General features: G+C 64.6%; 62 protein-coding genes (1 of these 62 running past the window's edge). 29 read left to right on the top strand and 33 right to left on the bottom strand.

Annotation, left to right across the window (positions count from 1 at the left end; translation table 11 throughout):
- Nucleotides 1-97, bottom strand: the beginning of a protein-coding gene (gene lgt / locus EU800_RS15025) for a prolipoprotein diacylglyceryl transferase (RefSeq protein ID WP_129633807.1). 830 nt of this gene lie to the left of the window's left edge; the window shows 97 of its 927 coding nt (coding positions 1-97); it begins with the start codon at nt 95-97; its stop codon lies off the left edge, out of view.
- Between the two features lie 97 nt (nt 98-194).
- On the opposite strand from lgt, the gene EU800_RS15020 reads away from it, so the two are divergent.
- The 4 genes from EU800_RS15020 to EU800_RS15005 all read left to right on the top strand — a co-directional run bounded on the left by EU800_RS15020 (nt 195) and on the right by EU800_RS15005 (nt 2,576).
- A complete protein-coding gene (locus EU800_RS15020) occupies nt 195-446 on the top strand; it encodes an accessory factor UbiK family protein (protein ID WP_129633805.1) in 252 nt (83 codons plus the stop codon).
- A gap of 339 nt (nt 447-785) precedes the next feature.
- On the top strand, nt 786-1,286 hold the full coding sequence (locus EU800_RS15015; protein ID WP_129633803.1) for a YbjN domain-containing protein: 501 nt from the start codon (nt 786-788) through the stop codon (nt 1,284-1,286).
- Nucleotides 1,287-1,428: 142 nt separating this feature from the next.
- On the top strand, nt 1,429-2,241 hold the full coding sequence (gene proC / locus EU800_RS15010) for a pyrroline-5-carboxylate reductase (RefSeq protein WP_129633801.1): 813 nt from the start codon (nt 1,429-1,431) through the stop codon (nt 2,239-2,241).
- Nucleotides 2,238-2,576 carry a tRNA-binding protein gene (locus EU800_RS15005; protein ID WP_129633799.1) on the top strand — a complete coding sequence of 113 codons (339 nt, stop codon included), beginning with the start codon at nt 2,238-2,240 and terminating at the stop codon, nt 2,574-2,576. Before proC ends, EU800_RS15005 begins: the two co-directional genes overlap by 4 nt.
- Before the next feature lie 116 nt (nt 2,577-2,692).
- Here the strand turns inward: EU800_RS15005 and EU800_RS15000 are convergent, their stop codons facing one another.
- The 6 genes from EU800_RS15000 to mntR form a co-directional block, all read right to left on the bottom strand.
- Nucleotides 2,693-3,472, bottom strand: a complete 780-nt coding sequence (locus tag EU800_RS15000; RefSeq protein WP_129633797.1) for a succinate dehydrogenase iron-sulfur subunit — start codon at nt 3,470-3,472, stop codon at nt 2,693-2,695.
- 83 nt (nt 3,473-3,555) lie between these two features.
- Complete coding sequence (locus tag EU800_RS14995; RefSeq protein ID WP_129633795.1) at nt 3,556-3,975, bottom strand: hypothetical protein; 420 nt, start codon at nt 3,973-3,975, stop codon at nt 3,556-3,558.
- Complete coding sequence (gene sdhA, locus EU800_RS14990; RefSeq protein ID WP_129633793.1) at nt 3,975-5,780, bottom strand: succinate dehydrogenase flavoprotein subunit; 1,806 nt, start codon at nt 5,778-5,780, stop codon at nt 3,975-3,977. The genes EU800_RS14995 and sdhA overlap by 1 nt, the downstream gene beginning before the upstream one ends.
- A gap of 16 nt (nt 5,781-5,796) precedes the next feature.
- Complete coding sequence (locus EU800_RS14985) at nt 5,797-6,186, bottom strand: succinate dehydrogenase, hydrophobic membrane anchor protein (protein WP_129633791.1); 390 nt, start codon at nt 6,184-6,186, stop codon at nt 5,797-5,799.
- A gap of 13 nt (nt 6,187-6,199) precedes the next feature.
- Entirely contained in the window at nt 6,200-6,595 is a 396-nt protein-coding gene (gene sdhC / locus EU800_RS14980; protein WP_129633789.1) for a succinate dehydrogenase, cytochrome b556 subunit, read from the bottom strand.
- Nucleotides 6,596-6,812: 217 nt separating this feature from the next.
- Nucleotides 6,813-7,277, bottom strand: a complete 465-nt coding sequence (gene mntR / locus EU800_RS14975) for a manganese-binding transcriptional regulator MntR (RefSeq protein ID WP_129633787.1) — start codon at nt 7,275-7,277, stop codon at nt 6,813-6,815.
- A 177-nt stretch (nt 7,278-7,454) separates the two neighbouring features.
- On the opposite strand from mntR, the gene EU800_RS14970 reads away from it, so the two are divergent.
- Nucleotides 7,455-8,750: an Nramp family divalent metal transporter gene (locus tag EU800_RS14970; protein WP_129633785.1), complete on the top strand. Its 1,296-nt coding sequence runs from the start codon at nt 7,455-7,457 to the stop codon at nt 8,748-8,750.
- Between the two features lie 252 nt (nt 8,751-9,002).
- The gene (locus tag EU800_RS14965; protein ID WP_129633783.1) at nt 9,003-9,665 is read left to right on the top strand and encodes a hypothetical protein; all 663 of its coding nucleotides are present in this window, start codon (nt 9,003-9,005) and stop codon (nt 9,663-9,665) included.
- A gap of 63 nt (nt 9,666-9,728) precedes the next feature.
- On the opposite strand, the gene EU800_RS14960 is transcribed toward EU800_RS14965, so the two are convergent.
- Genes EU800_RS14960 through EU800_RS14945 form a run of 4 tightly spaced genes read right to left on the bottom strand, consistent with a single transcriptional unit; the run spans nt 9,729 to nt 12,428 of the window.
- Nucleotides 9,729-10,775, bottom strand: coding sequence for a MaoC family dehydratase (locus EU800_RS14960; RefSeq protein ID WP_129633781.1), 1,047 nt, complete (start codon nt 10,773-10,775; stop codon nt 9,729-9,731).
- 1 nt (nt 10,776) lies between these two features.
- Complete coding sequence (locus EU800_RS14955) at nt 10,777-10,980, bottom strand: DUF1737 domain-containing protein (RefSeq protein ID WP_129633779.1); 204 nt, start codon at nt 10,978-10,980, stop codon at nt 10,777-10,779.
- Nucleotides 10,977-11,549: an NnrU family protein gene (locus tag EU800_RS14950; protein ID WP_129633777.1), complete on the bottom strand. Its 573-nt coding sequence runs from the start codon at nt 11,547-11,549 to the stop codon at nt 10,977-10,979. The genes EU800_RS14955 and EU800_RS14950 overlap by 4 nt, the downstream gene beginning before the upstream one ends.
- 9 nt (nt 11,550-11,558) lie before the next feature.
- Nucleotides 11,559-12,428, bottom strand: coding sequence for a CoA ester lyase (locus tag EU800_RS14945; protein ID WP_129633775.1), 870 nt, complete (start codon nt 12,426-12,428; stop codon nt 11,559-11,561).
- Nucleotides 12,429-12,647: 219 nt separating this feature from the next.
- On the opposite strand from EU800_RS14945, the gene EU800_RS14940 reads away from it, so the two are divergent.
- Nucleotides 12,648-12,998 carry a hypothetical protein gene (locus EU800_RS14940; RefSeq protein WP_129633773.1) on the top strand — a complete coding sequence of 117 codons (351 nt, stop codon included), beginning with the start codon at nt 12,648-12,650 and terminating at the stop codon, nt 12,996-12,998.
- 279 nt (nt 12,999-13,277) lie between these two features.
- Nucleotides 13,278-14,240, top strand: coding sequence for a malate dehydrogenase (gene mdh, locus EU800_RS14935; RefSeq protein WP_129633771.1), 963 nt, complete (start codon nt 13,278-13,280; stop codon nt 14,238-14,240).
- Nucleotides 14,241-14,307: 67 nt separating this feature from the next.
- Here the strand turns inward: mdh and EU800_RS14930 are convergent, their stop codons facing one another.
- Both EU800_RS14930 and carA read right to left on the bottom strand, forming a co-directional pair.
- Nucleotides 14,308-16,278: a glycosyltransferase family 2 protein gene (locus EU800_RS14930; protein WP_129633769.1), complete on the bottom strand. Its 1,971-nt coding sequence runs from the start codon at nt 16,276-16,278 to the stop codon at nt 14,308-14,310.
- A gap of 93 nt (nt 16,279-16,371) precedes the next feature.
- Nucleotides 16,372-17,526, bottom strand: a complete 1,155-nt coding sequence (gene carA / locus EU800_RS14925) for a glutamine-hydrolyzing carbamoyl-phosphate synthase small subunit (RefSeq protein ID WP_129633767.1) — start codon at nt 17,524-17,526, stop codon at nt 16,372-16,374.
- Nucleotides 17,527-17,703: 177 nt separating this feature from the next.
- Here carA and EU800_RS14920 point away from each other — a divergent pair, with 177 nt between their 5' ends.
- On the top strand, nt 17,704-18,165 hold the full coding sequence (locus tag EU800_RS14920) for a GatB/YqeY domain-containing protein (RefSeq protein ID WP_129633765.1): 462 nt from the start codon (nt 17,704-17,706) through the stop codon (nt 18,163-18,165).
- Nucleotides 18,166-18,171: 6 nt separating this feature from the next.
- Complete coding sequence (locus tag EU800_RS14915; protein ID WP_129633763.1) at nt 18,172-18,720, top strand: GNAT family N-acetyltransferase; 549 nt, start codon at nt 18,172-18,174, stop codon at nt 18,718-18,720.
- Between the two features lie 24 nt (nt 18,721-18,744).
- On the opposite strand, the gene EU800_RS14910 is transcribed toward EU800_RS14915, so the two are convergent.
- The 3 genes from EU800_RS14910 to EU800_RS14900 form a co-directional block, all read right to left on the bottom strand.
- Nucleotides 18,745-19,335 carry an FMN-dependent NADH-azoreductase gene (locus tag EU800_RS14910; protein ID WP_129633761.1) on the bottom strand — a complete coding sequence of 197 codons (591 nt, stop codon included), beginning with the start codon at nt 19,333-19,335 and terminating at the stop codon, nt 18,745-18,747.
- 133 nt (nt 19,336-19,468) lie between these two features.
- Nucleotides 19,469-20,566, bottom strand: coding sequence for an EF-hand domain-containing protein (locus EU800_RS14905; RefSeq protein ID WP_129633759.1), 1,098 nt, complete (start codon nt 20,564-20,566; stop codon nt 19,469-19,471).
- A 120-nt stretch (nt 20,567-20,686) separates the two neighbouring features.
- Nucleotides 20,687-20,938 (bottom strand): hypothetical protein, encoded by a 252-nt coding sequence (locus EU800_RS14900; protein ID WP_129633757.1) that lies wholly within the window; start codon nt 20,936-20,938, stop codon nt 20,687-20,689.
- A gap of 161 nt (nt 20,939-21,099) precedes the next feature.
- Between EU800_RS14900 and EU800_RS14895 the strand changes: the two genes are divergently transcribed.
- Together EU800_RS14895 and EU800_RS14890 are read left to right on the top strand one after the other, a co-directional pair.
- On the top strand, nt 21,100-21,984 hold the full coding sequence (locus tag EU800_RS14895; RefSeq protein ID WP_129633904.1) for a LysR family transcriptional regulator: 885 nt from the start codon (nt 21,100-21,102) through the stop codon (nt 21,982-21,984).
- On the top strand, nt 21,981-22,883 hold the full coding sequence (locus tag EU800_RS14890) for a DMT family transporter (RefSeq protein WP_129633755.1): 903 nt from the start codon (nt 21,981-21,983) through the stop codon (nt 22,881-22,883). The genes EU800_RS14895 and EU800_RS14890 overlap by 4 nt, the downstream gene beginning before the upstream one ends.
- Before the next feature lie 114 nt (nt 22,884-22,997).
- Here EU800_RS14890 and EU800_RS14885 read toward each other — a convergent pair whose 3' ends face one another.
- Both EU800_RS14885 and EU800_RS26885 read right to left on the bottom strand, forming a co-directional pair.
- Nucleotides 22,998-23,333: a helix-turn-helix transcriptional regulator gene (locus EU800_RS14885; protein WP_129633753.1), complete on the bottom strand. Its 336-nt coding sequence runs from the start codon at nt 23,331-23,333 to the stop codon at nt 22,998-23,000.
- A 101-nt stretch (nt 23,334-23,434) separates the two neighbouring features.
- The gene (locus tag EU800_RS26885) at nt 23,435-23,605 is read right to left on the bottom strand and encodes an RSP_7527 family protein (RefSeq protein ID WP_165354679.1); all 171 of its coding nucleotides are present in this window, start codon (nt 23,603-23,605) and stop codon (nt 23,435-23,437) included.
- A gap of 215 nt (nt 23,606-23,820) precedes the next feature.
- Between EU800_RS26885 and EU800_RS14880 the strand changes: the two genes are divergently transcribed.
- Nucleotides 23,821-24,708, top strand: a complete 888-nt coding sequence (locus tag EU800_RS14880) for a DMT family transporter (RefSeq protein WP_129633751.1) — start codon at nt 23,821-23,823, stop codon at nt 24,706-24,708.
- 183 nt (nt 24,709-24,891) lie between these two features.
- Here the strand turns inward: EU800_RS14880 and EU800_RS14875 are convergent, their stop codons facing one another.
- Entirely contained in the window at nt 24,892-25,575 is a 684-nt protein-coding gene (locus EU800_RS14875) for a hypothetical protein (protein WP_129633749.1), read from the bottom strand.
- Nucleotides 25,576-25,927: 352 nt separating this feature from the next.
- Here EU800_RS14875 and EU800_RS14870 point away from each other — a divergent pair, with 352 nt between their 5' ends.
- The 5 genes from EU800_RS14870 (at nt 25,928) to EU800_RS14850 (ending at nt 28,556) form a co-directional block, all read left to right on the top strand.
- A complete protein-coding gene (locus EU800_RS14870; RefSeq protein ID WP_129633747.1) occupies nt 25,928-26,251 on the top strand; it encodes an AtpZ/AtpI family protein in 324 nt (107 codons plus the stop codon).
- Nucleotides 26,252-26,254: 3 nt separating this feature from the next.
- Nucleotides 26,255-27,004, top strand: a complete 750-nt coding sequence (locus EU800_RS14865; RefSeq protein WP_242500586.1) for a F0F1 ATP synthase subunit A — start codon at nt 26,255-26,257, stop codon at nt 27,002-27,004.
- Between the two features lie 64 nt (nt 27,005-27,068).
- Nucleotides 27,069-27,305, top strand: a complete 237-nt coding sequence (locus EU800_RS14860) for a F0F1 ATP synthase subunit C (RefSeq protein ID WP_089230816.1) — start codon at nt 27,069-27,071, stop codon at nt 27,303-27,305.
- Between the two features lie 136 nt (nt 27,306-27,441).
- Nucleotides 27,442-27,996, top strand: a complete 555-nt coding sequence (locus EU800_RS14855; RefSeq protein ID WP_129633902.1) for a F0F1 ATP synthase subunit B' — start codon at nt 27,442-27,444, stop codon at nt 27,994-27,996.
- Nucleotides 27,996-28,556 carry a F0F1 ATP synthase subunit B gene (locus tag EU800_RS14850; RefSeq protein WP_129633745.1) on the top strand — a complete coding sequence of 187 codons (561 nt, stop codon included), beginning with the start codon at nt 27,996-27,998 and terminating at the stop codon, nt 28,554-28,556. The genes EU800_RS14855 and EU800_RS14850 overlap by 1 nt, the downstream gene beginning before the upstream one ends.
- 75 nt (nt 28,557-28,631) lie before the next feature.
- Here the strand turns inward: EU800_RS14850 and EU800_RS14845 are convergent, their stop codons facing one another.
- The 4 genes from EU800_RS14845 to EU800_RS14830 all read right to left on the bottom strand — a co-directional run bounded on the left by EU800_RS14845 (nt 28,632) and on the right by EU800_RS14830 (nt 31,796).
- Nucleotides 28,632-28,919, bottom strand: coding sequence for a hypothetical protein (locus EU800_RS14845; protein WP_129633743.1), 288 nt, complete (start codon nt 28,917-28,919; stop codon nt 28,632-28,634).
- A gap of 238 nt (nt 28,920-29,157) precedes the next feature.
- The gene (locus EU800_RS14840) at nt 29,158-29,808 is read right to left on the bottom strand and encodes a hypothetical protein (protein ID WP_129633741.1); all 651 of its coding nucleotides are present in this window, start codon (nt 29,806-29,808) and stop codon (nt 29,158-29,160) included.
- 398 nt (nt 29,809-30,206) lie between these two features.
- Nucleotides 30,207-30,854: an OmpA family protein gene (locus EU800_RS14835; RefSeq protein ID WP_129633739.1), complete on the bottom strand. Its 648-nt coding sequence runs from the start codon at nt 30,852-30,854 to the stop codon at nt 30,207-30,209.
- Between the two features lie 87 nt (nt 30,855-30,941).
- Complete coding sequence (locus EU800_RS14830; RefSeq protein WP_129633736.1) at nt 30,942-31,796, bottom strand: bifunctional helix-turn-helix domain-containing protein/methylated-DNA--[protein]-cysteine S-methyltransferase; 855 nt, start codon at nt 31,794-31,796, stop codon at nt 30,942-30,944.
- Between the two features lie 183 nt (nt 31,797-31,979).
- Here EU800_RS14830 and nth point away from each other — a divergent pair, with 183 nt between their 5' ends.
- On the top strand, nt 31,980-32,621 hold the full coding sequence (nth, locus tag EU800_RS14825; RefSeq protein ID WP_129633734.1) for an endonuclease III: 642 nt from the start codon (nt 31,980-31,982) through the stop codon (nt 32,619-32,621).
- On the top strand, nt 32,618-33,610 hold the full coding sequence (locus EU800_RS14820) for an adenosine kinase (RefSeq protein ID WP_129633732.1): 993 nt from the start codon (nt 32,618-32,620) through the stop codon (nt 33,608-33,610). The genes nth and EU800_RS14820 overlap by 4 nt, the downstream gene beginning before the upstream one ends.
- Before the next feature lie 4 nt (nt 33,611-33,614).
- Here the strand turns inward: EU800_RS14820 and EU800_RS26880 are convergent, their stop codons facing one another.
- The gene (locus EU800_RS26880) at nt 33,615-34,007 is read right to left on the bottom strand and encodes a thermonuclease family protein (protein ID WP_165354678.1); all 393 of its coding nucleotides are present in this window, start codon (nt 34,005-34,007) and stop codon (nt 33,615-33,617) included.
- A 118-nt stretch (nt 34,008-34,125) separates the two neighbouring features.
- On the opposite strand from EU800_RS26880, the gene EU800_RS26875 reads away from it, so the two are divergent.
- Entirely contained in the window at nt 34,126-34,359 is a 234-nt protein-coding gene (locus EU800_RS26875) for a helix-turn-helix domain-containing protein (RefSeq protein WP_165354677.1), read from the top strand.
- Between the two features lie 118 nt (nt 34,360-34,477).
- Here EU800_RS26875 and EU800_RS14810 read toward each other — a convergent pair whose 3' ends face one another.
- The 8 genes from EU800_RS14810 to EU800_RS14775 all read right to left on the bottom strand — a co-directional run bounded on the left by EU800_RS14810 (nt 34,478) and on the right by EU800_RS14775 (nt 44,104).
- Entirely contained in the window at nt 34,478-35,356 is an 879-nt protein-coding gene (locus tag EU800_RS14810) for a 2-oxo acid dehydrogenase subunit E2 (protein WP_129633728.1), read from the bottom strand.
- A gap of 8 nt (nt 35,357-35,364) precedes the next feature.
- Nucleotides 35,365-36,795 carry an NAD-dependent succinate-semialdehyde dehydrogenase gene (locus EU800_RS14805; protein ID WP_129633726.1) on the bottom strand — a complete coding sequence of 477 codons (1,431 nt, stop codon included), beginning with the start codon at nt 36,793-36,795 and terminating at the stop codon, nt 35,365-35,367.
- A 15-nt stretch (nt 36,796-36,810) separates the two neighbouring features.
- Complete coding sequence (locus tag EU800_RS14800; protein ID WP_129633724.1) at nt 36,811-38,109, bottom strand: biotin/lipoyl-containing protein; 1,299 nt, start codon at nt 38,107-38,109, stop codon at nt 36,811-36,813.
- Nucleotides 38,099-39,094: an alpha-ketoacid dehydrogenase subunit beta gene (locus EU800_RS14795; RefSeq protein ID WP_129633722.1), complete on the bottom strand. Its 996-nt coding sequence runs from the start codon at nt 39,092-39,094 to the stop codon at nt 38,099-38,101. Before EU800_RS14795 ends, EU800_RS14800 begins: the two co-directional genes overlap by 11 nt.
- Nucleotides 39,091-40,110 (bottom strand): thiamine pyrophosphate-dependent dehydrogenase E1 component subunit alpha, encoded by a 1,020-nt coding sequence (locus tag EU800_RS14790; protein WP_129633720.1) that lies wholly within the window; start codon nt 40,108-40,110, stop codon nt 39,091-39,093. Before EU800_RS14790 ends, EU800_RS14795 begins: the two co-directional genes overlap by 4 nt.
- 57 nt (nt 40,111-40,167) lie before the next feature.
- On the bottom strand, nt 40,168-41,466 hold the full coding sequence (locus EU800_RS14785; protein ID WP_129633718.1) for a Xaa-Pro peptidase family protein: 1,299 nt from the start codon (nt 41,464-41,466) through the stop codon (nt 40,168-40,170).
- Between the two features lie 64 nt (nt 41,467-41,530).
- Nucleotides 41,531-42,337: an SDR family NAD(P)-dependent oxidoreductase gene (locus EU800_RS14780; RefSeq protein WP_129633716.1), complete on the bottom strand. Its 807-nt coding sequence runs from the start codon at nt 42,335-42,337 to the stop codon at nt 41,531-41,533.
- An 18-nt stretch (nt 42,338-42,355) separates the two neighbouring features.
- On the bottom strand, nt 42,356-44,104 hold the full coding sequence (locus EU800_RS14775; RefSeq protein WP_129633714.1) for an ABC transporter substrate-binding protein: 1,749 nt from the start codon (nt 44,102-44,104) through the stop codon (nt 42,356-42,358).
- A gap of 306 nt (nt 44,105-44,410) precedes the next feature.
- On the opposite strand from EU800_RS14775, the gene EU800_RS14770 reads away from it, so the two are divergent.
- The 7 genes from EU800_RS14770 (at nt 44,411) to EU800_RS14740 (ending at nt 51,437) form a co-directional block, all read left to right on the top strand.
- Nucleotides 44,411-45,367 carry a sugar ABC transporter substrate-binding protein gene (locus tag EU800_RS14770; RefSeq protein ID WP_129633712.1) on the top strand — a complete coding sequence of 319 codons (957 nt, stop codon included), beginning with the start codon at nt 44,411-44,413 and terminating at the stop codon, nt 45,365-45,367.
- A gap of 82 nt (nt 45,368-45,449) precedes the next feature.
- On the top strand, nt 45,450-46,247 hold the full coding sequence (locus EU800_RS14765; RefSeq protein ID WP_129633710.1) for an SDR family oxidoreductase: 798 nt from the start codon (nt 45,450-45,452) through the stop codon (nt 46,245-46,247).
- Between the two features lie 84 nt (nt 46,248-46,331).
- Nucleotides 46,332-47,306, top strand: coding sequence for an ABC transporter permease (locus tag EU800_RS14760; RefSeq protein ID WP_129633708.1), 975 nt, complete (start codon nt 46,332-46,334; stop codon nt 47,304-47,306).
- A gap of 13 nt (nt 47,307-47,319) precedes the next feature.
- On the top strand, nt 47,320-48,321 hold the full coding sequence (locus EU800_RS14755; RefSeq protein ID WP_129633706.1) for an ABC transporter permease: 1,002 nt from the start codon (nt 47,320-47,322) through the stop codon (nt 48,319-48,321).
- Nucleotides 48,318-49,841, top strand: coding sequence for a sugar ABC transporter ATP-binding protein (locus EU800_RS14750; protein ID WP_129633704.1), 1,524 nt, complete (start codon nt 48,318-48,320; stop codon nt 49,839-49,841). The genes EU800_RS14755 and EU800_RS14750 overlap by 4 nt, the downstream gene beginning before the upstream one ends.
- A gap of 1 nt (nt 49,842) precedes the next feature.
- Nucleotides 49,843-50,715 carry an NAD(P)-dependent oxidoreductase gene (locus EU800_RS14745; protein WP_129633702.1) on the top strand — a complete coding sequence of 291 codons (873 nt, stop codon included), beginning with the start codon at nt 49,843-49,845 and terminating at the stop codon, nt 50,713-50,715.
- Entirely contained in the window at nt 50,712-51,437 is a 726-nt protein-coding gene (locus EU800_RS14740) for a ThuA domain-containing protein (RefSeq protein ID WP_129633700.1), read from the top strand. The genes EU800_RS14745 and EU800_RS14740 overlap by 4 nt, the downstream gene beginning before the upstream one ends.
- Before the next feature lie 59 nt (nt 51,438-51,496).
- Here EU800_RS14740 and EU800_RS14735 read toward each other — a convergent pair whose 3' ends face one another.
- The gene (locus EU800_RS14735; protein ID WP_129633698.1) at nt 51,497-52,288 is read right to left on the bottom strand and encodes a FadR/GntR family transcriptional regulator; all 792 of its coding nucleotides are present in this window, start codon (nt 52,286-52,288) and stop codon (nt 51,497-51,499) included.
- Nucleotides 52,289-52,475: 187 nt separating this feature from the next.
- Between EU800_RS14735 and EU800_RS14730 the strand changes: the two genes are divergently transcribed.
- Entirely contained in the window at nt 52,476-53,366 is an 891-nt protein-coding gene (locus tag EU800_RS14730; RefSeq protein ID WP_129633696.1) for a 2-hydroxy-3-oxopropionate reductase, read from the top strand.
- Nucleotides 53,367-53,684 lie beyond the last annotated feature (318 nt).

The raw sequence follows: 53,684 nt of genomic DNA, 5'->3' as shown, positions 1-53,684 counted from the left end.
AGGCCAGCGCATACCAGCGCAGCGCGAACTCCATGCCGAATAGCGAGATGGAGAAGAGTTCCGGGCTCGGCTCGGGGAACGGGATGAGTGCCTTCATGGTATCCGCTCTTGATCGCCTCGCTGTGGCAAAGTCAACCTTGAGGCCGCCTGCGGTGAGGGCCATATAGGGCTTGGATGTAACGAACGGGTGCCCCATGCAGAGCCGCAACAGGTTTTTTGACGACATGTCCCAGCTGATGACCAATGCGATGGGCGTGGCCCAGGGCGCAAAGGAAGAAGCGGAGACCGCCTTCAAGTCCATGGTCGACCGCTGGCTTGCCGACCGCGATTTCGTCACGCGCGAGGAATTCGACGCCGTGCGCACCATGGCGCAGAAAGCGCGCGAGGAAAACGAGGCGCTCAAGGCGCGGATCGAGGCCCTCGAGGCCGCGACGAAGAAATCCTGACGCAATAGTCGCCAAGGGCTGCCGGGTCCGGCTGCTCCTGGGACAAACAATCGCGGGGCCTCTGCCGAAATTGCCCACCGCATGCGGCGCGGTGGGCTTGGTGTCTCTGCGACAGGACAGCCCTATCGTTCCTTGCGGCATCCCGTCTACCAGACCTCTGTCACTCTGCTACATCTTGCGGAGGAGCGGAACCCTGTCACAAAAATTCCGCTTTACAGGCCGGGGCTTTTGCACGCACCATATGTTGTAAGGTCGGTGGCACGTACTGCCGGACCTAGAGCAGGCACCAAGCCCTAGTTGTCGGCAACAGGCTAGGGCGTGTAAAAAATGAGGCCCGGCATGTCACTCTCCGAAGATTTCCTGACAGATGACATTCATCCGATCGACATCGTCGAGACTCTGGCGGAATCCAACTCCTGGGATTTCGACCGGGTCGCCGAGGACCAGATCGCGATGGCGGTCGAGGGGCAGTGGCGGACCTATTCGATCACGCTCGCCTGGTCGGCCTATGACGAGACGCTGAGGCTCATCTGTACCTTCGAGATGGAGCCGCCCGAAGCGCGGCTGCCGAAGCTCTACGAGGCGCTGAACAAGGTCAACGATGCCTGCTGGGCGGGCGCCTTCACCTACTGGGTCGACCAGCAGTTGATGACCTATCGCTACGGGCTGGTTCTGGGCGGCGGGCAGATTCCGCATCCAGACCAGATCGACCGGCTGATCGGCACGGCGGTGATGGCCGCCGAACGCTATTACCCGGCTTTCCAGCTCGTGGTCTGGGGCGACCAGGACCCGGAAGCGGCGATGCAGATCGCCATCGCCGAGGCGTTCGGGCGGGCCTGACCCTCTACAGAACTTGACCGACCCCGTCGCGCGCCCTGCGCGAGATTTTCGCTAGGATATCCCAGGACAGCTGGCTGTCGGGTCGTTGCCGCCGGATTGCATGGAGGTTAGCTTCGGCCGCGTACAGGTCTGGAGGGAATTTATGGACATGGATGCGGTGAGGGCGCGGGGGCTTGTGCTCCTGGGCTGCGGCAAGATGGGGTCGGCGATGCTGCAGGGCTGGCTGGCGGACGGTTTCCCGGCCGGAGCGGTGAGCGTGATTGATCCCAAGCCATCGGACTGGCTGAAAGCGCAGGGGGTACGGCTCGACGGAGATCTGCCAAAGGATCCAGCGATCGTTCTCGTGGCCGTCAAGCCGCAGATGATGGCCGAGGCTCTGCCCAACCTGGCCGGGTTCGGAGGTGGCGGCACGCTCTTCCTGTCAGTCGCGGCGGGGACGCCGATCTTGTACTTCGAGGCAGTTCTTGGGGAAGGGACGCCGGTTATCCGGGCAATGCCGAACACGCCGGCGGCGGTCGGACGGGGGATCACGGCGATCATCGGCAATGCAGAGGCGACGGCGGCGCATCTGGACCTTGCGGAGCGATTGCTGAGAGCAGTCGGCGCGGTCGTTCGGCTGGAGGAGGAGGCGCAGATGGACGCGGTGACGGCGCTGTCTGGGTCCGGGCCGGCCTATGTGTTCCACCTCGTCGAGGCGATGGCGCAGGCCGGGGTTGCGCAGGGGCTTCCGGAGACGCTGGCGATGCAGCTCGCCCGGGCGACCGTTGAGGGCGCCGGGGAATTGCTCCACCAGGCCGATGAGAGCGCGGCGCAGTTGCGTGTGAACGTGACCTCGCCCGGGGGAACGACGGCGGCGGCCCTTGAGGTCCTGATGCGCCCGGAGAACGGGTTTCCGGCGCTGCTGGAACGGGCAGTCGGCGCGGCGGCGGCGCGGAGCCGGGAGCTGGCGACATGAGCGAGATTTCCTTCGAGGACTTCCTGAAGGTCGACATCCGGGCCGGACGCGTTCTGAAAGCGGAGCCTTTTCCGGAGGCGCGTAAGCCGGCGATCAAGCTCTGGATCGATTTCGGGCCGGAGATCGGCGAGAAGAAGAGCTCGGCGCAGATCACCCGACACTACGATGTCGAGACGCTGCCCGGGCGGATAGTCATGGCGGTGGTAAATTTCCCGCCCCGGCAGATCGGGAAGTTCATGTCGGAGGTGCTGGTTCTGGGCGTGCCGGACGCAGAGGGCGAAGTCGTCCTGCTGGCACCGGATGCGGCGGTGGCGGCAGGTGCAAGGATGTTCTGAGCGTACACGCCTGCTTCGGCAAGGCACCGCGCGGCCCACCCATCCGTTGCACTCCGAAAACGAAACGGGCCCGGCCATCTGGCCGGGCCCTGGTGTCTCAAGACTGCCTTTAGCGTTCAGTGCAGGCGTTCCTGCGCCAGGAGGCGGATCTCGGCGATCGCCTTGCCGGGGTTCAGGCCCTTCGGGCAGGTCTGGGTGCAGTTCATGATGACGTGGCAGCGATAGAGCTTGTAGGGGTCTTCCACGTCGTCAATCCGTTCGCCGGTGGCCTCGTCGCGGCTGTCGATCATCCAGCGATAGGCATGCAGCAGCGCGGCCGGGCCGAGATACCGGTCGCCGTTCCACCAGTAGGCGGGGCAGGAAGCGGTGCAGGAGGCGCAGAGCACGCATTCATAGAGGCCGTCGAGCTTCGCGCGGTCCTCGGGGCTTTGCAGCCATTCCTTCTCGGGCGCCGGCGTCTTGGTCTCGAGCCAGGGCATGATCGAAGCGTGCTGGGCATAGAACAGCGTGAGGTCCGGGACGAGATCCTTCACCACGGCCATATGCGGCAGAGGGTAGATCTTGATGTCTCCCTTCTGCTCGTTGATGCCCCAGATGCAGGCCAGCTTGTTGATGCCGTTGATGTTCATCGCGCAGGAGCCGCAGATCCCCTCGCGGCAGGAGCGCCGGAAGGTCAGCGTCGGATCGATCTCGTCCTTGATCTTGATCAGGGCGTCGAGGATCATCGGGCCGCACTTGTCCATGTCGATGAAATAGGTATCGATCTGTGGATTCTTCCCGTCATCGGGGTTCCAGCGGTAGATCTGGAACTTGCGGACGTTCTTTGCGCCCTCCGGCTTGGGCCAGGTTTTCCCGGTCTTGATCTTGGAGTTCTGGGGGAGAGTGAATTGAACCATGTGGTCACCTCAGATGCCCAGGCGCGGCCGGAAGCCGTCGCGTGGCTTTGGTTCGAGTGATATGTCTGACCGACCCATCCGGGTCAGCGCCTTGCCCATTGGCAATAAAGATCGCCCTTGTAGAGGATCGAGGGGGTTCGACCGCAGCCCTGGCCGCGATAGCCATTGGGGTAGCGGATCGATCGAACGATTGTGCGGGTACGCCAGCCGATCTTGTCGATCTCGGCCTGCGTGAGGCCCAGACGCTTGGCCGCGCAGCGGTTGATCGCATCCGCATCGACATAGGTCACCTGGTCGTAGGGCAGGATCTCGACCGCCATCTGGCTGGACGCCGACGCACCCTTGCGTTGCACGATGTAGGCGGCTCCACCCACGAAACGCTGCGCCTTGCACTGGACGATCGCGTCGCGCTGGGCATCCAGGGTGGTGCTTGCGGAGGCGACGCTCGCCAGGGAGCTTGCGACCACAATGGCGGCGGTAAGCAGGTGGAACCGGTATTTCATCAGTAGACCCTCGCTTTCGGTGCAATCTTGGCAGTATCGATTCCACCTTCAGCTTCGGGGGTCAGCGGGTCAAGATGCACGGGCCGATAGCTGAGCGTCACGTTCGGGCCGTCGACCACCGCCAACGTGTGCTTGCGCCAGTTGACGTCGTCGCGCTCGGGATGGTCCTCGGAGGCATGCGCCCCGCGGCTCTCCTTGCGCGCCTCGGCGCCCACGATGGTGGCCATCGCACAGGGCATGAGGTTGGTCAGCTCGAGGCTCTCCATCAGGTCGGAGTTCCAGACCAGCGAGCGGTCGGTGAGCTTCAGGTCGTCGAGCTTGCTGGCGACTGCCTTCATCTTCTCGACGCCCTCGGCGAGGATCTTGTCGGTGCGGAAGACGGCGGCGTTGTCCTGCATGGTCTTCTGCATCTCGAGCCTTAGCGCCGCGGTAGGCGTGCCGCCATCGGCGTGGCGGACCTTGTCGAACCGATCCAGCGCGGCGTCGAGCGACGCCTTGTTGAGCTCGGGGTTGGCCGCAGCGGGGTCGACCACCTCGCCGGCGCGAATGGCAGCGGCGCGGCCGAAGACCACGAGGTCGATCAGCGAGTTGGAGCCGAGGCGGTTGGCGCCATGGACCGAAGCGCAGCCCGCCTCGCCGACGGCCATCAGGCCGGGCGCGACGGCGTCGGGATTGTCCTCGGTCGGGTTGAGCACCTCGCCCCAGTAGTTGGTCGGGATGCCGCCCATGTTGTAGTGCACCGTCGGCAGCACCGGGATCGGCTCGCGGGTCAGGTCGACGCCGGCGAAGATCTCCGCACTCTCGGTGATGCCCGGCAGGCGCTCGGCGAGCGTCTCTTTCGGGATGTGGTTGAGGTGCAGGTAGATGTGGTCCTTGTTCGGGCCGACGCCGCGACCTTCGCGGATCTCGATCGTCATGCAGCGGCTGACCACGTCGCGCGAGGCAAGGTCCTTGTAGGTCGGCGCATAGCGCTCCATGAAGCGCTCGCCTTCGGAGTTGGTCAGATAGCCGCCCTCACCGCGGGCGCCCTCGGTGATCAGGCAGCCCGAGCCGTAGATGCCGGTCGGGTGGAACTGAACGAACTCCATGTCCTGGAGCGGCAGGCCGGCGCGCGCGATCATCGCGTTGCCGTCGCCGGTGCAGGTATGGGCCGACGTGGCCGAGAAATAGGCGCGTCCATAGCCGCCGGTGGCCAGAACGACCATCTTGGCGTTGAAGGCGTGAAGCGTGCCGTCATCGAGTTTCCAGGCAAGCACGCCCTGGCACTGCCCGTCTTCGGACATGATCAGGTCGGTGGCGAAATACTCGATGAAGAACTGCGCGTCGTTCTTGATCGACTGGCCGTAGAGCGTGTGCAGGATGGCGTGGCCGGTGCGGTCTGCGGCGGCACAGGTCCGCTGGACCGAGGGGCCTTCGCCGAACTCGGTGGTGTGGCCGCCGAAGGGACGCTGGTAGATCTTGCCTTCCTCGGTACGCGAGAAAGGCACGCCGTAATGCTCGAGCTCGTAGACGGCCTTGGGTGCCTCGCGGACCATGTATTCCATCGCGTCGGTGTCGCCGAGCCAGTCCGAGCCCTTGACGGTGTCGTACATGTGCCACTGCCAGTTGTCCGGGCCCATGTTGGCGAGCGATGCGGCGATGCCGCCCTGAGCGGCGACGGTGTGCGACCGGGTCGGGAAGACCTTGGTGACACAGGCCGTCTTCAGCCCCTGCTCGGCCATGCCGAGGGTGGCCCGGAGGCCGGCACCGCCAGCGCCCACGACGACAACGTCATAGGTATGATGGGTGATATCGTATGCGGTCATTGTATTCTCCCAGAACTCAGCCAGCGATCATCGAGGCGATCAGGATCTTGACCAGGGCAAAGAGGCCCAGGCCGCAGAAGAACCAGCCAAGCGCGGTGGTGATGATCATGCCGGCGAAGTCGAAGCCGTGCGGGACATAGTCCTCGAACACCTTCTTGATGTTGAAACGCCAGTGATAGGTGGTCGAGACCACGAAGAGGCCCATGATGACGAAGTTGAAGGGCCGGGTCAGGCCCTCGAGGACGACCTCGTAGGGGGCGCCGACGAGCGGCGCGATGCGGATGAGGAACAGGATGACCAGTGTGGCCATCATGTAGGAGCTGTAGGTGACCTGGAGCTGGTGCTCGGCCCCGTGGGCCAGCGAGCCCTTGCCGGCGGCGCGTTTGCGATCGGTCATGTAGGACATGGGTGCCTCCGGGTCAGACGATGAGCAGGATGATGGATGTCACGACGGCGCCGACGACGGAGCCTGCGACGATGATCCAGCCGAGCTTTTCGGCGGTCTCGAGCTCGAGGCCAACAGCCTCGTCCCAGATCAGGTGACGGATGCCGCCCAGCATGTGGTACCACAGCGCCCAGATCACGCCGAACCAGACGATATAGGCAAGCCACCAGCCGAACAGCCACGCGCTATGTGCGGCGTAGACGTCGGGCCCGGCGGCGGCGGCGAGCAGCCACCAGAGCACGAGCACCATGCCGACCGTCGATCCGTTGCCGGTGATCCGGATGAGGATCGAACTGACCATCAGGATATGCGGACGGTAGATCTGGAGGTGGGGCGACAGGGGACGATTCCCCCGGTTCACATCTGCCATGAGATCTGGCTCCCTTTGTTAGCGCGGAATGTGTCCCGCATTTGCCCCCTTCTCTAATACTTCCCGGACGGGTGTCACGCGAATGCGGTGCGACTCGGCGCGATAAATCGGCGCAACAACCGCCGAGCCGCGGCCAAAGCCCGCCGAAAACAAGCGTTTGGAGATACATATTCAGATATGATCGGAAATTGGCAGGTCGGCGTGCGGCGTCTCCTGGTCAGTCCTGAAAGTCCGGCCCATCGGAGGCGCGGGCTCTTTCCAGATAGGTTTCGAAGGCGCGCAGCGTGGCGTCGGACACGTGATGCTCCATGCCCTCGGCATCGAGTTCGGCGGTCTCGGCGGGCACGCCGACGGCGACCAGGAAGTCGACCAGCGTGCGGTGGCGCATGCGCACCCGCTCGGCGAGTTCCGCTCCGGCCTCGGTCAGGAAGACGCCACGATAGGGGCGCGACACGGCGAGACCCTCTCGCTTGAGGCGACTCACCGCCTTTGTCGCTGTCGGATGGGTGACGCCCATGCGTTGGGCGATGTCGGTGATGCGGGCCTCGCCGAACTCGCTAATGAGATCGCCGATCATCTCGACATAGTCTTCCAGTACCGCCATGGATTGTGCGGCTCGCGCCTGGTTGAAGCGCTCTGGCTCCACCGTCGCCTCGCCTTCGTCCGCTCGATCCTGCTGCATTCACCCTCTCCCCGGCCTCGCGACCTCCCTGTCGACCATAGCCTATCCGGCGTCGCGAACGAAGCCGCTGGCCATGCGCCGATCTGGCAGACCAGCCATGCTTTTAATGCTTCTTGACAGAAATGTTGCCAAGGCTTCATTTGCGGTGATCTTTCAAGAGTGCGAGGCCGTTGCAACATGACCGGGCGGGTAACGACGCGGACGCAAGCTGCTATGGCGCAGGTCCTCGCCGGTCAGCGCCGGGGACCGCGCGCGGCCTTGCTGTTCTTCGGCCCGGCGGTGATCGCTTCGATCGCCTATATGGATCCCGGCAACTACGCGACCAATATCCAGGCGGGCGCGGGCTACGGTTACACGCTGCTGTGGGTGGTGCTCTGTGCGAACCTGATCGCGATGCTATTCCAGGCGCTCTCGGCGCGGCTCGGCATCGTCACAGGGAAGAACCTCGCCGAGCTCTGCCGCGACCACTTCCCGCGCCGCGCCGTCTGGGTCATGTGGGCGGTGAGCGAGGTCGCCGCCATGGCGACCGATCTCGCGGAATTCCTCGGCGGGGCGATCGGGCTGGCGCTGCTCTTCCAGATGCCGCTGATGGCCGGCATGGCGGTGACGGCGATTGTCACATACGGCATCCTGCTGTTCGAGGGGCGCGGCTTCCGGCCGATGGAGCTGATCATCGGCGCCTTCGTCGGCGTGATCGGACTCTGCTACTTGATCGAACTGCTGATCGCGCCGATCGCCTGGGGCGATGCGGCGGCCGGGCTGGTGATCCCGCAGATGCCCGATTCGACGGCGCTGCTGATCTCGGTCGGCATCATCGGCGCAACGGTGATGCCGCATGCGATCTATCTCCACTCCGGCTTGACGCAGGGCCGCACCCCGATCGGCAGTGACCGCGACCGCCGCATGATCCTGCGGTTTTCGAACCGGGAGGTCATCATCGCGCTGGCGCTCGCCGGGATGATCAACATGGCGATGGTGATGATGGCCTCGAGCGCCTTCCATCGCGGCCATAGCGAGGTCGCAGAGATCGAGACCGCCTATCACATGTTGACACCGCTGTTGGGAGCGGCCGCTTCGTCTGTGTTCCTCGTTTCGCTGATCGCGTCCGGCATTTCCAGCTCGGTTGTCGGCACCATGGCGGGGCAGCTCATCATGCAGGGCTTCCTGCATATTCGCATTCCGATCTGGCTGCGTCGCCTCGTTACCATGGCGCCGGCCTTCGCCGTGGTTGCGCTCGGGGTCAATGCCACCGAGGCGCTGGTTATGAGCCAGGTGATCCTGAGCATCGCCCTGCCAGTGCCGATGGTGGCGCTGCTGATCTTCGTCGGGCGCAAGGACATCATGGGCGAGTTTCGCGTCGGCCCGCTGACCCGACTTGCGGGTATCCTCGGGGCCACTGTCGTCCTGACACTGAACTTCGTCCTTCTGGCACAGGTCTTCGGCGTGCCGATTCCGGGGCTTGCGGCCGGTTAGGCGCACTCCGGTCGAACCTTTCGAAGTGCCGTCTTCATTGGTCCGCGGTCGAACTTGGTAGATGAAGCGGCTGTCATTGACCGTCGTGCCGCGCCAAACGCCAGGCTCAATTTCGCTGTACCCGGACTTTCACGCGACGAGAGATCAGTTAGAACCGAAGCGAACAGAGCATTCCTGATCGAAAAAGCGTTACATTTATTAACGATTGATGACATGGTTCGAACGGGGGCCGGTCTTGTATTGAGGGATTTCATGAAACCTCTTCTGTCTGTACTTGCCTTCGCGCTGCTTGCGCCGGCGGCATCCGATGCTCTGGTCGTGAGCTACGATGCGTATATTTCGAATGTTCCCTCGGAAACCGGTTTGGCCGAATTCTACGGAACCTACGGATGCGATGGCGGCAGTGACCAGCCCATCTGCAATCCGCCGATTCCGCCGGTTGGGACACTGGCCACGGTCGAACTTCACGTGGACGACGCGGAGTTGGACACTCTGATCGGCCCGACGGATCGTTGGACAATCGACCAGAGCTCCGCCCTTGGCCGTGCGTTTTCGGCTGTTCTGATCGTCCCGGGATTTTTCGAGGCGGTTCTGGACCCCTGGATGTATTACAACTCGGTCTACGCCGTGTCCGGGCTGTATCTTGCGGAAGAGAGCGGCCCTTTTGGCGGTATCCACGCCTTGCGAATGTCACTGGACACAAGCCGGTCTTTGGAGACCATTCGGGATGTCGTCGAGGCGCTGCTCCCCGTGGGACGGTTCGATGCGGATTTCGGCACCTACCCTGATCCGCTCTATGTCACGGCGACTCTGGCACCGGCGCCGGAAACTGTGCCTCTTCCAGAAACAGGGGTATTGCTGATCGGTGGGCTGGCGTTTGTTCTCGCCCGAAGGAAATCCGCCAGAGGGGCGTGATCTCGTGTCCCGGCCTCGGGGAGATTTGCGAAAGTTGTGCGAAACGGACTGCCGTCGACTGTATCAAAGCGGCATCAGCGCCCAGTAGTCGAGATCGAGCAGAACCTCGGGGAGATACTTGCCGTCCTCACCCCGGAGCCGGAACGGCGCTCCGCCCTTCGTTGCGACCAGCCTGAGCCGGATCGCGCCGACGCCGGGCGCGGCGGTCTCGGCCTTGTCCAGCACTTCCGACCACGCCTTCACCGTGTCGCCGGAGAAGCAAGGATTGGCATGGGCGCCTGCGTTCAGGCCAACGATCATCTGGGCATTGGCGAGCCCGTTGAAGCTGAGCGCACGGGCCATCGAGATGACGTGGCCGCCATAGATCAGCCGCTTGCCGTCCGGGCGGAACGTCGCGTCGAAATGGACCTTGGCGGTGTTCTGCCAGAGCCGCGTGGCCATCATGTGTTCGGCTTCCTCGATGGTGACGCCGTCGACATGGTCGATCCGTTCACCGATCTCGTAATCGCCCCAGCGATGGGGTTCGCCGGCCTGCGCGAACGGGTAGGCGTTGAACTCCAGCCCGAGCGGGAGCGCGAGTTCGGACGGATCCACGACCTGCGCCAGATCCGGGACCACCGTCTCGGGCGCCGGCGCTTCGGGATCGCGTTTCCGGACCATGACCCAGCGGACATAGTCGATCACCACGTCATTGGTCTGGTTGCGCCCCGTCGTGCGGACCCAGACCACGCCGGAGGTGCCGCTGGAGTTCTGCTTCAGCCCGATCACCTCGCTTTCCGAGCGCAGCGTGTCGCCCGGGTAGACCGGCGTGCGGAAATGGCCCTCGGCATAGCCGAGATTGGCCACCGCGTTGAGCGAGATCTCGGGAACGGTTTTGCCGAACACAGTGTGGAAAGTGATCAGGTCGTCCATCGGTGCCGCGCGCAGCCCGCATTTCCGGGCAAACTCGTCCGAGGAGGCCAGTGCGAAGCGGGACGGGTAGAGCGCGTGGTAGAGTGCCCGTTCGCCGCCCGAGAGCGTGCGCGGCACGGCATGCGCGATCACCTCGCCGAACCGGTAGTCCTCGAAGAAGCGGCCGGGGTTGGTCTTCTGCGCGGTTGCCGTGGCCATGTCACTGCTCTCCCAGCTTGAGGTCGGGGTGGTAGGTGCCGGCAACCTCCTTCACCACCGCCTGACCGCACCGCATCACGCCGCGTGCCGAATCAAAGGCATAGGTCGGATCACCCTGCAGGTGCCAGCCGTTGTTCAGCGCCTGGGTCACCTTATGGCAGAAGGCAGACGTGTCGTCCTCGCTCAGGAACCGATAGAGTTTCATGGGTAGAATCCGCAACTCGCAAAGGGGCAGTAGCCAAGCCAGGAATGCACCCAGCCGATAAGCAGCATGAGCACGGCGGAGGCCACGAGGAACATGACGTCCTTCCCGATCGAGCCGGGCTCCGGCGGTGTCCAGTCGGGCACGGCGCGGTTGACAAGGACGGGCGCGACCAGCGACCAGGCGAGCAGCCCGCCGAAGAGCAGGATAGACGCCAGCGTTCCGTTGACCAGAAGGTGGGCGATCGCCCAGAGGCTGAACCCCGCGAGCATCGGGTGGCGCATGCCGTTGGCCAGGCGGCCTTTCTTCGGCGCGGGTGACATCAGGAAGATGGCGATCAGCACCAGGAGGTTGTTGACGTGGAGAAGAAAGGTCGGCGGCGTCCAGACCTGGACGACGGGCGTCGCGCGGAACCCGATCACCATCAGGACGATGGAGACCAGCAGGGCGAGCGCGACGACTCCGCGCCCCTTGCTATCGCCGAGCGAACTGCGAAAGTCCGGCGCGAGACGCTTGAGAAGATGGGCGCCGCACCACAGCAGGACGCCGACAACGAGAAGCAGCCAACTCATGAAGATCTCCTAGTCCAGGGCGTTCATGGCCGCCGCCTTTGCCAGCGTGGCCTTCGCCGTGACTATATGGAGATTCTCCACGATCTTTCCATCGACGACCGCGACACCGAGACCCTTCGCCTCGGCCTCCTCGAAGGCGGTGATCTGGCGGCGGGCGAGGTCGATCTCGTCTTCGGTCGGCGCGAAGACCTCGTTGGCGATGGCGAGCTGCGCGGGATGGATCAGCGTCTTGCCGTCCATGCCGAGGTCGCGCCCCTGCTCGCATTCCGCCCTGAGCCCATCCTCGTCCTTGAAGGCGTTGTAGACGCCATCGATGCAGACGAGCCCACAGGCGCGGGCCGCCAGCAGGCAGGTCTGCAATGCCGTCTGGAGCGGCAGCCGGTCGGGGCGGTAGCGGCAGCCGAGATCCTTGGCGAGATCGTTGGTACCCATGACGAAACCGGTCATCCGTGGTGTGGCGGCGATGGTAAGGGCATTCAGGATGCCGACAGGGGTCTCCATCATCGCCCAGATCTCGGTCTCGCCGCAGGCGGGATGGGCGTCGAGCTGTGCCGCGACGGCCTCGACCTGTCCGGCGGTCTCCACCTTGGGCAGGAGCACCGCCTGCGGGCCGACCTCCATGATCGCGGCGAGGTCCTCCGGTCCCCAGGCCGTCTCCATCCCGTTCAGCCGCACGATCTGCGCCCGCGTGCCAAAGCCGCCGGCAGCCAGCGTCTCGGCCAACAGTTTGCGGGCATTGGCCTTTTCCTCGATCGCGACCGCATCCTCGAGATCGAAGATGATCGCGTCGACCGCAAGCCCCCGGGCCTTTTCCATGGCGCGTTCCCTGGAGCCGGGAATGTAGAGAACCGAGCGATAGGGGCGGGCGGCGGGATCCATGACTCTCTCCTGTCGTTTGCTGCAAAGCAGAAAGCACAGCGGCGCCCGCCGCGCAAGATAAGATCGCGCCGGGCCCTGGTGGGTGAAAGAATTATGCGCGGGCGCGCCGGTCACCTGGAAATCGGCCTTTGTATACCACCTGTTAACCATGTCCTTCGTAGTGAGGTAGCGGGACAGAGAACCGGGGACGGGCGAGTTGGTGCGCATCGAGGAACGAAGATGCGGAAAAAGAAACGCCACGAAAGAACGGGCGCCATCGGCGCGGCTATCCTGTTCTGCGCCCTATTCGTCAGCGTCGCTGCGGTCTGGCTCGTGCCGGCGCTCGACAGATCGGCCTGTTCGCCGCGCGACCGTGTCGTGGCTGGGCTCGACAGGCTCTTCGGAGAGGTCCATCGCGGTCGTGCGGTGACCGGCGACGACAGCGTGATGGAGTTCTTCAGTTCGCGCACCAACGGCACCTGGACTCTTCTGCGCACGCTTCCCGACGGGCGCAGCTGCGTCGTGGCAACAGGCAGCAGCACGACACAGCAGGCAAGCTCCAGTGTTTTCGAGACAGCACTCGACATCTGAGAGCGATTTCCAAGCCTCCGCGCGCGTTTCCGTGCACCCCAAGTTGGCGAGACGGCCAGGTGCCGCATGCGATACCGGGCAGACAGCCCTCAATGGAAGCCAAAGGGGCCGCATCAGCCACTTTTGGGCCTGATTCCGGGATTTCCGCGATCCAGCCCGCCGGTTCGCGCGGGTTATTCTGCGTGCAGCCTTGTGCCGCGCGCTGCCAAGCTTGCGCGCGCGCCCTCAAATGGCTAGGCACAGCGCCGAAGTCACACCAAACCCAGGGAACATCAAATCATGGCCAGACCCAAGATTGCCCTCATCGGCGCCGGTCAGATCGGCGGTACGCTTGCCCACCTCGCGGCGATGAAGGAACTCGGCGACGTCGTCCTGTTCGACATTGCCGAAGGCACTCCGGAAGGCAAGGCGCTCGACATCGCGGAGTCCGGCCCCGCCGAAGGGTTCGACGCCGCGCTCAAGGGCACACAGGACTACGCAGACATCGCCGGCGCCGATGTCTGCATCGTGACCGCCGGCGTGCCGCGCAAGCCGGGCATGAGCCGCGACGACCTGCTGGGCATCAACCTCAAGGTGATGAAGGCGGTGGGCGAGGGCATCCGCGACAACTGCCCCGACGCCTTCGTCATCTGCATCACCAACCCGCTCGACGCGATGGTCTGGGCGCTCCAGAAATTCTCCGGCCTGCCGACCAACATGGTCTGCGGTATGGCCGGCGTGCTGGACTCGGCCCGCTTCCGTCACTTCCTCTCCCTCGAGTTCAACGTCTCGATGAAGGACGTCACGGCCTTCGTCCTCGGCGGACATGGCGACACCATGGTCCCGTCGGTGCGCTATTCCACCGTCGGCGGCATCCCGCTGCCGGACCTCGTGGAAATGGGCTGGACCACCCAGGAGAAGCTCGACGCGATCGTCCAGCGTACCCGTGACGGCGGTGCCGAGATCGTCGGCCTGCTGAAAACCGGCTCCGCCTTCTACGCGCCGGCCACGTCGGCCATCGAGATGGCCGAGGCCTTCCTTAAGGACCAGAAGCGCCTGCTGCCCTGTGCGGCCTATTGCGACGGCGACCTCGGCCTGAAGGACACCTATGTCGGCGTGCCGACGATCATCGGCGCCGGCGGCATCGAGAAGGTGGTGAACATCAACCTCTCCAAGGAGGAGCAGGAGATGTTCGACAATTCGGTGGCTGCCGTGAAGGGCCTCGTCGAGGCCTGCAAGGGCATCGAGCCGTCGCTGGCCTGACCGGACAATCTACCACGCAACATGGGGCTGCCGCCGGGTCACCAGCGGCAGCCCTTTCCGTATGCGGCTAGCTCATCGCTTCGAGCGTGACCGGTTCGGGCTCCTGGGTCTCGTCGTAGAGCCCATGCCGGGTCTTGTCCCAGTAGAACGGCCGCATCAGCAATTCGAAAAGGGCCTTGTAGGAGGCGATCGCGGCGAGCGGGAAGTAGAGGTGGAGCGTCGGCACCCAGGGCATCAGGAACCGGTGCCCGCGGCCACGCGTGGCGAAGAGGCCGAGCGTGACGCCGACGATCTCTGAAGAGACGAACAGGCCCATCAGCGGCCAGTAGAGCGCCGCGGGAACCAGGCCGGACAGGGGATGCGGCAGGCCGAAGGCGAGCAGCCAGAAGGACCAGAGCACCGGCGCGAGCAGGAACTGCGAGAGCGTGCCGAGAAAGAGCACCTGGAAACCTGCGAACTGCCTTGGCCCGAGGTCGCGCCAGAGCTGGCGCGGCGCGCGCATATGCACCGCCCAGGTCATCGCGTAGCCCTTGAGCCAGCGGGAGCGCTGCCGGATCCATGGCAGGACGCGGCAGTTGGCCTCTTCCTTTGTGGTCGTGTCGACCATCTCGGTGCGATATCCCATCCGGACCAGCCGCATGCCGAGATCGGCATCCTCGGTGACGTTATGCGCGTCCCAGCCGCCGAGGGCCTCGAGCGCCGCGCGGCGGAAGTAAAGCGTCGTGCCGCCGAGCGGCAGCGCCAGCCGCATCCTTTGCAGGCCGGGCAGGACGACGCCGAACCAGCTCGCATATTCAATGGTAAAACAGCGGCTGAGCCAGTTCGCGCGCGCATTGTAGTAGTCGAGCTTGCCTTGCAGGCAGGCGACTTCCGGACCCCGCTCGTGAAAGCGGCGGACGACCTTATGGAGCTGGTCGGCGTCGGGGGCGTCCTCGGCATCCCAGACGCCGACGATCTGGCCCTTGCAGAAATCGAGCGCGTAGTTGAGCGCGCGGGGCTTGGTCTGCACGCCGCCCGCCGGCACCACGATCACCCGCATCCAGCGTGGCAGGGCGGTGCGCGCGAGCGCCGCCCGGGTCAGAGTGTCGGTCTCCTCGGCGACGAGGAGGATGTCCATCAGTTCCTTGGGGTAGGCCAGCCGTTCCAGCCGGCGGATCAGCCTTCCGGCAATCTCCGCCTCCCGAAAGAGCGGCACCATGACCGAGACCGTCGGCAACCGGGCGATAACCGGTCCGGTGCGGCGGATGGTGTGGAAGAGTTCGCCGTGTTGCGCGTGATGGGTGCGGGCCGCGAAGAAGAGCGCCGCCGCCTTGAGGCCCAGCGTCGCCACCAGCGTCGCTATGGCCCAGAGGGTAAGCAGCGAGAAGGTCGCGACCGGCCAGAGCAGCGCTGCTGTGAGAAAGGCCAGGAGCCCAACGGTTACGATCCGCGCCGCGCGGCGCCCGTCCCAGCCGCGACAGGACATGTCGAGGCGAACGCGCTGCTCGGCGCGGTCGGACAGGACCGGGTTGCGCAGCGCGGTGATCGCCCGATGCAGGGCGGGCTCGGTTGTCAGCGCCATGTGCACCTTGCCGAAACGCGCCTCGAGCGCATCTCGATGCGCGGCGAAACGTTCCGGTCGGGCGGTTGCGACGATCGTGGATGCGCCGGTGCGTCGCCAGGGCACGAGCCCGTCACCGAGGCAGCGCGTTGCGCTCCACTCGTCGATCAGCCGGGCGTCGGGCGGCTCCACCTCGAGATCGACGACATCGGTCTGCCATTGCTCGGAGAGCACATCGAGAAGCGTGGATTCGGACACCATGGAATTGGCCAGAAGGATGTCGCCCAGCCGCGCATCCTGTCTCGCCTGCATCGCCAGCGCCTTGACGAGATCTCCCGGCGCCAGAGCGCCGCGATTCACCAGCCGCTGGCCGAGCAGGTTCTTCGACGAGCCGCCGCCTTCGATGACGCGAGTATCGGTACGGACCGTCCGGATACGCGGACGGCGTTTCAGCGGGACCGGATTGTCCAGCAGCGATCTATGGGTCGGTGCGGTCATGGAGCGTGCCAGTATTCCCGGAACATCGGGAAGACACTGCTCGGCCCTTGGTTAATGAGTGCTTAACCGGCAGGGCCCAAGCGGCTCTTTCGCTCAGGCTGCGACGGAACGGTCCGCCATTGCCGCCGCAAAACGCTCGAAGAGGTAATAGCTGTCCTGTGGGCCGGGGCTGGCCTCGGGGTGGTATTGCACCGAGAAGACCGGCTTGTCCTCCAGGCGGATCCCGCAATTGGAGCCGTCGAAGAGCGAGACATGGGTCTCGCGAACGCCTTCGGGGAGAGTCTGGGCGTCGACGGTGAACCCGTGGTTCATCGATGTGATCTCGACCTTGCCGGTCTCGAGGTCCTTCACAGGGTGGTTCGCGCCGTGATGGCCGTGGTTCATCTTGATCGTCTTCGCGCCGAGCGCCAGCGCCAGCATCTGGTGGCCGAGGCAGATGCCGAAGACCGGCAGGCCCGCGTCCAGAACGCTGCGGATCATCGGCACGGCATATTCGCCGGTCGCCGCTGGGTCGCCCGGCCCGTTCGACAGGAACACGCCGTCGGGCGCATGCGCCAGTACCTCGTCCGCCGTTGCCGTCGCCGGCAACACGGTCACGTCGCAGCCCACCGAGGCGAGGCAGCGCAGGATGTTGCGCTTGGCGCCGTAGTCGACGGCCACGACCTTGTATTTCGGCGCTTCCTGGTGCGTGTAGCCTTCCGGCCAGGCCCAGCGCATCTCGTCCCAGCGGTAGCTCTGCGCGCAGGTCACGTCGCGCGCGAGGTCGAGCCCGACCAGCCCTTTGAACCCGCGCGCCGCCGCGACCAGCGCGGCGATGTCGAACTTGCCTTCGGGGTCATGCGCCAGCGCGACATGCGGCGCGCCCTGCTGCCGGATCGCGCGGGTCAGCCGCCGGGTGTCGATGCCACCTATGCCGATCCGGCCGCGCCGCTCGAGCCAGGCTTCGAGCCGTTCAGCCGCGCGCCAGTTCGAGGGTTCGGTCGGGTCCCATTTGACCACCATGCCGGCGGCCACCGGGTCCGCCGCCTCATCATCATCGGTGTTCACGCCGACATTGCCAATATGCGGGAAGGTGAAGGTGACCACCTGGCCGGCATAGGAAGGGTCGGTCATGATCTCCTGGTAGCCGGTCATCGCGGTGTTGAAACAAAGCTCGGCGACCGTCTGCCCCTTTGCGCCGAAGCCGCGCCCGAAAAACAGTGTCCCGTCGGCAAGGGCGAGGCAGGCGGTGGGTTTCGGGCTGGGCATCAGGCGACTCCTGCGGGCAAATCGGCGGCAACCTATGGGGCAGGCGGCGGGGCGTCAAGCGGCCCCGACGCGCCACGCCACCCGCGCAGGCCTGTCACGGAACCGCGCGCCTTGCCAGTCTGGTGCGAACTCTCTATTACCCCGGCGCGTTATCCGAGATCCGGGGGAGCCACGAGAATGACGCAGATCAGGGACAGGGTGAGCGCTGCCCTTAAGGAGGCCATGCGCAACAAGCAGGCCGACAGGCTGTCCACGCTTCGGTTGATCACCGCGGCGATCAAGGACCGCGACATCGCCGTCCGTGCCGAAAGCACCACAGAGGGCGTGACCGAGGATGACGTGTTGCAGATCCTCGGCAAGATGGTCAAGCAGCGCCAGGAGAGCGCGCATGCCTATGAGGAGGGAGGCCGACTGGAACTCGCCGAGCAGGAGCGGTCGGAAATCCTCGTGATCGAGGAATTTCTTCCCCGCAAGCTGACCGAGGACGAGGTCGACGCTGCCATTGCCAAGGCGATCGCCGATACCGGAGCGGAGAGCATCCGCGACATGGGCAAGGTCATGGGCGCGCTCAAGGCGAAATACATGGGGCAGATGGATTTCGGCGCTGTCGGCCCGCGGGTCAAATCGCAGCTGGGCTAACGAACCATGTCGGGAATTCTGGTGCGCGACAGCCGGCCCGAGGACCTGCCGCAGATCGCGGCGATCTACGCCTATGAAGTGCTGCACGGGCTCGCCACCTTCGAGGAGATCCCGCCGGATACCGAAGAAATGGGCCGCCGGCGGGAAGCGGTGCGAGAGCTCGGTCTTCCGCATCTCGTCGCCACCGCCGAGCGCGCGGATCGCATTCTCGGTTATGCCTATGCTGCGGCCTACCGCGCCCGCCCGGCCTATCGCAACACGGTCGAGGATTCGGTCTATGTCGCCGAGACCGCCCGCGGCCGGGGCGTCGGCCGGGCGCTGCTCGCCGAACTCGTTGCGCGCTGCGAGGAAGGCTGGCGCCGCCAGATGATCGCGGTGATCGGCAACAGCGCCAACCGGGGTTCCATCGAGCTCCACCGGTCACTCGGGTTTGAGCATGTCGGCACGCTCAAGGCGGTGGGCTTCAAGCATGGCCAATGGGTCGACACGGTCTATATGCAGCGCCCGCTTGGTCCGGGAAGCACAGTGCCGCAATCGCCGCCGGGGGCGGGCTGACGGCACTGCGCCTTTGCACGTTGCTCAGGCCGCGATGCGCGCCACCTGTTCCTGTGCGCTCGCCATCGTTCCGGCAGCGTCAAAGGCCAGCTTGTCGGCCCGGATCAGTTCGATATCCGTCATCCCCATGAAACCGAGCACGTGGCGCAGATAGGGCGTGGCGTAGTCGATCGCCGAACCGGCCTCGGTGCCGCCCGAGGCCATTGCAATGATCACCCGCTTGCCGGTGAGCAGCCCGACAGGGCCGTCCTGAGTGTAGTTGAAGGTGACGCCAGCGCGGGCGATGAGGTCGATCCAGGCCTTGAGCGCGGCGGGCAGGCCGAAATTGTAGACCGGCAGTCCGATGACGATCACATCGGCCGCCTTGAGTTCGGCGACGAGCGTGTCGGAGAGCGCGATCATGTCCCGCTGGCCTTGCGAGAGCGTTTCGGGCGCGCTGCCCTTGGTGATGGTTACGAAGCCCTCGTCGACTTGCGGCAGCGGTTCGCGCGCAAGATCGCGCGTGATCACCGTCGCGCCATTGAATTTGTCGACGATCGCGTTGGTCAGCTCGCGGCTCACGGAGTCGGTCAGGCGGGCGGAACTGTCGATCTTGAGGAGGGTCGGGGAAGTCATCTACGGAATGTCCTTCGGCTGGGTTCTTGTTCCAGCCAAAGGTGCTTATGTTCTTTCGTGCCTTCAATCCGCGGAAATCGCTCTTGCTCTGTGCGGAAATGCAGAGGCAGCCAATGCTGGCGGATCCAGTCGGTCAGTTGCCGAGATCGACCTCGCGGCAGGTCGGGACAAATCCGGCAGGGCTGGCGGGGTCGGCCAGGGATTTGCAGTAGAGAATGTCGCCGGTACGTCCATCGACGACCCAGAGGCCGCTTTCACCGTCCGGGACGGCCTCGAAGGCTCTGGCCGGGCCGTATTGTCCCTGGCTCCGGTTCATTCCCTTGCCTCTCCCCTGACCGGGGCCCTGTTGTCCCTGCATCCAACCTTGACCGCCGTAACCGGGCCTCTGATCCTGCATCCAACCTTGGCCGCCATTGCCGCGGCCCTGACCTTGCATCCATCCCTGGCCGCCATTGCCGCGGCCCTGACCTTGCATCCATCCTTGGCCGCCATTGCTAGGTCCTTGTGCCTGCATCCGTCCCTGGCCGCCATTGCTAGGTCCTTGTGCCTGCATCCGTCCCTGGCCGCCATTGCCGCGTCCTTGTCCCGGCATCCATCCCTGGCTGCCGTTGCCTCGACCTTGGCCCTGCATCCATCCCTGACCGCCATTTCCGGGACGCTGGCCTTGCATCCAACCTTGACCGCCATCGCCACGGCCTTGGCCCTGCATCCAGCCTTGGCCACCATTGCCGGGACCTTGGCCTTGCGCCCATCCCTGACCCATCCCGGGCGCTCGGGCACCGGGGCCGAAATCGGCTTGTGTGAGGACGCCGTCGCCGTTGCCGTCCATCATCGCCATCCAGGCTTCGGTGGCGGCGTGGAACTCTTCCGGGGTGACTCCGCCGTCGCCATCGGTGTCAGCCGCGACGAAGCCGAGGCTCATTTCGGCGCGCCCGCTGCCGGTGCCGCGATCGGCGGGACGCTGCATGGAGTCCCGGCGGGTCTGGTCGAGCACCGCGAATTCATCGGCGTTCAGAACGCCGTCCTCATTCTCGTCGAAGCCGGCGAAAAGATCGTCGCGGCGGCTCTGCAATTCCTCGAGCGTGATGCGGCCATCCTCGTCCGCGTCCCAGTTGGTCAGGAAGTTCACGCCTGGTTCGAACGGAGCCTCGGCGGTCTGGGCGACGAGCGCACCGGTTGAGACAGCGGCGACCGCGGCAAGTGCGACTGCGGAAAGGTAGTGCCGTTTCATGGCGAGGGTTCCCTTGGTTGAGGTGTCATTGCCTCTTTCACGGGGAGCCCGGAAAAATCCGTCGCGCGGATGCAAAAAGGCGCGCGGCTCTCCGCGCGCCTCAAGCCAGTACCGGAATGATCACTCGTCTCCGGCGACGTCTCCCGTCGTCGACAGGCGCGCGACGAGCGGTTCGCCGAGCGGGTTCGTCAGAATCCTCTGGATCTTGAACGGGCTGCCGCCCTCCTCGCGCAGGGCGAGGAGCTGTGTAAGCTGGCTGCTGGAATATTGACCGGGCTCGACACCTGCCTTGCGGGCAAGCTGGGTCTGGTCGGCGGCAGCCGGCATCGCGATGAGAGCGACCAGCCCGGCAATCATAGCTATCCGTTTCATGTTCATGCCTTTCCTGGTCCAGGCGCCTCCCGGAGTCTGCGGTGGCGCCGTTTCACTTGCTTGGTTCAGATGGGGTCGGCCGGGCAAAAAACAGCTTTCGGAAATTGCGGCAATCTGTTCATCTCCGCACAACACTTTTGCGGGATGCGGGTTTGAGTGAGATGACTGTCGATACCTGGGACGAGATCCGGACCTCCTTCCACGTCGCCAAGCTGGGCACGGTCTCCGGCGCCGCCGAGGCGCTCGGCGTGCACCACGCGACCGTGATCCGCCATGTCGACGCGCTCGAGGCGCGGCTCGGGACCAAGCTGTTCCAGCGCCATGCCCGCGGCTACACGCCCACGGAGGCGGGAATGGACCTGCTTCAGGTCGCCGCGGCCACCGAAGACCAGTTCACCCAACTCGTCGGCCGCATCCGGGGGCGCGGATCCGACGTTTCGGGCGAGCTGATCATCACCTCGGTGCCGGTGCTCTCGACGCAGATCGCGCCGCTTCTGGCCGAGTTCATGGAGGAGCATCCCGAAATCCGGGTGCGCTTCCTGACCGACCAGCGACTCTTCAAGCTCGAATATGGCGAGGCGCATGTGGCGATCCGCGCTGGGCGGAAACCGGACCAGCCCGACAATGTCGTCCAGAGCCTCGTCGTGCTGCCGATGGCGCTTTACGCGACCAGGCGCTACGTTGAGCGGTTCGGGATGCTCGAGGAGGGCAACTGGGAGGGCCACCGCTTTGTTGGTACCGACGACCCCAACGACCGCGCGCCCTTCTACCGTTGGATGTTCGAAACGATACCGGCCGACCGGATCGTCTATCGCGCCTCTCAGGCACGCTCGGTGGCGGACGGCGTTCTTGCAGGGGCGGGGATCGGTTTCCTGCTCACCCACCAAGCGATGAACGAGCCCGACCTCGTGCAGATGATGGAGCCGAAGCCGGAATGGCACAGCCCGCTCTGGCTGGTCACCCATGTCGACTTGCACAGGACCGCGAAGGTCCAGACGATGGTCAAGTTTCTCAAGGCGAAGTGCAAGGAATTGGAGCAGGGATGAGCCGGGTCCGGATTCCGGGGCAGTCCGGACGCGGGCATCTCGCAATGCTGCTGTTCTCGGCCCTGGTGGCAGGCTCTTTCAGTCTTGGGTCGATGGCGGCGAACGAGATTGCACCGGCGGCGCTCAATGCGGCGCGTTTCGTGCTGGCGGCGGCCGTGCTGGGGGCAGTGGCGGCGAGCACCGGCGGGCTCACCCGGGCCGCTTTCGCGGCCCCTTGGCGCTACCTGATCCTCGGGGGCCTGTTGGCGGTCTATTTCGTGACCATGTTCGAGGGGCTCAAGACGGCGCCGCCGGTCTCGGCCGCGGCGGTCTTCACGCTGACGCCGCTGATGGCGGCGGGATTCGGTTGGCTTCTGGAAGGGCAGGTGATGACGACGCGCATCGCCGTGGCACTGGCGATCGGCGCGTTGGGGGCGCTCTGGGTCATCTTTCGGGCCGACTGGTCCGCGTTCCGTGCCTTCGAGATCGGCCGCGGCGAGATGATCTTCTTCGGCGGCTGCGCCGCCCATGCCGCGTATACGCCGATGGTGCCGCGGCTGAACCGGGGCGAGAGCCCGCTGGTCTTCGCTTTCGGAACGCTGGTCGCGGCGGCCTTTGTAATCGGGCTCCCCGGCGCGCGCGACATTCTGGAAACAGACTGGGCCGCGCTTCCGCGTATCGTGTGGATCACGCTCATTTACGTGGCCATCGTCGCGTCTTCGATCACATTCTTCCTGTTGCAGTTCGCCGCTCTCCGGCTCCCGGCCTCCAAGGTCATGGCCTACACCTATCTGGTGCCAAGCTGGGTGATCGGCTGGGAGGTCGCGCTCGGCCAACCGCTGCCGAAGGCGCTGGTTGCGGTCGGCTTGGCCCTGACGGTGCTGGCGCTCGTGCTGTTGCTGGAAGCGCGCAAGCTGTAGGGAACGGCTGTGGGAGTGGGCGCGCGGTGCCAGCGATCTCTCTCCTGAGGATTTCCGGGCAGACGTGTCCGGGACAGGAGCAGGGTCATTCCAGTTCCCAAGGCACAGCGGGCGTCAGCTCTCGTCGAAGTCGGCCAGTTCCTGTTCGAGGAAGCGTTCGAAGGCATCGAGATTGATCGCCTCGAACTGGCCGAATCCCTGCATCCAGACCGAGGCCTCTCGCAGGGCGTCCGGCTCAAGCTTGCACCATTTCAACCGCCCGCGCTTCTCCTGGCTGATGAGCCCGGCGCGGGTCAGGATGACGAGGTGCTTCGAGATCGCCGCGAGCGACATGTCGAAGGGGTCGGCGACGTCGGTGACCGCCATGTCGTCCTCGAGAAGCATCGTCAGGATCCGACGGCGGGTCGGATCGGACAAGGCGGCAAAGACGAGGTCAAGCGACGGCTGCATGGCCGCAGGTTACGCTGGCGGCGCGGCCGGGGAAAGGGAGGGAGAGACCCGCCGCGCCGCCAGGAGAGCCCTGCCGCAGGGGGCGGCGGGGCAGGTTCCGCTCAGGCGGTCCGTTCGGACGCCGGGCGAGAGGAGTTCACGAAAGCGGTCAGACGCTTCCAGCCGGCCGAAACGCTCTCAGCGATCATCCGGGCCCGCATCTGCTCCGCTTCGCGTTCGATCCGGCGCAGGGTTTCGGGGTGGATGGCGCGGTCAAAATCGATCTTGTCCATGGTTGCTGTCCTGTAAGTCGTTGTTTCGATCTGACTTCAAGCTAGACTGTTACCGGTAACACATGAAGGGCCGGCGACCGAAATGCCGCAATGCAGAAAACGCATGGCGTCGCCAGTCAACGTCTGAGGCGTCCTCCAGAAACCGGACCTTCCCAGTGTCTCAAAACCGCAAGAAGCGGGTGGCGCGTGCCTTCGCCCTCTGGCAGAGAAGCCGCATGACAATACGCAACTGGTTCTGGGTCCTGGCGCTTGGTTTCGGCTGGGGGGCCTCCTTCCTCTTCAACGCGATCCTGCTGAGGGACATCGGACCGCTTTCGGTCTCCGCCCTGCGCATCGCGCTCGGCGCGGCGACCTGCTGGGCCTGGGTCTGGGCGACGCGCAAGCCGGTGCCCTGGCGGCCAGCACTGGCCGCGCAGATGCTGTTTCTCGGCCTTGCCAACTACGGCATCCCCTTCGCCATCTACCCGATGGCGCAGCAATATGTGACCTCCGGCGTGGCCGGGATCGTCAACGCGATGATGCCGATCATGGTGGTGATCGTCTCGCATTTCTGGCCCGGCGGCGAGAAGGCGACGGCGGGACGGAGCCTCGGTATCCTGTTCGGATTCGCCGGCATCGTGGTGCTGACCCTGCCGGCGGTCGGCCGCGGCGCCGAAAGCCAGGTCTGGGCGATCCTGTTCATGCTGCTCGCGCCGATCTGCTACGCGGTGGCGCTGAACTACCTGCGCCGGTTCCACGGCCTCGACACGGCGGTCCTCGCGGCAATGGCGCTGACCGCGGGAGCGGTCGAGATGACACCGGTGATGCTGGCGGTGGAAGGGGTGCCACATATCACCTCGCTCGCCGGCTGGCTGTCTTTGATCGCGATCGGCGTGGCGCTGACCGGCCTCTCCTTCATAGCGATGTATGCACTGGTCGGGCGGGTCGGCGCGACAAATGCCTCGACCGTCACCTTCGTTGCGCCGGTTTCGGCCGTTCTGCTCGGCGCTCTGGTCCTTGGCGACCATGTCGAAACCGAGCACCTGCTCGGCATGGCGCTGATCTTCTGCGGGCTTGCCGTGCTCGACGGGCGGCTACTCACGTGGCGCCGCCGCGCCAATTGAGCCTCCGATGCCTGCCTGATCCGGCAATGCCGCGGCTTGGCCATTTCCCATAGTGGGATCTTGCGGCCTGCCACGCGGTGATACCGGGGAACGATCCGGAAAATCAGCCCGGCCGCAAAGGGCCGGGCTCGCCGTGTTCAGCGGGGTCGCTGGCGCGGCCTGCGCCAAGGACACCGGCTCGGATCAGCCGCGCGCGAACGCGTCCGTCAGCAGGACCACGGCAGCGAAGCGGTGCGCCGTGCGGATCGCGTGGCCCGGGAAGCCGGGCAGGTTCTCGAGCGCGGAACGCAGAAGCAACTCGGTCGAGGAGACCGCCATGGCGATCTTGTCATATTGCACCTGTTTCCTCGGCGTGCCGCCGGAGCGCAGGAGCAGCGTTTCGGTTTCCTTGATGATCGCACGCGCCGCCGGTTCCACCTCGGCTCTGGCGGTTTGCTTGACCGCACGGATTGTACGATTGCCAATGCGCGAAGGCGGCTGGGCCGGATCCTCGTATTGATCGACCAGTGCACTCAGCTTTGCGCCGCCGGTGGCCAGAATTTCCTGCGCCTTTCGATAGTCGCTCGGCTTGTTGGTTCGGACCGCCGCCGCGTCCTTGAAGACATAGCTTAGGCAGTCATAGCGATAGACCCAGGGGAATTGCCCGCAGCGCTCGGAATCGCCGTCGATGATGCGCAGGATCCAGGCGGTGGCCTGGTTGGCCGCGCTGGTGCGGTCCTCTCCGGTCGCCATCGAGGGAGAGCTATGGTAGTCCTCTTCGCTTTCCTGGGCGAGGGCCACGCCCGAGGAGAAACTGGCTGCGACGGCGATAAGCGCGAGCTGCCGTGTCCATCTGAAAATTCCCTGAAGTCTGGTGTCGAAGATCATGGCTGTACCCTCCGCAGATTTCCCGGGCTGAACGCGCCGTAGACACCGCAACTCGCAATGGAGACCGGGGCCGACAGCACCCAGGTTCGACTCGCTTCAGTCTAGCGCATTCCGCCGGGGTTCGGGATTGACGTGCATCAATCGGTCGCGGCCCTTGCGAAAAGATCAACCAAAAGGTTGAATTTGCTCCCCGGGGAGATGTCGGGCGCTAACACGAGCGGCGGAATCAGTGTCCGCATTTTTATGTTTTTTAATCAATGAGTTGTCTGGATTTTCAGTTGCGGCATAGCCAATTGACTCCGACGCCACCCCCGGCATAGGGTCCGCTCCAATTGTTGGAGGGCGGTCCCACTTGTCTGACGACGGCGAACGCGAGCGGCTCCGGCGGCTCGAAGAGAAGATCGCGCGTGCCAAGGGCGAGGCAAAGGGGCCCACACCGACGGGAGACATCTCTCAGGCGAACGTGGCCTGGCAGATGGTGACGGAGCTTGTGGCCGGGATCGTGATCGGCCTTGGCATCGGTCTCGGGCTGGACGCGCTTTTAGGCACAAAGCCCCTGATGCTGGTGCTGTTCATATTGGTGGGCTTCGCGGCCGGTGTGCGCGTGATGATGCGGACCGCTGCGGACGTTCAGGAGAAGCAGGCAGCGAAAGCGGCCGAGGACAAGAGGGACTGAGACGTGGCAGAAGAAGCGCACGGCGGCGGAATCCAGATCCATCCGATGGACCAGTTCGTGGTCAAACCGCTTTTTGGCGGCGACTCTGTCGGAATGCTCACCCCCACCAACGTCACGCTCTGGCTGGCGATCGCCGTAGGGGTGATCACCCTGCTGCTCGTCGTCGGCACGCGCGGCCGCGCCATCATTCCCAGCCGCGCCCAGTCCGTCGCCGAGCTCGCCTATGGCTTTGTCTACAAGATGGTCGAGGATGTCGCCGGCAAGGACGCGCTGGTCTTCTTCCCCTACATCATGACGCTCTTCATGTTCATCGTCACCGCGAACATGCTCGGGCTCGTGCCAATGTCCTTCACCACGACGTCGCATATCGCCGTCACCGCGGTGCTGGCGCTGGCGGTCTTCATCACCGTCACAGTGGTCGGCTTCGTCAAGAACGGCACAAAGTTCCTCGAGCTCTTCTGGGTCAAGTCGGCGCCGCTGCCGCTCCGCCCGGTGCTCGCGGTGATCGAACTGATCTCTTACTTCGTGCGACCGGTCAGCCACTCCATCCGTCTTGGCGGCAACATGATGGCCGGCCACGCCGTCATCAAGGTCTTCGCCGGCTTCGCCGCCATCGCTGCGGTCGCGCCCTTCTCGATCCTCGCCATCGTGGCGATCTACGGGCTCGAGTTGCTGGTCGCCTTCGTGCAGGCCTACGTTTTCACCATCCTGACCTGCGTCTACCTCAAGGACGCGCTGCACCCGTCGCACTGACGGTCGCGAACAGGTCCCCGACACAGACAGAAACATCCACTTCCAATCGCAAGGAGAAACGAAAATGGAAGGCGATATCGCAAGCATGGGTCAATTCATCGGCGCCGGCCTCGCTGGCATCGGTTCGGGCGCGGCCGCTATCGGTGTGGGCCACGTTGCCGGCAACTTCCTCGCCGGCGCCCTGCGCAACCCCACTGCCGCGGCCGGTCAGACCGCGACGCTCTTCATCGGCATCGCCTTTGCCGAAGCCCTGGGCATCTTCTCGTTCCTGGTCGCGCTTCTGCTGATGTTCGCCGTCTGAGCAACATTTCTTCCGATCCTTGCCGCCGAGGGGGCGGGCCGACCCGTTCGGCCCCTCGGTGAACCACCAGATCCAGGAGGATAGCATGGCCGGCGAAAGCCAAGCCCCCGAAGCCGGGGCACATACCGAAGGCGCCATGGAGGCCCTGCACGATGCGGCGCAAGGCGGCACGGCTGCGGCCCACGCGACCGAAGCGGCCGGCATGCCGCAGCTGGACTTCGCGACCTTCCCAAACCAGATCTTCTGGCTGATCGTCGCCATCCTGGCGATATATTTCATCCTGACCCGGATCGCGCTGCCGCGCATCGCCGGCGTCCTTGCCGAGCGCAAGGGCACGATCACCAATGACATCGCCGCGGCCGAGGAGCTGAAGCTCAGGGCGGTCGAGGCCGAGAAAGCCTACCACAAGGCACTGGCAGAGGCCCGTGTCGAGGCACAGAAGATTGCCGCCGAGGCCCGCGCCGCGATCAAGGAAGATCTCGACGAGGCGACGGCGAAGGCGGATGCCGAGATTTCCGCCAAGACGGCCGAATCCGCCGAGCGCATCGCCGAGATCCGCGACAGCGCGATGGCGAGCGTCGACGCGGTGGCCAAGGACACCGCGGCGGAGATCGTCACCAGCCTCGGCCGCCCGGTCGATGCCGGCGCCGTGGCAGCCGCCGTCGAGGCGCAGATCAAGGGAGACGCCTGATGCGCAAGCTCATCCTTTCCGCAGTGCTCGCGACCGCGGCCGCGCCTGCCCTGGCCGCCTCAGGGCCGTTCTTTTCGCTGGCAAACACCAATTTCGTCGTCCTGATCGCCTTCCTCCTCTTTGTCGGCGTGCTGGTCTATTTCAAGGTGCCGGGCATGCTCGGCAAGATGCTTGATGACCGCGCCGACACGATCCGCGGCGAGCTCGACGAGGCGCGCGCGCTGCGCGAGGAGGCCCAGACCCTGCTGGCGCAGTTCGAGCGCAAGCAGCGGGAGGTCTCCGAACAGGCGGGCCTGATCGTGCAGCATGCCAAGGCCGATGCCGAGGAAGCCGCCAAGCAGGCAAAGGTCGACCTGGAAAAGTCGATCGCCCGCCGCCTGAAGGCCGCAGAGGACCAGATCGCCTCTGCCGAGGCAAACGCGGTCCGCGAAGTTCGCGACAGGGCCATCAACGTGGCGATCGCCGCCGCGTCGGAAGTGGTCGCCAAGGGCATGACCGAAAGCGATGCGACGGCGATGATCGACGAGAGCATCAAGGTCGTTGACGCCAAGCTGCACTGAGCGCCGTTGGCAATCTGAAAACCTCGATCGAAGGCCGGCATCTGCCGGCCTTTTCAGTTTCGACGGCTAGCGGCGTCAGGCCGACCAGTCGGCCAGGACGTGATAGTCCTGTCGTTCGACCGGAGCTTCGAGGAACTCCGCGAAATTTGACCAGAGCTGCGCCACCTTCTCGGTCGTCTCCTCGTCCATCGTCTCCTGGGTGGTGAGCGCGATCACCAGCCCGCTGCCATCGTCTTGCATCACGTTGATGAACCGCACCATCCCCGGAAGGCCCAGGATGTTGCCGCGGAGCCCGTTCATCACCTCGGTCGCCCCCGCCCGTGAGCCGGGTTTCATCTTGTAGCTGGTAATGCGCGCATACATGGCTGTCCTCCCTGGAATGCCGCCGGATTCGGTGGTGGGTCGGGTGACCCTGCGGAAAGTATACCATGCGGCCGGAGATCGACCGATTCCCCGTGCGCTCTCCTGTCGCAAACCGCCTTGCTTGTCGGAGGCGGTCGTGGCGCCCCGAAAGGAAGAGGCCCTGCCGGTGCTCCGCCGGCAGGGCCTCCCGTTTCTGTGGTTGACTTGCCAGCAGCGGCCGTGCCGATGCCGGCCCACGTCAGTAGCGGACCTGCGGGCACGGAGGATAATCGGCGTATCCGCAGGGCGACTGGTTGGCCCAAGTTTCTGCGTTAGTGGTCTGATACATCGCAGCGCGCGCCGCCGTGCGCCGTGCCACGCCTGCGCCCGAGATCGGCGTCAGCGGGCGTCCGATACGGTCGATGAATACCGCCGCCGGCCCGGTCAGGTTCCAGAGGTCACCCTCCAGCACGTCGACATCGAAAACGAGATCCTCGCCAGACATCGCCGGCGAGCGCAGGGTAACGACGATATCGGCGATCTGGTCGGCACTGTCTCCGAAGACCGACACGGTTGCGTTCGGCGGGTCGGCCGCGAAGCTCTCGGACCCCTCGTTCCATTCAGACAACAGGTCGGCGACGGTCGCGTGGCCGGCCGCGCGCACCGGCCGGTCGGCAAAGACGATGGCGTTTTGTGCCACGTCCTTCAGGGTCAGGGTGCTGCCCTCGAGTGTCGCCCCGTCGGCGTTCAGCACAATCAGGGACGGAACCACTTCGGGCCGTGCCTGCCCGATGGTCTTTTCCAGCGGCTTGTGCGGTGGCGGCCCGTCCTGCGCCCAGGCGGTCGCCGAGCAGAACAGGGTTGCCGCAACGCATGTCGCGATCATTGTCAGCTTTTTCAGGTCATTCATTTCAATACCTTCTTTCCTCTCCTGTCATGGAATTTGCCGGCATCCAGAGAACCGAACCGACAGATGCCGGCCGGGCAGTCGCATGTCCGGCATCTGTCAGGACCGACGATATGGTCCTGGATCCCGCAATCGTTGGGGCCCGCCTCGCGATCGGCTCCCGGTCTGGCGAGACCGAGTGGCCCGAGAGGGACGTTGGGATAACGCATCGCGAGCCCGGTCTGACAGACAAGGCGTATGTTGCTGCCGGAGCCACAGGCGGGTGTTGATCGAGATCAAGCGAAGAATACACCGCTTGACTTCATGGGCCAGAAGAATCGCGGACCGGCCAGTTGGCCGATCCGGTTATGCTTCTCAGCATCGGAGCGCCGCGCGGCGTGCCCCTGTCAGGATGGAAAGTTCTACGCCTGAGGCCGGATCAGGATGTCGACCCGGCGGTTCTGCGCCCGGCCTTCCTCGGTGAGGTTCGAGGCGACCGGTGCGTCCTCGCCGCGGCCGCTCGCGGTGATCCGGTAGGGCGCGACGCCGCCGGCGACGATCATGTTCGAGACCGCCTGTGCCCGGCGCACCGAAAGGTCCTGATTGTAGGACGCATCGCCGGTGTTGTCGGTATGGCCGACGATCTGGGCCGTGGTGTCCGGATACTGGTTGAGGTTCCTGGCCAGCGCCGCAAGGTCGCCCTGAACGGCCGGGCTTACCGCCGCGCTGTCGACGGCGAAGAGAATGTCCTGCGGCATCGTCACCCGGAGCAGGTCGCCCTCTTGGGTAATCGCGATGTTCGGGTTGGAGATCGACTGGCGCAGTGCCTCTGCCTGCCGGTCCATCCGGTTGCCGACGATCGCGCCGGCGCCGGCGCCGATCGCGGCACCGATGGCCGCGTCCCTGGCCTCGCCCTCGCCGACCACGAGCCCGGTCGCGGCGCCAATCACGCCGCCGACGATTGCGGAATCGCGTGTGTAGTTGCGGTTCGGGTCGAGATTCGCCGGGTCGGTGCAGGCCGCCAGAAGAAATGTGCCGCCGAAGACGACAAGGATAAATCGGGAACTCATGCTCTTTGCCTCACGTTCTTGTTCTGATCCGAGGATAGTCCGGATCGCGACGGATTGGCAGCCCCGATCATCGCGCGACAGAGGCGCCTATCCGGCGTCCGCCCGAGCCGATTCCCAGGCCAGCAACGCCCGCTTGACCGGCAGGCCCCAATGGTAGCCGCCCAGTGCCCCGGACTTGCGGATCGCGCGGTGGCACGGAATGAGCCAGGAGATCGGGTTGCGCCCGACGGCTGTTCCGACGGCGCGGCTGGCCTTCGGGTGGCCGATGGCGCCGGCAATCTCGGAATATGTGGTGACATGGCCGGAGGGGATCTTCAGCAGCGCCTCCCAGACCTTGATCTGGAACGGCGCGCCGATCAGGTGCAGCTGCGCCGGCCGGTCCGCCTCGGCGGTGCCGAGCACGGCCGCCATCCAGGGGGCAAGCGCATCCGGATCCTCGCGATACGTCGCCTGCGGCCAGCGGCTCACCATATCCGCCATCGCCACCTCCCGCCCGGTCTCGGCTGTGAAGGCGAGGCCGCAAAGCCCTGTCTCGGTCCCCATTGCGAGACTCTCGCCGAACGGCGTGTCGAACCAGCCCCATGCGATCCCAAGCCCCTTGCCGCCGCGGGCGAACTCTCCCGGCGTCATCGCCTCCCACCTGAGAAACATGTCATGGAGCCGACCGCTGCCCGACAGCCCGACGGCATCGGCCGTCTCCAGCGTCGTGAACCGTTCCCGCAACAGGCATTTCGCCTGCTCCAACGTGAGATATTGCTGGTAGCGCTTCGGTGATACCCCGACCCACTGGCTGAACAGCCGCTGGAAATGCGCCGGGCTCATCTGCATCCGCGCCGCCAGCTCCTCGAGCGACAGCATCTCGCCGGCCGCCTTCGCGGCGTCGATCTCGTCGAGCGCACGGCGCATGACGTGGAAGTGGTAGCTGGAATCGGGAGCGTTCATCTCGGACCTGTTCTTGGCTTGAACCCAAATCTAGGCTTCCGCTCGGCCACGCGCGACCCGTTTCCTGCGCTTGTCGCGCCCGCTCCAATTATTCTGCACCCAAATAACCCGGGGGAACGCGCGGGTGGGCGTGGGTGGCAGCGCCCCCTTGCCCCGCCCTGCCGCAGCGGGCATGACGCTTCCATGAGCAAGCAACTCCCCTATGCCACCCTGCGCCGGATCTTCGAAGCGTTCCGGGCGAGCGAACCGGAGCCCAAGGGCGAGCTGGAGCACACCAACGCCTTTACACTGCTCGTTGCCGTCGCGCTCTCCGCACAGGCGACCGACAAGGGTGTCAACCGCGCGACGCGGGCGCTCTTCGCGAGGGTCTCGACGCCGCAGGAGATGCTCGATCTCGGCGAGGAGCGACTGATCGAGCATATCCGAACCATCGGTCTTTACCGCAACAAGGCGAAGAACGTGATGAAGCTCTCGCGCATTCTCGTCGAGGACTATGGTGGCGAGGTGCCGAATTCGCGCGCCGCGCTCGAGAGCTTGCCGGGCGTCGGGCGCAAGACGGCGAATGTCGTGCTTAACATGTGGTGGCGCATGCCGACCCAGGCGGTCGACACCCATATCTTTCGGGTTGCCAATCGCACAGGGATCGCACCGGGCCGCGACGTCCTCGCCGTCGAGCGCGCCATCGAGGACAATGTCCCGGCCGATTTCGCGCTTCATGCGCATCACTGGTTGATCCTGCACGGACGCTATGTATGCAAGGCGAGAAAACCCAACTGCGCGGTCTGCGTGATTGCCGAGCACTGCCAGAGGAACGGCGTCGAATGAGCGAGAAATATCAGGTCGTCGGCATCGGAAACGCGATCGTGGACGTGTTGTCCCATTCCGACGACAGTTTCCTGGACATCATGGGGATCGAAAAGGGCATCATGCAGCTCATCGAGCGCGGCCGTGCCGAGATCCTCTACGCCGCGATGGATGACCGCCGCCAGGCGCCGGGTGGCTCGGTCGCCAATACTTTGGCCGGTCTCGGCCACCTCGGGCTCAGGACTGCTTTCATTGGCCGGGTCCATGACGACGCGCTCGGGCGCTACTATGCCGAGACGCTGGCCCGCGAGGGGACCGATTTCGTCAATCCGCCGGTGCCGAATGGCGAGCTGCCGACCTCGCGCTCGATGATCTTCGTCTCGCCGGACGGCGAGCGTTCGATGAACACCTATCTCGGCATCTCCGCCGAGCTTGGCCCGAACGACGTGCCGGACGCTGTGCCCGCAGCGGCCGAGATCCTGTTCCTCGAGGGCTATCTCTTCGACAAGGACAAGGGCAAGGAGGCGTTCCTCAAGGCCGCGCGCCTCTGCAAGGTGGCCGGCGGTCGTGCCGGCATCGCGCTCTCGGACCCGTTCTGCGTTGACCGGCACCGGGCCGACTTCCGCTCGCTGGTGGTGCACGAGATGGATTACGTGATCGGCAATGTCCATGAATGGTGCGCGCTCTACGAGACCGACGATCTCGAGACCGCGCTCGGCCATGCCCGTCTCGACTGCCCGATGGTGATCTGCACCCGCTCGGGAGACGACGTGGTTCTGATCCGCGGCAACGAGCGGATCGAGGTGCCGGTGCACCGGGTGACGCCGGTCGACGCCACCGGCGCGGGCGACCAGTTCGCCGCCGGCTTCCTCTACGGGGTGAGCACCGGGCGCGACCTCGCCACCTGCGGGCGGATGGGAGTTATCTGCGCGACCGAGGTGATCGGCCATCTCGGGCCGCGCCCGGAGACCGACATGCGCGATCTGTTCCGCGCGGAGGGGGTTCTCTGAGGCCTCAGTCGCGGCAGTCTGGGCTGGCCGTCAGCCTCTCGCGGGCACCGGCGGGTTCGAGCGCCCGGTATCTTCCCTCCGAATAGCGCTCGCAGTCGAGCGCCAGCCCAAGCGCGACCAGCGTCGCCGCGATGTCCTCGCCATCCGCGGTGCAGTTCCCGAGCCGGTGGTTGGAGACCATCTCGTCGGAGACGCGGCAGGCGACGAAACGGTTCCGGACGATCTCCTGCATCCCGTTCCGGGCGCGCTCGGCCTCCCGGTGCGACGCGCGGGGCATGTCGATGCCACTGATCCGGATCGGCGTGCCGGCGATGACAATGGTGTCGCCCTGTGCAACAAAAACCTCCCCCTGGCTCGCCGCCAGAAGCAATGCAAAACCGGTCGCAAGAACCATCATCTCGTCATACCTCCTCAAAAATGCGATCTATATATTCAGAGGCTACACAACGATACCTTGCGTATCAATTCCGGAATATCGAGTTGATCTTTTGTCCCTTTGGTGCAATTGGCAAACGATGAAGATCGGCGAAGTCATCGCCCGGGCGCGTCGCGCCGCCGGGTTGAAGCAGAAGGAGCTGGCTGCCGCGGCCGGTGTCCATGTCCAGACGCTCAAGCGCCTGGAAGGCGGAGGCGGCGCCGGCTATTCCACGGTCCGCGCGCTGGAAAAGGCGCTTGGCAAGGCCGGCGCGAGCTGGACCGAGACCGATGACGGCTTCGAGCTACGGGTGTCCCTGAAATCGAAGAAATAGGTGCGGCCCCGCCGGTTGGGGCGGAGACACTGAGCTGTCAGGCGCGGCGTCCCGGACCCTCGGCGGCATCACGTCCGGCGACAATACACGCCTCGCGCCACTCAGCCCTCCCCGCGCCTCAGATCAACATGCGTCGCGGATCTGCCAGCAGGCGACAAAGATGGGCCATGAACCGCGCCGCGTCGGCGCCGTTGATCACGCGGTGATCATAGCTCAGGTCGAGCGGTAGCATTGGCGCGGGGCGTGGCGTGTCGCCGTCCCAGACGGTCGCCGTTTCGGTGCGGGTGATACCGAGAATGGCAAGCTCGGGCGGGTTGACGATCGGCGTAAAGGCCGTCCCGCCGATGCCGCCGAGCGAGGAGATGGTCATCGAGGCACCGCCCATCTCGTCCGGCCCTACCTTGCGCTCCTGCGCGCGGGCGGCGAGGTCGGAAATATCGGCCGCGATCTGCAGGAGCCCCCGGCGGTCCGCGTCGCGGATCACCGGCACCATCAACCCGTGAGGCGTGTCGACGGCGATCCCGATATGGACATAGTCCTTGAGCACAAGCGTCTCGCCGTCGGGCGTGAGCGAGGCATTGAACCGCGGAAAGGCGCGAAGGGCCAGCGCGGTTGCCTTGACGTGAAAGGCCAGCGCGGTGAGCTTCACGCCGCGCGCCCGGGCCTCGTCCTTCATCTCCCGGCGAAAGGCCTCGATTGCTGTGACGTCGGCCCGATCATGGTGGGTTACCTGCGGAATCACCGCATTTGCGGCGCCCAGATTGGCCGCGGCGACGCGGGCGAAGCGGCTCATCGGTTCCTCGGTCACCGGCCCGTATTTGCCGTGGTCCACGTCCCAGTAGGACTTGTCGCCGGCGGGGACCCGTGCGGGCGTGTCGCGCTCGAGATCCTCCCGCGCAATCGTCGTCCTGCCAAGATCGTCGGCGAGTTGCTCGATGTCGATTCCCATGCGTCCGGCGAGTGCGCGGACGGAGGGTGATGCGATGACGTCCGACATGCTGCCCCCTACCAACTGGCCGAGATGTATTGAGTTTCCATGAATTCGAGCATGCCTTCATGCCCGCCTTCACGGCCAAGGCCGGATTGCTTCATGCCTCCGAACGGGGCGGCCGGGTCACTGACAAGGCCGCGGTTAAGGCCGACCATGCCATAGTCCATCCGCTCGCAGACCTGCATGCCCCGCTTCATGTCCTGCGTGAAGACATAGGCCACGAGGCCGTATTCTGTGGCGTTGGCCCGACGGATGACGTCTTCCTGATGGGAGAAGGATTGCAGGGCGGCAACCGGGCCGAAGATCTCGTCATGAACGCATTCGGCGGTTTCTGGGACGTTGGTGAGTACTGTCGGCAGGTAGAAGTAGCCCTTTCCTTCGGGTGCCTTTCCGCCGACCTCGACTTTCGCGCCCCTGGAGACGGCATCTTCCACGAAGGCGGCTACCTTGTCGCGGGTGTCGGCGTTGACCAGCGCCCCCACGTCCACTGTCGGATCGGTACCATCTCCGACCTTGAGTTTGCCCATTGCCTCGGCAAGGCGCCGGGTGAACTCCTCCGCGACGGCCTCGTGCACGTAGATCCGGTTGGCGGCCGTGCACGCGGAGCCGAGGTTGCGCATCTTGGCAACCATGGCGCCCTCGAGCGCGACATCGAGATCGGCATCGTCAAAGACGATCAGCGGCGCGTTGCCGCCAAGTTCCATCGCCGGCTTTAGCACCTGATCCGCGGCGGCGTGAAGGAGCTTGCGGCCGACGGCGGTCGATCCGGTAAAGGAGATCACCCGCACCCGCGGATCCTGCATCATGTGGCTCACCAGCGGCCCGGCGCTTCGGGTCGGGAGCACGTTGACCAACCCCGGCGGGACGCCAGCCTCTTCGAGCAGCGGCATGAGCGCCAGCATGGTCAGCGGTGTTTCGGCGGCCGGCTTGATGATCACGGCACAGCCCGCGGCGAGGGCCGGCGCGATCTTGCGCGTTCCCATCGCCGCCGGGTAGTTCCACGGCGTCACCAGTACGGCGATGCCGGCGGGCTTGTGCTGCACGATGATCCGGGCGCCCGATGCGGGGGCGTGGGTCACCATCCCGTCGGCCCGGACGGCCTCCTCCGCGAACCACCTGAAAAACTCGGCGGCATAGGCGGCCTCACCCCGGGCATCCGCGCCGGCCTTGCCGTTTTCCAACGTGATCAGGTGCGCGAAATGGTCCAGCCGCGCGGTCATCAGTTCCCAGGCTCTGCGCAGAATTTCGGAGCGCGCCCGCGGGGTGCGCGCGGCCCAGTCCTTCATCGCCGCTTCGGCAGCGTCCAGCGCCGCGTCCGCATCGGCGACCGAGGCCGAAGCGACCGACGTGATGCATTTCTCGGTCGCCGGGTTGACCACGTCGAACCGCTCGCCAGAATCGCTCTTGTGCCAATCGCCGTTGATGTAGAGGTCGGTGAAATCCATGTCGTGCTCCATGTTTCAGAGCAGGTGGCGGAGCGGTTGCTCCATCCGGCCTGCAAAATCGGAGAGAAGGGCGACGGCCTCAGACGCGGTGAGGTGATGGCTCGCGCATTCGAGCGTGAGAGCGAAACCCTCGCCGCGGGCCGAGACGGTCAATACGGGGGAGTCCTCCGGCCCGAGATGCACGCTGCCGATCCGGCTGGAGCGCAGATCGCGCAAAACGAGATCCACGGCGGTGCCGGAATCGGTCTCCGCGACATCGCCGAACTGCCGGCCCGGAACGGAATAGTGCCGCGTCCCAACCGGCGTTTCGACCGCGACTACCGCACCATCCGACTTCAGGCTTGCACCGGCAAGGCCCGCAAGCAGTGCGCCGTCATCCTGGAGACCGGCCTGTTCCGCTGCCCAGAGCGCGAATCTCGAGAACCCGTCGGACGGAACCTGGGCGGTGATCCGTCGTGCCCCGGACGAGGGACCCGGCGCCGCTTCCGCGGGAAGGGACCGGAGAATCTCCAGGTCCTTCACGTGGTACGGTTGTGGATACCCTTCCCGGACGAGACGATTCAGGTCCAGCCGCTGTTCCAGGGCCAGGCGGCGCGCCTTCGGAGAGGCGAGTATGCGGTCATGTTCCGAGACCACCTCCGCCCTCGCGGGAGGCGGCGGCGTAGCCGGGACCGGAGCTTTCGGCGCCGCCTTTGGCGCCGTCGCTGCTGGGGGCGCGGTCGGTGCGGCAGCGGGCGCGCTCTTGCGGCTCCGCTGCACCGGTGCTTCCGGTTTGTCGGCCGAGATGATGGCGATCGCCTCGCCTACGGGAGCATCCTCGCCGGCTTCGGCCAGAAGCGCAGCGACGAAGCCGTCGTGACCGGCCTCGACCTCCATCGTGGACTTGTCTGTCTCCACTTCGAAAAGGATGTCGCCGGCAGCCACGGCGTCGCCGGGGGCCTTGTGCCAGGCGACAATCAGGCCGCTGTCCTGTGCCATGCCAAGGGCCGGCATGATGACCTCCCGGCCCGTCGGCAGGTCGGTGTCCGCCGGCAGCGGGGCGTCGGCAGGGCTCTCTTCGGCCTGCACGTCCTCCTTGCTGTCGCCGATCATCGCAATGACTTCGCCCACGGGCACGTCATCGCCGGCGTCACGCCGGACCTGGAGGAGAAACCCGTCAGTCTGCGCCTCGACTTCCATCGTCGCCTTGTCGGTTTCCACCTCGAACAGCACATCGCCCTCCGAGACCGCGTCGCCCGGACGCTTGTGCCAGGCGACGATCAGGCCGGAATCCTGCGCCATGCCCAGGGCGGGCATGATCACCTCATGCGGCATGGATCATCTCCCCGTGTACGAGGCGACGTGCATTTTCGACTACGCTTTCCGGGGTCGGGACGGTGATGTCCTCGAGCGCCGGGCTGAAAGGAACAGGCACGTCCATCGCGCCCATGCGCAGCACCGGCGCGTCGAGATGATAAAACGCCTTCTCGTTGATCCGGCTGGCGATTTCGCCCGTGACGCCAAAGCTCTGGTGGCCCTCGTCCACCACGATTACCCGGCTGGTCTTCCGGGCCGATGCCAGAAGGGTCTCCTCGTCAAGCGGCACGATGGTGCGCGGGTCGATCACCTCGGCGCTGATGCCCTCGCTTCCAAGGATCTCGGCGGCCTTCTGGCAGACCTGCACCATCGAGGACGTCCCGATGAGCGTGATGTCCGATCCCTCGCGCAGAACATTGGCTTCGCCGAAGGGGATCAGATACTCCTCCTCCGGCACGGGCGCCTTGTCCTGGTACATCAGCTTGTCTTCAAAGATCACCACGGGGTTGTCGTCGCGGATGGCGGTCTTCATGAGGCCTTTGGCTTCGTAGGCGGAACTCGGCAGCGCCACCTTGAGGCCCGGGATATGCGCGACCAGCGCGTGCAGCGACTGCGAGTGCTGCGCGGCGGAGCGACGGGTGGCTCCCAGGTTGGTGCGCAAGACGAGCGGCACGCTCAGCTTGCCGCCGGACATGTAGTGGGTTTTGGCCGCCTGATTGCAGAGCTGGTCCATGATCAGGTAGATGAAATCGCCGAACATGAGGTCCACGACCGGGCGGGTGCCCGTCATGGCCGCCCCGACCGCGATGCCCATGAAGCCGGGTTCGGCAATGGGCGTGTCGACCACACGGGCTGTTCCGAATTCCTCGACGAGCCCGCTCAGAACCTTGAACGGCGTGCCCGCCTCGGCGACGTCCTCGCCGATGATGAACACGGTCTCGTCACGGCGCATCTCTTCGGCCAGAGCTTCGTTGACGGCCTGGGAAAGGGTGATCTCTCTCATCTCGCGTCTCCTCGGGCAAGCGCGTGTTTCACGTCCGTGTAGACATGCATGTCCACTTCGGTGGAATCGGGGTATTTGGCGGCCAACGCATAGTCGACGGCCGCCTTGGCATCGTCCGCAATCTCGGCGTTCATCGCGTCGATCTCCGCCTCGTTGGCGATTCCCTGTTCCACCAGCCAGGACCGGAAGCGGATGATCGGGTCCCTGTTTTCCTTCCAGTCCTTCTCCTCGTCTTTGGAGCGGTAGTAGTCGCGGTTGATATCGCCGACATGGTGGCCGTGGTAGCGATAGGTCTTCAGCTCGACGAAGAACGGCCCCTCGCCCTTGCGCGCCCGGGCAACGAGCTTTTCGGTCAGGGCGTTGACGGCAAGGACGTCCTGCCCGTCGACCTGGTGGCTTTCGATGCCGAACGCTTCGGCGCGGGCGACAATCGACCCCGCAGCGATCTCGTCGGTCCGCGTGTATTCGGAATAACCGTTGTTCTCGCAGGCGTAGATGACTGGCAGCTTCCAGAGCGCGGCCATGTTCATGACTTCGTACCAGAGGCCCTGCGCGGTGGCGCCGTCGCCAAAGAAGCAGACGGTCACGTCGTCCTTGCCCAGAAGCTTGGCGGTGAAGGCCGAGCCGGTGGCGATACCCATCGATCCGCCGACGATGGCATTAGCGCCCAGATTGCCGTTCGACTGGTCGGCAATATGCATCGAGCCGCCCTTGCCGCGACAGTAGCCTTCCTCCTTTCCCAGAAGCTCACAGAACATTTCCTTGAACTCGGCACCCTTGGCCACGCAATGGCCGTGCCCGCGATGGGTCGAGGTAATCTTGTCGGTGACGCGAAGCGCCTCGCAGATCCCCACCGCGACCGCCTCCTCGCCGGAATACATATGCGTGAGACCCGGCATCTTGGCCGAGAGGTAAAGCTGGTTTGCGTTGTCCTCGAAGGCGCGGATCCGCGCCATCTGGCGGTACATGCGCAGATAGTCGTCGACGTTCGATTTTTTTGCTTTGGCGCGGCTCATGGGTATTTCTCTCGGGAAAGGCGCCCGGTTCCGTGAAACCGGGCGGATTCGGGCAGGTCAGTACCGGTTGGCGATCGGCAGTTCTTCGGCCGGGAACAGGCTGATGACCTCGCAGCCGGTATCGGTGACGACGACTTCCTCCTCGATCCGCGCGGCGGAGTAGCCGTCTGCGGCGGGGCAGTAGGTCTCCAGCGCAAAGACCATACCGGTCTGAATCTCCATCGGATTCTCGAGGCTGACCGCACGGCTGATGATCGGGCGTTCGTGCAGGGCGAGGCCGAGACCGTGACCGAACTGAAGGCCGAACGCGCTGAGTTCGTCGGGGAAGCCGAACTCCTCGGCCCTCGGCCAGGCTTGCGCGACGGTGTCGGTCGTCACGCCCGGGCGGATCAGGTCGATCGACGCATCGATCCAGTCCCGCGCCTTCACATAGGCATCATGCTGGGCCGAGGTGGCGCGGCCGATGTTGAATGTGCGGTAATAGCAGGTCCGGTATCCCTGGTAGGATTGCAGGATATCGAAGAAGGCCTGGTCTCCGGGGCGGAAAAGACGGTCGGTGAAATTGTGCGGGTGCGGGTTGCAGCGTTCGCCCGAGATCGCGTTGATCGCCTCGACGTCGTCGGAGCCCATCTCGTAGAGCAACTTGTTCGACAGGGCCACGATATCGTTCTCGCGCACCCCCGGCTTCAGTTCCTCGTAGATCATGTGGTACACGCCATCGACCATGCTGGCCGCCTGGGTCAGGAGCTGAATTTCATCCCAGTTCTTGATCTCGCGGGCCGACAACATGATCTGCTGACCGTCCACGACCTTCAGCCCGGCCTCCTGGAGGGCGTGGAACATCGCCGTTTCGGCATAGTCCACGCCGACAGGCATGTCGATCATGCCCGCATCCCGGATCAGCCCCGCGATTTCCTCGGCATATTTCTTCATCAGGCCGAAACTCGGCGGGATCGTCCCCCGCATTCCGACCACGCCGGCGCGGCAATGGTCGGGCACAAGCCAGTCGGAGAACTTGCGGTGATGCACGGCAGCCGAGCCGAAATCCCAGACATAGGGGGCGTCGTCGCCGGTCAGGAGGCAGAACCGGCACATCTTGTCCCGCTCCCATTCCCCGATCTTGGTGGCCGATACGTAGCGGATGTTGTTGACGTCAAACAGCAGCAGCGTACCGCAGTCGCTCGCCTTCAGGGCCTGCCGGGTGCGGCTGAGGCGGTAGCGGCGCAAGCGGTCATGGTCGATGCGTCTTTCGAAATCGACCGATGTGTGCCCCCAGGCGGGAAGGCGACCCTCCCATTTCCAGTTGGGTTCGAGGTCGGCTGGGGTCAGAATATTCGGGGTGAGTGCGCGAGACATGGCTTCCTCCTGCGGCTGCGATGCGACGCAACCGGATATTTTTTGTTTTCAGTTGGTTAGATTGCTACTGGATGCACCAGCCGCCATCGATGTGGATCATCTGACCCGTCATGTAGTCGCTGTCGGGGCTGGCCAGGTAGGCGGCGGTGGCCTTGATGTCGTCGGGATAGGACACGCGTTTGATCTGCAGGGCGTCGCGCACGATATCCTCGTAGGCTTGGCCCTCCTTCTCCTTGAACCCGATATCGACGAGATCCTTGTCGAGCTGCTCCCAGAGGGGCGTCACGACGACACCGGGGGCGTAACCATTCACCGTGATGTTGTGCTCGGCCAGACCGAGCGCGCCGCAATGCGTCAGCGCGAGGCAGCCGTATTTCGATGTGCAGTAGACGGTGACGTCGATCAGCGGCTTGCGGGACGCGATGGAGCCGACATTGATCAGCTTGTAGGGATAGTCCTGTTTGCCCTGCTTGATCATCTGCCGAGCGGTCTCCTGCATCCCGAGCCACATCGCCTTGGTGTTCACGTTCATGATGAGGTCCCAGTTGTCCTCGTCGATGTCCATGAAGAACCGCGGCTTGTTCAGCCCCGCGTTGAAGAGACCCACGTTGATCATCCCGAAGGCCTCAACCGTGGCGGCGACGGCCGCGGCGTTGTCCTCGCGCTTGGTGACATCCATCTTCACGGCGATGGCCTTGCCGTTGCCGCGTGCGTTGATCCTTTCGGCGACCTCCTGTGCCTCATCGAGATTGAGGTCGCCAAGGCACACATTGGCGCCCTGTTCGGCAAAATGCTCGGCGTTGGTCGCGCCCATGCCGCGGGCGGCGCCGGTGATCAGGATGTTCTTGCCCTTCAGGCGATTGGGGTCCATGGCTCTCTCCTCCGATTGTCACGTGGATCCTTGGGTCTCGAAAAGCGCATCTGCGCGCGACTGCGCGCGCTGAAGCGCTTCGCGCGGGGGGATCGTTCCGCGCAGCATGTCGTGAAATTCCTCGCCGCAGATCTGGATGATGCCTCCGATCTCCGGAACCGGCGGGCGTGGCCAGAACTGCAGCTCGTCACGCCAGGACATGTCGTCCACCGCCCCAAAGATCTCCGAAGTGCGGCGCACATCCGGGTCGGCGCCCACGGAATAGCGCGGGTTGGTCCGGCTTCCGTTCTGGATATAGAGCTTCTGTGCCTGGGGTGACGTGAAAACGATCAGCGCTTCGACCGCGGCGTGCAGGCGCTCGGGCGGCAGGTTGGCCGGAATTCCCATTGCATAGCCGCCGACCGGCGCCACGGGGCTCGCTCCTGGTCCCGGCGGATGCGGCAGGTAACCGGTCTGTCCGCAGGCAGGCGAGGTTTCGTCGAGCTCGAAATAAGGTGCGAGCAGCGTGTAGCCGTAGGCGATGGCGACCTTGCCCGCGGCGTAGGGCCGGACCCGCTCGTACCAGGACATCGAGAGGATGTCCGGCGGCGAGTAATCGAGCAGCTCGAGAAGATATTCCGCCGCCATCAGACCGCGCTCGGTATCTATGGTGGGACGGTACCGGCCCTCGGAAAGGCGGTCGGTATCGAAGCCGCCGGCGTTTTCCGGCAGGTCGAGCACCGGCTGGCCGAAATCGGCCATCGTCATCAGCACCGTATGACCGAGCGCCGTGCCCCGGGCGGCGTTCCAGGCAATGCCGTAGCGGCCACGTTTCGGATCGTGGAAATGGCGCGCGGCGTCGAGAAGCTGGTCGGTGCTGGCCGGCGGCGTGAGTCCGGCCTCCGCGAACAGATCCTTGCGGTAGAACAGGAGTTCGGGCGTGGTCTGAGCTGGCACGCAGAAGGGGCGACCGCCCCAATGCGCGGCTTTCCAGCCCGCGGTATGGAAATCGGCCGGGTCGAGCCGGGCGATGTCTATCACCTCGTCCAGCGGCATCAGGATCCCGCGTTCGACGAACTCGCCGACCCAGGGCAGGTCGATTGCGATAATGTCGTAACGGCTTGCGTTGCGTTCGGCGTTGCGGATGGCTTCCTCGCGCAGGCGGTCGATGGAGAAGGCGCGTTGGTGAATGCGGGAGCCGATCACCTGTTCGAACTGCCGTTTCAGCGTTTCCATGACCATGAAGGTCGGGTCGCCATGCACCAGGACCCGGACTCCGCCACTCGGGTTCAGCTGCTCCTGAAGGACCTGCAGCGGCGGAATGGAGCGGGCGTCCAGGTAGGAACCGCCGAAATAGTAGTCCTGATTCTCCGGAGACTGGCCACCGCCGAACTGTGTTTCCGCCAGACGCCGGACCCGGTCGGAAAGCTGCACCCACTGTTCGAGGAGCTGCGGGCTGGGATGAAGCGAGAAGCTCTTGCCGGTGCGTGTCCGCGGGCGCTGTTCCACAAGACCCGCTTCGATCATCTCCTTCATACGCCGGTTCGCGGTGGCATAGGGCACATGGCTGGCACCGATCATCGAGCTTGCCGTGACGACCCTGCCTTCGAGGTAGCCGCGGATCAGGTGCAGGGCCATCCGTATGATGGGGCTGGGCGCCACGAGTTCGATCGTGCCCTCAAGCTCGTCGCCGAATTTCTCCAGAAAGGTGATCGACTGGAGGAGGTCGGCGTTCGCCTGTGGCGGCACCAAGCGGCCATGCGTTCCCTGTGTGCTCATCACGTTCATCAGGTCGTCCTGAGCCCTTTGCTGGTTGCCCGTCGGAGCGCCCGCCGGACTGTCCGTTTTGGATATCTTCGATTTCGACATCACGTCGGTCCTCCTTAAAATGGCCAGAATGAGGTCGCCGCCACACCGGCAATTTATCCGATGCGGATATAAATTCATCCAATATGGATTTTTTTTGTGCATTACGATTGGGCAGGAGTCGGCATCCTTGCTGCATCCGTCCGCAAGGTAGGATGGGGGAAACAGCGACCATGACATCGCGTCGTCATTGGACAGGAAACCGGGAAGACCGGGAGGAGACCACACATGAAACTTCGCAATACACTGGCCGTCACCACTGCCGCCGCCGCACTGGCCGTCGCTGGTGGCGCGTTCGCAGAGACCTACAAGATTGGCATCACTCAAAACAACGTGGGCGTCGACAGCTACCAAACGACCTATGAGAAGGCCTTCATCGCCGCGGCCGAGGCAAATCCGGACGTCGAGACTGTCGTGCTCGATGCCGGCGGCGACGTCGCGCGCCAGATCGCCCAGATGGAAGACCTGATCCAGCAGGAAGTGGATGCGATCATCATCTGGCCGACCAACGGCGAGGCCGTCATCCCTGCCGTCCGCAAAGCGCATTCGGCCGGCATTCCGGTGATCGTGACCAACTCCAACATTGCCGAGCAAGGCTTCGAATTCGTCGCCTCCTTCTCCGGGCCGGATAATATCACCCAGGGCTCAAGGTCGGCCGAAATCATGTGCGACAAGTTCAAGGAGATGGGGATCGAAACCGAGGCGAAGATCGTTCAGATCTCCGGCCAGCCCGGCTACACAACCGCCATCGAGCGCCAGAAGGGCTTCGACGACCGCCTGCCGGAAGTCTGCCCGGATGTCGAACTCGTCGAGACCCAGCCGGGCGACTGGAACCGCGAGAAGAGCCAGAAGGTCATGGAGGCCTTCCTGGTCAAGTATGACGACATAGACGGCGTCTATGCCGGCGACGACAATATGGGAGTCGGCGCGCTCAATGCCGCGAAGGCCGCCGGCCGAGAGGGAATCATCTTCGTTGGCGCAACGAATTTCGCGGTCGGCTACGAGGCGATGGAGCGTGGCGAATACTGGGGCTCGATCTACCAGTCGCCGGTCGATGACGCCGAGGCTGCACTACAGACAGCCATCGACGTCCTAGAAGGCAAGGACGTGCCCTTCCTGAACTATTTCGACACGCCCAAGATCACCCAGGACAACATGGGCGAGTTCACCAAGCCGGTGTTCTGAGCGATCTCCCTGGCAGCGCGGGGTGCCTCGGCGCCCCGCGCGCTTTCATCTCAAAGACAACGCAAGAACGGGGAGAGACGACATGGGTCGGGTCTCGGGACGCTCCTGCATCGTGACGGGAGCCGCTCAGGGTATCGGGCGCGCGATTGGTGAAGCGCTTCTGGACGAAGGTGCCGATGTCTGCTTTGCCGATATCAACGGTGCCAAGGCCGCAGAGGTTGCGGAGGCCAATGCCGCACGCGCCGAGAGGCATGGCGCGCGGGTGGCCCATGCCGCTGTCGACGTCACCCGCCGCGACCAGGTGCGGGCGATGATCGCCCACGTGGTCGATGTATTCGGCAAGCTCGACGTCAAGTTCAACAATGCCGGCATTAACAAGCCGATGAACTTCCTCGACGTGACCGAAGACAACTGGAATTCCATCATGACCGTCAACGGGCTGGGGTGCATGATCGGCATGCAGGAGGCCGCGCGGCAGATGATCGCTCAGGGAACTGGCGGCAAGATCATCAACACCGCCTCCATCGCGAGCCGACAGGGATTCGACAACGTGGCGCCCTACTGCGCGTCGAAATGGGCCGTCGTCGCGCTCACGCAGTCGGGGGCGCGCGATCTGGCAAAGCATGATATCACTGTGACAGGATTTGCGCCCGGCGTCGTCGCAACCGAGATGTGGGAACAGGTCGACAAGGACCTGATGGCGATCGGAGCGTCGGAGCGCCCGGGCCAGGCGATGGATGAATTCTCGGCCGAGATTCTCAAGGGGCGGGTGGCGACTCCGAAGGACATCACCGGGACGACGACATTCCTCGCCTCGGAGGACAGCGACTACATGACAGGCCAGATCGTGATGATCGACGGCGGCATGACCTTGGTCTGATCGCGGTCGTCGCCCGTCCTGGAACGGGCAAGAACAAATGCGGGACAACAATCGGGTCGCCGGAGCGGCCCTTGGGAGGACACCATGGGAGCGTTGTCGAAATCGGATATCGGGGGCTTTCTCGCGCGGCAGGGCATTCTGGTCGCCTTCGTGGTCTTCATGATCGGCTTCACGATCGCGAATGACCGCTTTGTCGATCCAGACAATATCCTCGGCGTGATCCGGTCCTCCGCGATCCTGGGGGTGATGGCGCTAGGGGTCACCTTCGTTGTGATCAGCGGCAATCTCGACCTGTCAGTCGGCTCGATGATGTCCTTCTCGACCATCGTCGTGCTCGACCTGCACGACAAGATCGGGCCCGGGCTGGCCATTCCGGTCATGTTCGCCATGACGCTCGCCCTCGGTGCCTTCATCGGGTTTCTCGTCGGATACCTGAAGCTGAACTCGCTGATCGTCACGCTCGGCATGCTCTCGGCCATTCACGGTCTCACGCTGACCTATTCCGGCGGCAAGAACATGGACATCGTCGACAAGGAAGGCACCTGGTTCGGCGTTTTCGGGCAGGGCACCGCACTCGGCGTTCCGATCCCGATCCTGATCTTCGCGATCCTCGCGGCCGTGCTGGGGATGACTCTGGCCAAGACGCCCTTCGGGCGAAAGGTCTATGCCGTCGGCGGCAACGGAGTCGCCGCAACGTTTTCGGGCATTCGCCGGGCGCGGGTCGTCTTTTTCTGCTACCTGATGTCCGCCTTCTGCGTGGCGACGGCCGGCCTGATCCAGGCGAGTCGGTCACTCGGCAGCCAGAACACGGTCGGACAGGGGCTCGAGTTGGAAGTTCTCGCGGCCGTGATCCTCGGGGGCGCCTCGCTGATGGGCGGCTCGGGAACCATCTTCAAGACCGTGATCGGCGTGCTGATCCTGGGATTCATTCAGAACGGGCTGCTCCTCGTCGGGCTTCAGTTCTACGCCCAGTATGTTGTCACCTGGATCATCATCATCCTTGCCGTCTGGCTGGACATTGCCGCCAAGCGTGGTCGGCTCTGGTCCCCCATCGCTTGAAAGGCAGACTTCCATGGAACCCGGAACTCTCAGCACCTTCCTGAAACGCGGCGCGATCTGGGCCTTCATCGTGATCGAGCTGATCTTCTTCTCGATCGCGGGCGAATTCCTGTCGCTGTCGGACAAAGCCTTCATGGACTTCGACAACATGCTGCTCTTGTTCAAGCAGTCGGCGCCGATCGGGATCATCGCCATGGGCATGACTATCATCATGGTCAACGGCAATATCGACCTGAGCGTCGGTGCGACCTACGCGCTCAGCGGGATCATCCTGCTCGACGCCATGTCCTGGCCGATTTTCGGCTCCCTCGGCGACGCGGTGATCCCGGTGGCCTGGTTGCTGGCGCTGCTGACCGGCGTTCTGCTCGGCGCGCTGAACGGGTTGATCGTGTGGAAGACCGGTGTCGATGCCTTCATCGTCACGCTGGGTTCGATGCTTGGCTATCGTGGCCTCGTCTTCATGTATAACGGCGAGCAGCCGACCTCGCATCTCAACTGGACGCTGGTCGACTTCGCAGAAGCGCAGTTTCTCGGCATTCACACCCCCACATGGTTCCTGCTGGCCGTCACATTGGCGATCTGGTTTCTGATGACCCGTACGGTGCACGGCCGGAACGCCTATGCCATCGGCGACAACCGCACGGCCGCCGTGAATGCGGGTATCCGGGTCGGACCGCACATGATGATCAACTTCATGATCATAGGGTTTCTCGCCGCGCTCTCGGCGGTGGTGTTCTATTCCGAGAGCGGATCTGTGAACCCCAACGATGGCGAGCTCTACGAGCTGTGGGTCATCACCGCCGTCGTTCTCGGCGGGACCAAGCTGACGGGCGGGGCCGGTTCGATCGTCTCGACCTTTGGCGGCGTGCTGGCGATCCAGCTCCTGCGCAAAGGGCTGTCGCATATCGGCGCCGACACCTCGACGGTGAACCTCGTGATCGGTCTGATCCTGATCGCCGTGCTGTTCCTCGACAGGCAACTTAACCTCAAGGGCAAGGAGGAGCTGAGAGTATGAGCGACCAATCCCAGGGGCGGCCCCCCGTGCTCCGGCTGGCGAATATCGTCAAGAGCTTTCCCGGCGTTCGCGCACTCGACGATGTCTCCTTCAGCGTGATGCCCGGCGAGGTCCATGCGCTCATGGGCGAGAACGGTGCCGGCAAGTCGACCCTCATGAAGGTTCTCGGTGGCATCTACCAACCAAACGAGGGCCAGATCTTCGTCGATGAGCAGCCGGTGGTGATGAACACGCCGATGGAGGCCAAGGCCAAGGGGATCGTCTTCATCCATCAGGAGCTCAGCCTCGCAGAGGAACTGCCGGTTGCCGAGAACATCTATCTGGGAGAACTTCCCCGGAAGTCCTTCGGACGGGTCGACTGGGAGAAGCTCTACGCCCAGACCAACGCCATCCTGAAAAAGCTCAATGTCAGCTTCGACGCCCGGACCGTGGTCGGCGACCTCTCCATTGCGAACCAGCAAATGGTGGAGATCGCCCGGGCGCTCACTGTCGACGCGAAGGCGGTCATCTTCGACGAGCCCACCGCCTCGCTGACCGACGCGGAGAAGGTGGTCCTGTTCGATGTGATCGCCGACCTGAAATCCCAGGGCGTCGGAATCATCTACATCTCTCACCGGATGGAGGAGATCTTCCGGATCACCGACCGCATCAGCGTCCTGCGGGACGGCCAATACAGCGGAACGCTCACGACCGCCGACACTGACGAGGACGAGGTCACGCAGCTGATGATTGGCCGGTCGCTCGACCTGTCGCGCAACGCAAGCCACCACGAGCTGGGCGACGTTGCTCTGGAAGTTCGTGATCTCTCCTGCGGTCATCTCTACCGGAATATCAATTTTGAGGTCCGCCGCGGCGAGGTGGTCGGCTTCTATGGCCTGGTCGGTGCCGGACGCACGGAGATTGCCGAAACGCTGTTCGGTCTGCGCGAGCCGACATCCGGCACGATCCTGCTCGACGGCAAGGAGGTCCGCATCCATTCCCCGGTCGAAGCAATCGCCCACGGCATTTCGCTCGTTCCCGAGGATCGAAAGGGCCAGGGGCTTGTTCTCGGAATGAACTGCAGGGACAACATCACCCTGCCGCAGGTGGACGACCTGACCGCGGGCCCATTCGTGGCCGACGGTGCCGAGATTGCGATCTTCGATCTCTACCGGGACCGGCTCGACATCCGAACGCCCGGATGGCGTCAGCTCGTCGGCAACCTCTCGGGTGGAAACCAGCAGAAGATCGTGATCGGAAAATGGCTCTCGATGCACCCGAACGTGCTGATCGTCGACGAGCCGACGCGCGGCATCGACGTGGGCTCGAAATCCGAGATCCACAATCTGATCCGGGATCTTGCCGCACATGGCTATGCGGTGATCGTGATCAGTTCGGAGATGCCCGAAGTGCTGCATGTCAGCGACCGGATCGTTGCCATGTATAGCGGCGAACTGATCAAGACGTTCACCTCTGAGGAGGTCACCGAGGACAACCTGATCCAGGCCATCTCCGGGATCCGCAGCGACAGCGCGGCCTGACATGCGGATCGGATTCGCCGGACTCGGGCGGATGGGCCGGCGTATGGCGGCGAATCTGGCAGCCGCAGGGCATGATCTTGTGCTCTGGAACCGCACCCACGTGGTGGCGGCAGATCTGGCCAAACGGATCGGCGCGCGGCACGCGACGACTCTCGCTGACCTCGCCCGGGATGCTGACGCGGTCGTCACCATGCTGGCTGAAGATGCCGCGGCCCGGCATGTCTATCTCGGGCCGTCGGGTCTGATCGCTGCGGGGCAGGCGCCGATGCTGATCGAGATGGGAACGATGAGCCCCGGGCTGATTGCGGAACTCGCATCTGCCGCCCAAGGCGCCGGCAAGGTCTTCGTTGACGCTCCCGTATCCGGGGCGACGGCGGCCGCGGAGCGCGGCGACCTGTTGATCATGGCCGGCGCCGACGCGGCCCTGGCACCCCGGATCGCGCCGATCTTCGACGTGCTTGGAGGCAAGACCGTCTGGCTGGGCGCGCCCGGAGCCGGTGCGGTGATGAAGCTGGCCGTCAATATGCTGATCCACGGCATGAACCAGACGCTTGCCGAGGCGTTGACGCTCTCCGAACGCGCAGGGATTGCGCCGGAGCTTGCTTTCGACGTGATCGAGGAGTCCGCCGCCGCCGCGCCGATGTTCGGCTACAGGCGCCCACTCTACCTCGACGAGTCGCGACACGCTGTCACCTTCACGGTCTTGCTCGCGCGCAAGGACATGGAAATAACGGCCGAACTGGCCAGCGACCTCGGCGTCTCCATACCCCAGGGACGTGTCACGCTTGCCCAACTCAAGGAAGCCGAGACGGCCGGCTTCGCCTCCCGCGACATGGCCGCCATGTTGGCCTTCATGAAGGAGCAATCGGAATGAAAGCGGCACTCTTCGTCGGGGGCTGGGAGGGCCATGCGCCCACGGCATTCGCGGACTGGTATCGGGCGCTCCTGGAAAGCAACGGGTTCGATGTGGACGTCTACGAAACGCTGTCCCCGCTGGAGCGGCCGGAAGATCTTGCCGACATCGACCTGATCACGCCGATCTGGTCGTCGGCCCGTTCCGGCCACCGCGAGGAATTCGGCAACATGACAAAGGCGCAGGAAGACGGGCTCCTGCGGCTCATTGCCGATGGTTGCGGAATGGCCGGCTGGCACGGTCACATGGGCGACGCCTTTCGCGACCGCCCGACCTACCATTTCCTGATCGGCGGCCAGTTCGTGGCCCACCCGCCCGGTTGGCCCGATAATCTGCAGCCGCGAGAGGACTACATCGACTACGACGTGACGATCTGCCGGCCGGCCGACCCGATCGTTCAGGGTATCAAGAGTTTCCGGATGACGTCCGAGCAATATTACATGCTCGTCGATCCCTCCAACGAGGTGCTGGCAACCACGACTTTTTCGGGGGAGCACCTTTGGTGGATCGAGGGAACGGTGATCCCGGTCGTCTGGAAGCGGCGATGGGACAAGGGGCGGGTGTTCTATTGCTCGATCGGTCACGAACTCGACGATCTTCGGATCCCGCAAGTGACCGAGATCATCCGAAGGGGGGCGATCTGGGCCGCGGAGGGACGGTCTTTCGAGCGCACCGAGGAATGAGAGTGGAGCGCCGGCACCCTGTTCCGGGCGCTCCATTGGTTCCGTGCTCTCTCGTATGGTCAGCCGCTGGATCCGATTAGCCCGCTCAGGGGGTGGTCGGCGCCGGCTGTGCGGAACTCGCCGAATTCGGGGTCAACGCCGAGCTCCTCGGCGGTCAGTTGCATGACCCGCAATGCGGATTCGAAGGCGCGGGTGGGGTCGCGCAGCCGGATGCATTCCATTAGTTCCCGGTGCCGTTCGAGCGCCTCGCGCAACTCCTCGCTGGAATCATTGCTGCGGCTGACGACGAGGGTGATGGCTGGGCGCAGGATATGCGCCAGGTGCGACCACACCGCGTTATGGGTCGCCCGGTAGACGGCGACGTGGAAACTTACGTCCCATTGCGTGAAGCTCTCCGTGCCGGGCGCGCGCGCCTCGGCGCAGCGCGCCATCCCGTCGATCGCATCTTCCATCGCTACGAGGTCGCGGGCCCGTGCGTTCCGCGCCGCCACCGCCGCGATCAGCGGTTCGGCAGAGAAGCGAAACTCGAAGATCGAGCGAACGAGATCGGGATGCGGGCTCTCGTGATCGGCGAGCATGCCGGTCACCACCGGGTCGAGGATGTTCCAGTCGCTGAAATCCTGCGCGACCGTGCCCTGGCCGACGAACCGCTCGACGATTCCGCGTGACGCGAGCGCCTGGAGTCCACTGCGAACCGAGGCGCGGCTCACGCCGAACCGCTCGGCAAGCTCCACCTCCGTCGGGAGCACGTCGCCCGGCCTGAAGATCCCCGACAACAGCTCATTCCCGAGCGCCTCGGCGATCTGGTCGCCGAGGGGCTGGTCCTTGTCGACCGAAACCGTCCGACCCATCGCCGATTTCCTCTCTGACATGGTCTGGATGCTATGGAGGCCACATTTGTCTGACAAGCCACGCAAGTCAACCTGCGTCAAAACGACATGACGGTGGGGATGAGCCGAAAACTATACCGGCTCGCGTTGACAATGTCAGACTTGATTGTCTTTATTGTCGGGCAATTCAGCCTGAAGGGAGGCAAATGTGAGCAAGCTGGGCTTCATTGGACTTGGCATCATGGGCGGGCCGATGGCCGCCAACCTGCAGAAGGGAAACCACGAGCTCTTCGTTTGCGACGTGAAAAAGGTTCCGGATGACCTGATCGCGGGCGGCGCGGTGGTCTGCGCCACGCCGAAGGAAGTGGCCGAGAAGGCAGAATTCGTCTTCACGATGCTGCCGAACACGCCGGATGTCGGCAAGGTGCTCTTCGGCGAGAACGGCGTGGCCGAAGGGCTCACGCCCGGCAAGATCGTCATCGATCACAGCTCGATAGCGCCCAAGGAAACGCGGGAATACGCGGCGAAGATCAACGAACTGGGCTGCGAATATATCGACGCGCCGGTCTCGGGCGGCGATGTCGGCGCGCAAGCGGGCACACTCGCGATCATGTGCGGCGGCAACCAGGAAGCTTTCGACGCGGCCAAGCCGCTTCTCGACCGCATGGGCAAGAACGTCACCCTCGTCGGCGCCAACGGCATCGGCCAGATGACCAAGATCTGCAACCAGATCATCGTCGGCAACACGATCGAGGCCGTGGCCGAGGCGCTTCTGCTGGCCGCGAAGGCCGGTGCCGATCCGCGCAAGGTGCACGCGGCTCTGGCGGGCGGCTGGGCCGACTCGCTGGTGTTCCAGAACCACGGCAAGCGCATGATCGAGCGGAATTTCGAGCCTGGCGGCCGGATCGAGCTGCATCGCAAGGACCTCAACCTCGCGCTGGCCGAGAGCTATGCGCTCGGCGTTCCGCTGCCAAACACGGCGACGACCCATGCGCTCTGGAACGCCTGCGTCGGTGCCGGCGGGATTGCCTGGGATCATTCCGCGATCGTCAAGGCGCTCGAGGCCATGTCCGGCTTCGAGATCGGCGACGAGGCCTGATCCGAGCGACACTCACTTTGCTGGGCGGCCCGGGGCGACCTGTTCCGGGGCGCCCGGTTGTGCGCGGCGCAACTGTAAGCGAGACATGTTCCGGCACATCTCCTGGCTGCGCCAGGCCCGCGCTGACGCGAGTGGGCTTTCGCGGACCTGCTGGCCTTGCCGGGGCGGATTATAGGATATGGAAACAGGACGGGAGGAAGACGGCATGAGCGAGACGCACACGAAGAAGCTGATGAACGCGCCCGAGGCGATCATTCCGGAGATGATCGAGGGGATGGTTCTGGCGCATCCGGAGATGCTTCGGGTGGAGGGGGCGAC

The organism is Tropicimonas sp. IMCC6043, assembly GCF_004146235.1.
GTDB lineage: Bacteria > Pseudomonadota > Alphaproteobacteria > Rhodobacterales > Rhodobacteraceae > Tropicimonas.
This window is presented reverse-complemented; position numbering and strand designations above follow the sequence as displayed.

Coding starts and splice junctions, on each gene's coding strand:
- EU800_RS15020 (WP_129633805.1), top strand. CDS start 195: ATGCAGAGCCGCAACAGGTTTTTTGACGACATGTCCCAGCTGATGACC.
- EU800_RS15015 (WP_129633803.1), top strand. CDS start 786: ATGTCACTCTCCGAAGATTTCCTGACAGATGACATTCATCCGATCGAC.
- proC (WP_129633801.1), top strand. CDS start 1,429: ATGGACATGGATGCGGTGAGGGCGCGGGGGCTTGTGCTCCTGGGCTGC.
- EU800_RS15005 (WP_129633799.1), top strand. CDS start 2,238: ATGAGCGAGATTTCCTTCGAGGACTTCCTGAAGGTCGACATCCGGGCC.
- EU800_RS15000 (WP_129633797.1), bottom strand. CDS start 3,472: ATGGTTCAATTCACTCTCCCCCAGAACTCCAAGATCAAGACCGGGAAA.
- EU800_RS14995 (WP_129633795.1), bottom strand. CDS start 3,975: ATGAAATACCGGTTCCACCTGCTTACCGCCGCCATTGTGGTCGCAAGC.
- sdhA (WP_129633793.1), bottom strand. CDS start 5,780: ATGACCGCATACGATATCACCCATCATACCTATGACGTTGTCGTCGTG.
- EU800_RS14985 (WP_129633791.1), bottom strand. CDS start 6,186: ATGTCCTACATGACCGATCGCAAACGCGCCGCCGGCAAGGGCTCGCTG.
- sdhC (WP_129633789.1), bottom strand. CDS start 6,595: ATGGCAGATGTGAACCGGGGGAATCGTCCCCTGTCGCCCCACCTCCAG.
- mntR (WP_129633787.1), bottom strand. CDS start 7,277: ATGCAGCAGGATCGAGCGGACGAAGGCGAGGCGACGGTGGAGCCAGAG.
- EU800_RS14970 (WP_129633785.1), top strand. CDS start 7,455: ATGACCGGGCGGGTAACGACGCGGACGCAAGCTGCTATGGCGCAGGTC.
- EU800_RS14965 (WP_129633783.1), top strand. CDS start 9,003: ATGAAACCTCTTCTGTCTGTACTTGCCTTCGCGCTGCTTGCGCCGGCG.
- EU800_RS14960 (WP_129633781.1), bottom strand. CDS start 10,775: ATGGCCACGGCAACCGCGCAGAAGACCAACCCCGGCCGCTTCTTCGAG.
- EU800_RS14955 (WP_129633779.1), bottom strand. CDS start 10,980: ATGAAACTCTATCGGTTCCTGAGCGAGGACGACACGTCTGCCTTCTGC.
- EU800_RS14950 (WP_129633777.1), bottom strand. CDS start 11,549: ATGAGTTGGCTGCTTCTCGTTGTCGGCGTCCTGCTGTGGTGCGGCGCC.
- EU800_RS14945 (WP_129633775.1), bottom strand. CDS start 12,428: ATGGATCCCGCCGCCCGCCCCTATCGCTCGGTTCTCTACATTCCCGGC.
- EU800_RS14940 (WP_129633773.1), top strand. CDS start 12,648: ATGCGGAAAAAGAAACGCCACGAAAGAACGGGCGCCATCGGCGCGGCT.
- mdh (WP_129633771.1), top strand. CDS start 13,278: ATGGCCAGACCCAAGATTGCCCTCATCGGCGCCGGTCAGATCGGCGGT.
- EU800_RS14930 (WP_129633769.1), bottom strand. CDS start 16,278: ATGACCGCACCGACCCATAGATCGCTGCTGGACAATCCGGTCCCGCTG.
- carA (WP_129633767.1), bottom strand. CDS start 17,526: ATGCCCAGCCCGAAACCCACCGCCTGCCTCGCCCTTGCCGACGGGACA.
- EU800_RS14920 (WP_129633765.1), top strand. CDS start 17,704: ATGACGCAGATCAGGGACAGGGTGAGCGCTGCCCTTAAGGAGGCCATG.
- EU800_RS14915 (WP_129633763.1), top strand. CDS start 18,172: ATGTCGGGAATTCTGGTGCGCGACAGCCGGCCCGAGGACCTGCCGCAG.
- EU800_RS14910 (WP_129633761.1), bottom strand. CDS start 19,335: ATGACTTCCCCGACCCTCCTCAAGATCGACAGTTCCGCCCGCCTGACC.
- EU800_RS14905 (WP_129633759.1), bottom strand. CDS start 20,566: ATGAAACGGCACTACCTTTCCGCAGTCGCACTTGCCGCGGTCGCCGCT.
- EU800_RS14900 (WP_129633757.1), bottom strand. CDS start 20,938: ATGAAACGGATAGCTATGATTGCCGGGCTGGTCGCTCTCATCGCGATG.
- EU800_RS14895 (WP_129633904.1), top strand. CDS start 21,100: ATGACTGTCGATACCTGGGACGAGATCCGGACCTCCTTCCACGTCGCC.
- EU800_RS14890 (WP_129633755.1), top strand. CDS start 21,981: ATGAGCCGGGTCCGGATTCCGGGGCAGTCCGGACGCGGGCATCTCGCA.
- EU800_RS14885 (WP_129633753.1), bottom strand. CDS start 23,333: ATGCAGCCGTCGCTTGACCTCGTCTTTGCCGCCTTGTCCGATCCGACC.
- EU800_RS26885 (WP_165354679.1), bottom strand. CDS start 23,605: ATGGACAAGATCGATTTTGACCGCGCCATCCACCCCGAAACCCTGCGC.
- EU800_RS14880 (WP_129633751.1), top strand. CDS start 23,821: ATGACAATACGCAACTGGTTCTGGGTCCTGGCGCTTGGTTTCGGCTGG.
- EU800_RS14875 (WP_129633749.1), bottom strand. CDS start 25,575: ATGATCTTCGACACCAGACTTCAGGGAATTTTCAGATGGACACGGCAG.
- EU800_RS14860 (WP_089230816.1), top strand. CDS start 27,069: ATGGAAGGCGATATCGCAAGCATGGGTCAATTCATCGGCGCCGGCCTC.
- EU800_RS14855 (WP_129633902.1), top strand. CDS start 27,442: ATGGAGGCCCTGCACGATGCGGCGCAAGGCGGCACGGCTGCGGCCCAC.
- EU800_RS14850 (WP_129633745.1), top strand. CDS start 27,996: ATGCGCAAGCTCATCCTTTCCGCAGTGCTCGCGACCGCGGCCGCGCCT.
- EU800_RS14845 (WP_129633743.1), bottom strand. CDS start 28,919: ATGTATGCGCGCATTACCAGCTACAAGATGAAACCCGGCTCACGGGCG.
- EU800_RS14840 (WP_129633741.1), bottom strand. CDS start 29,808: ATGAATGACCTGAAAAAGCTGACAATGATCGCGACATGCGTTGCGGCA.
- EU800_RS14835 (WP_129633739.1), bottom strand. CDS start 30,854: ATGAGTTCCCGATTTATCCTTGTCGTCTTCGGCGGCACATTTCTTCTG.
- EU800_RS14830 (WP_129633736.1), bottom strand. CDS start 31,796: ATGAACGCTCCCGATTCCAGCTACCACTTCCACGTCATGCGCCGTGCG.
- nth (WP_129633734.1), top strand. CDS start 31,980: ATGAGCAAGCAACTCCCCTATGCCACCCTGCGCCGGATCTTCGAAGCG.
- EU800_RS14820 (WP_129633732.1), top strand. CDS start 32,618: ATGAGCGAGAAATATCAGGTCGTCGGCATCGGAAACGCGATCGTGGAC.
- EU800_RS26880 (WP_165354678.1), bottom strand. CDS start 34,007: ATGATGGTTCTTGCGACCGGTTTTGCATTGCTTCTGGCGGCGAGCCAG.
- EU800_RS26875 (WP_165354677.1), top strand. CDS start 34,126: ATGAAGATCGGCGAAGTCATCGCCCGGGCGCGTCGCGCCGCCGGGTTG.
- EU800_RS14810 (WP_129633728.1), bottom strand. CDS start 35,356: ATGTCGGACGTCATCGCATCACCCTCCGTCCGCGCACTCGCCGGACGC.
- EU800_RS14805 (WP_129633726.1), bottom strand. CDS start 36,795: ATGGATTTCACCGACCTCTACATCAACGGCGATTGGCACAAGAGCGAT.
- EU800_RS14800 (WP_129633724.1), bottom strand. CDS start 38,109: ATGCCGCATGAGGTGATCATGCCCGCCCTGGGCATGGCGCAGGATTCC.
- EU800_RS14795 (WP_129633722.1), bottom strand. CDS start 39,094: ATGAGAGAGATCACCCTTTCCCAGGCCGTCAACGAAGCTCTGGCCGAA.
- EU800_RS14790 (WP_129633720.1), bottom strand. CDS start 40,110: ATGAGCCGCGCCAAAGCAAAAAAATCGAACGTCGACGACTATCTGCGC.
- EU800_RS14785 (WP_129633718.1), bottom strand. CDS start 41,466: ATGTCTCGCGCACTCACCCCGAATATTCTGACCCCAGCCGACCTCGAA.
- EU800_RS14780 (WP_129633716.1), bottom strand. CDS start 42,337: ATGGACCCCAATCGCCTGAAGGGCAAGAACATCCTGATCACCGGCGCC.
- EU800_RS14775 (WP_129633714.1), bottom strand. CDS start 44,104: ATGAACGTGATGAGCACACAGGGAACGCATGGCCGCTTGGTGCCGCCA.
- EU800_RS14770 (WP_129633712.1), top strand. CDS start 44,411: ATGAAACTTCGCAATACACTGGCCGTCACCACTGCCGCCGCCGCACTG.
- EU800_RS14765 (WP_129633710.1), top strand. CDS start 45,450: ATGGGTCGGGTCTCGGGACGCTCCTGCATCGTGACGGGAGCCGCTCAG.
- EU800_RS14760 (WP_129633708.1), top strand. CDS start 46,332: ATGGGAGCGTTGTCGAAATCGGATATCGGGGGCTTTCTCGCGCGGCAG.
- EU800_RS14755 (WP_129633706.1), top strand. CDS start 47,320: ATGGAACCCGGAACTCTCAGCACCTTCCTGAAACGCGGCGCGATCTGG.
- EU800_RS14750 (WP_129633704.1), top strand. CDS start 48,318: ATGAGCGACCAATCCCAGGGGCGGCCCCCCGTGCTCCGGCTGGCGAAT.
- EU800_RS14745 (WP_129633702.1), top strand. CDS start 49,843: ATGCGGATCGGATTCGCCGGACTCGGGCGGATGGGCCGGCGTATGGCG.
- EU800_RS14740 (WP_129633700.1), top strand. CDS start 50,712: ATGAAAGCGGCACTCTTCGTCGGGGGCTGGGAGGGCCATGCGCCCACG.
- EU800_RS14735 (WP_129633698.1), bottom strand. CDS start 52,288: ATGGGTCGGACGGTTTCGGTCGACAAGGACCAGCCCCTCGGCGACCAG.